The sequence below is a fragment of the Streptomyces sp. NPDC001927 genome (assembly GCF_053594455.1).
Genome location: NZ_JBSFEN010000006.1, coordinates 1 through 57,671 on the forward strand (window position 1 = coordinate 1; position 57,671 = coordinate 57,671).

The 57,671-nt window shown below is 67.7% G+C and carries 39 protein-coding genes, 1 tRNA gene and 5 pseudogenes (1 of these 45 running past the window's edge); 26 read left to right on the forward strand and 19 right to left on the reverse strand.

The window, feature by feature from the left end; translation table 11 throughout:
• Positions 1 to 68: 68 nt before the first annotated feature.
• A complete protein-coding gene (locus ACWCO8_RS17105) occupies positions 69 to 1,178 on the reverse strand; it encodes a zinc-ribbon domain-containing protein (RefSeq protein ID WP_451032863.1) in 1,110 nt (369 codons plus the stop codon).
• 190 nt (positions 1,179 to 1,368) lie between these two features.
• Here ACWCO8_RS17105 and ACWCO8_RS17110 point away from each other — a divergent pair, with 190 nt between their 5' ends.
• Both ACWCO8_RS17110 and ACWCO8_RS17115 read left to right on the forward strand, forming a co-directional pair.
• On the forward strand, positions 1,369 to 3,264 hold the full coding sequence (locus ACWCO8_RS17110; RefSeq protein ID WP_451032864.1) for a hypothetical protein: 1,896 nt from the start codon (positions 1,369 to 1,371) through the stop codon (positions 3,262 to 3,264).
• Positions 3,264 to 4,916 carry a UvrD-helicase domain-containing protein gene (locus ACWCO8_RS17115; protein ID WP_451032865.1) on the forward strand — a complete coding sequence of 551 codons (1,653 nt, stop codon included), beginning with the start codon at positions 3,264 to 3,266 and terminating at the stop codon, positions 4,914 to 4,916. The genes ACWCO8_RS17110 and ACWCO8_RS17115 overlap by 1 nt, the downstream gene beginning before the upstream one ends.
• 257 nt (positions 4,917 to 5,173) lie before the next feature.
• Here ACWCO8_RS17115 and ACWCO8_RS17120 read toward each other — a convergent pair whose 3' ends face one another.
• Positions 5,174 to 5,344, reverse strand: coding sequence for a hypothetical protein (locus ACWCO8_RS17120; protein ID WP_451032866.1), 171 nt, complete (start codon positions 5,342 to 5,344; stop codon positions 5,174 to 5,176).
• 126 nt (positions 5,345 to 5,470) lie between these two features.
• Between ACWCO8_RS17120 and ACWCO8_RS17125 the strand changes: the two genes are divergently transcribed.
• A complete protein-coding gene (locus ACWCO8_RS17125; RefSeq protein ID WP_451032867.1) occupies positions 5,471 to 10,735 on the forward strand; it encodes an NACHT domain-containing protein in 5,265 nt (1,754 codons plus the stop codon).
• Between the two features lie 570 nt (positions 10,736 to 11,305).
• Positions 11,306 to 11,962, forward strand: coding sequence for a DUF4328 domain-containing protein (locus ACWCO8_RS17130; protein WP_451032868.1), 657 nt, complete (start codon positions 11,306 to 11,308; stop codon positions 11,960 to 11,962).
• Between the two features lie 354 nt (positions 11,963 to 12,316).
• Here the strand turns inward: ACWCO8_RS17130 and ACWCO8_RS17135 are convergent, their stop codons facing one another.
• The gene (locus ACWCO8_RS17135) at positions 12,317 to 12,529 is read right to left on the reverse strand and encodes a hypothetical protein (protein WP_451032869.1); all 213 of its coding nucleotides are present in this window, start codon (positions 12,527 to 12,529) and stop codon (positions 12,317 to 12,319) included.
• A gap of 269 nt (positions 12,530 to 12,798) precedes the next feature.
• Between ACWCO8_RS17135 and ACWCO8_RS17140 the strand changes: the two genes are divergently transcribed.
• The 5 genes from ACWCO8_RS17140 to ACWCO8_RS17160 all read left to right on the forward strand — a co-directional run bounded on the left by ACWCO8_RS17140 (position 12,799) and on the right by ACWCO8_RS17160 (position 17,032).
• On the forward strand, positions 12,799 to 13,452 hold the full coding sequence (locus tag ACWCO8_RS17140; protein WP_451032870.1) for a M15 family metallopeptidase: 654 nt from the start codon (positions 12,799 to 12,801) through the stop codon (positions 13,450 to 13,452).
• A gap of 33 nt (positions 13,453 to 13,485) precedes the next feature.
• Entirely contained in the window at positions 13,486 to 14,427 is a 942-nt protein-coding gene (locus ACWCO8_RS17145; RefSeq protein WP_451032871.1) for a MerR family transcriptional regulator, read from the forward strand.
• A 77-nt stretch (positions 14,428 to 14,504) separates the two neighbouring features.
• Complete coding sequence (locus tag ACWCO8_RS17150; protein WP_451032872.1) at positions 14,505 to 15,089, forward strand: GNAT family N-acetyltransferase; 585 nt, start codon at positions 14,505 to 14,507, stop codon at positions 15,087 to 15,089.
• A gap of 338 nt (positions 15,090 to 15,427) precedes the next feature.
• Positions 15,428 to 15,823 (forward strand): hypothetical protein, encoded by a 396-nt coding sequence (locus tag ACWCO8_RS17155; protein WP_451032873.1) that lies wholly within the window; start codon positions 15,428 to 15,430, stop codon positions 15,821 to 15,823.
• Between the two features lie 627 nt (positions 15,824 to 16,450).
• Positions 16,451 to 17,032 carry a hypothetical protein gene (locus tag ACWCO8_RS17160; protein ID WP_451032874.1) on the forward strand — a complete coding sequence of 194 codons (582 nt, stop codon included), beginning with the start codon at positions 16,451 to 16,453 and terminating at the stop codon, positions 17,030 to 17,032.
• 26 nt (positions 17,033 to 17,058) lie between these two features.
• On the opposite strand, the gene ACWCO8_RS17165 is transcribed toward ACWCO8_RS17160, so the two are convergent.
• Positions 17,059 to 17,439 (reverse strand): DUF6221 family protein, encoded by a 381-nt coding sequence (locus tag ACWCO8_RS17165; protein WP_451032875.1) that lies wholly within the window; start codon positions 17,437 to 17,439, stop codon positions 17,059 to 17,061.
• Between the two features lie 62 nt (positions 17,440 to 17,501).
• Here ACWCO8_RS17165 and ACWCO8_RS17170 point away from each other — a divergent pair.
• Positions 17,502 to 17,669 (forward strand): annotated as a pseudogene (locus tag ACWCO8_RS17170) (transposase); the annotation flags it as partial.
• Positions 17,670 to 17,762: 93 nt separating this feature from the next.
• On the opposite strand, the gene ACWCO8_RS17175 reads toward ACWCO8_RS17170, so the two are convergent.
• From ACWCO8_RS17175 to ACWCO8_RS17185, 3 genes are all read right to left on the reverse strand, one after another.
• A complete protein-coding gene (locus ACWCO8_RS17175) occupies positions 17,763 to 18,833 on the reverse strand; it encodes a hypothetical protein (protein WP_451032876.1) in 1,071 nt (356 codons plus the stop codon).
• A 1,223-nt stretch (positions 18,834 to 20,056) separates the two neighbouring features.
• Complete coding sequence (locus ACWCO8_RS17180; RefSeq protein ID WP_451032877.1) at positions 20,057 to 20,656, reverse strand: hypothetical protein; 600 nt, start codon at positions 20,654 to 20,656, stop codon at positions 20,057 to 20,059.
• Entirely contained in the window at positions 20,656 to 22,314 is a 1,659-nt protein-coding gene (locus ACWCO8_RS17185) for an acyltransferase (protein WP_451033317.1), read from the reverse strand. Before ACWCO8_RS17185 ends, ACWCO8_RS17180 begins: the two co-directional genes overlap by 1 nt.
• 1,220 nt (positions 22,315 to 23,534) lie before the next feature.
• Between ACWCO8_RS17185 and ACWCO8_RS17190 the strand changes: the two genes are divergently transcribed.
• The gene (locus ACWCO8_RS17190; protein ID WP_451032878.1) at positions 23,535 to 23,942 is read left to right on the forward strand and encodes a PASTA domain-containing protein; all 408 of its coding nucleotides are present in this window, start codon (positions 23,535 to 23,537) and stop codon (positions 23,940 to 23,942) included.
• 20 nt (positions 23,943 to 23,962) lie between these two features.
• On the opposite strand, the gene ACWCO8_RS17195 is transcribed toward ACWCO8_RS17190, so the two are convergent.
• Positions 23,963 to 24,091: a hypothetical protein gene (locus ACWCO8_RS17195; protein ID WP_451032879.1), complete on the reverse strand. Its 129-nt coding sequence runs from the start codon at positions 24,089 to 24,091 to the stop codon at positions 23,963 to 23,965.
• 268 nt (positions 24,092 to 24,359) lie between these two features.
• Between ACWCO8_RS17195 and ACWCO8_RS17200 the strand changes: the two are divergent.
• Both ACWCO8_RS17200 and ACWCO8_RS17205 read left to right on the forward strand, forming a co-directional pair.
• A pseudogene (locus ACWCO8_RS17200) lies at positions 24,360 to 24,542 on the forward strand (IS5/IS1182 family transposase); the annotation flags it as partial.
• A gap of 876 nt (positions 24,543 to 25,418) precedes the next feature.
• On the forward strand, positions 25,419 to 25,892 hold the full coding sequence (locus ACWCO8_RS17205) for a hypothetical protein (protein ID WP_451032880.1): 474 nt from the start codon (positions 25,419 to 25,421) through the stop codon (positions 25,890 to 25,892).
• A 16-nt stretch (positions 25,893 to 25,908) separates the two neighbouring features.
• On the opposite strand, the gene ACWCO8_RS17210 is transcribed toward ACWCO8_RS17205, so the two are convergent.
• Positions 25,909 to 26,064 carry a hypothetical protein gene (locus tag ACWCO8_RS17210; RefSeq protein WP_451032881.1) on the reverse strand — a complete coding sequence of 52 codons (156 nt, stop codon included), beginning with the start codon at positions 26,062 to 26,064 and terminating at the stop codon, positions 25,909 to 25,911.
• Positions 26,065 to 27,416: 1,352 nt separating this feature from the next.
• Between ACWCO8_RS17210 and ACWCO8_RS17215 the strand changes: the two genes are divergently transcribed.
• A complete protein-coding gene (locus ACWCO8_RS17215) occupies positions 27,417 to 27,710 on the forward strand; it encodes a helix-turn-helix domain-containing protein (protein WP_451032882.1) in 294 nt (97 codons plus the stop codon).
• 64 nt (positions 27,711 to 27,774) lie between these two features.
• On the opposite strand, the gene ACWCO8_RS17220 is transcribed toward ACWCO8_RS17215, so the two are convergent.
• Positions 27,775 to 29,562 (reverse strand): virginiamycin B lyase family protein, encoded by a 1,788-nt coding sequence (locus tag ACWCO8_RS17220; RefSeq protein WP_451032883.1) that lies wholly within the window; start codon positions 29,560 to 29,562, stop codon positions 27,775 to 27,777.
• 526 nt (positions 29,563 to 30,088) lie between these two features.
• On the opposite strand from ACWCO8_RS17220, the pseudogene ACWCO8_RS17225 reads away from it, so the two are divergent.
• The 3 genes and pseudogenes from ACWCO8_RS17225 to ACWCO8_RS17235 all read left to right on the forward strand — a co-directional run.
• Positions 30,089 to 30,215, forward strand: a pseudogene (locus ACWCO8_RS17225) (RacP protein); the annotation flags it as partial.
• A 145-nt stretch (positions 30,216 to 30,360) separates the two neighbouring features.
• On the forward strand, positions 30,361 to 30,516 hold the full coding sequence (locus ACWCO8_RS17230) for a transposase (RefSeq protein WP_451033318.1): 156 nt from the start codon (positions 30,361 to 30,363) through the stop codon (positions 30,514 to 30,516).
• Positions 30,517 to 30,584: 68 nt separating this feature from the next.
• Positions 30,585 to 30,965 (forward strand): annotated as a pseudogene (locus ACWCO8_RS17235) (transposase); the annotation flags it as partial.
• 803 nt (positions 30,966 to 31,768) lie between these two features.
• Here ACWCO8_RS17235 and ACWCO8_RS17240 read toward each other — a convergent pair.
• Positions 31,769 to 31,842: transfer RNA gene (locus ACWCO8_RS17240), tRNA-Met, on the reverse strand.
• A gap of 516 nt (positions 31,843 to 32,358) precedes the next feature.
• Here ACWCO8_RS17240 and ACWCO8_RS17245 point away from each other — a divergent pair.
• Positions 32,359 to 32,778, forward strand: a complete 420-nt coding sequence (locus tag ACWCO8_RS17245) for a RidA family protein (protein WP_451032884.1) — start codon at positions 32,359 to 32,361, stop codon at positions 32,776 to 32,778.
• 373 nt (positions 32,779 to 33,151) lie between these two features.
• A complete protein-coding gene (locus ACWCO8_RS17250; protein ID WP_451032885.1) occupies positions 33,152 to 34,528 on the forward strand; it encodes a tetratricopeptide repeat protein in 1,377 nt (458 codons plus the stop codon).
• 319 nt (positions 34,529 to 34,847) lie between these two features.
• On the opposite strand, the gene ACWCO8_RS17255 is transcribed toward ACWCO8_RS17250, so the two are convergent.
• The gene (locus ACWCO8_RS17255; RefSeq protein WP_451032886.1) at positions 34,848 to 35,999 is read right to left on the reverse strand and encodes a HEAT repeat domain-containing protein; all 1,152 of its coding nucleotides are present in this window, start codon (positions 35,997 to 35,999) and stop codon (positions 34,848 to 34,850) included.
• Between the two features lie 1,214 nt (positions 36,000 to 37,213).
• On the opposite strand from ACWCO8_RS17255, the gene ACWCO8_RS17260 reads away from it, so the two are divergent.
• The gene (locus tag ACWCO8_RS17260; protein WP_451032887.1) at positions 37,214 to 38,125 is read left to right on the forward strand and encodes an acyl-CoA thioester hydrolase/BAAT C-terminal domain-containing protein; all 912 of its coding nucleotides are present in this window, start codon (positions 37,214 to 37,216) and stop codon (positions 38,123 to 38,125) included.
• A 318-nt stretch (positions 38,126 to 38,443) separates the two neighbouring features.
• On the forward strand, positions 38,444 to 38,890 hold the full coding sequence (locus ACWCO8_RS17265; protein WP_451032888.1) for a hypothetical protein: 447 nt from the start codon (positions 38,444 to 38,446) through the stop codon (positions 38,888 to 38,890).
• A 1,483-nt stretch (positions 38,891 to 40,373) separates the two neighbouring features.
• Here the strand turns inward: ACWCO8_RS17265 and ACWCO8_RS17270 are convergent.
• Complete coding sequence (locus tag ACWCO8_RS17270; protein ID WP_451032889.1) at positions 40,374 to 42,257, reverse strand: DNA/RNA helicase domain-containing protein; 1,884 nt, start codon at positions 42,255 to 42,257, stop codon at positions 40,374 to 40,376.
• A gap of 86 nt (positions 42,258 to 42,343) precedes the next feature.
• Here ACWCO8_RS17270 and ACWCO8_RS17275 point away from each other — a divergent pair, with 86 nt between their 5' ends.
• The 4 genes and pseudogenes from ACWCO8_RS17275 to ACWCO8_RS17290 all read left to right on the forward strand — a co-directional run bounded on the left by ACWCO8_RS17275 (position 42,344) and on the right by ACWCO8_RS17290 (position 45,420).
• Entirely contained in the window at positions 42,344 to 42,700 is a 357-nt protein-coding gene (locus ACWCO8_RS17275) for a nucleotide pyrophosphohydrolase (RefSeq protein ID WP_451033319.1), read from the forward strand.
• Entirely contained in the window at positions 42,697 to 43,701 is a 1,005-nt protein-coding gene (locus ACWCO8_RS17280) for a hypothetical protein (RefSeq protein ID WP_451032890.1), read from the forward strand. The genes ACWCO8_RS17275 and ACWCO8_RS17280 overlap by 4 nt, the downstream gene beginning before the upstream one ends.
• Positions 43,698 to 44,402 (forward strand): hypothetical protein, encoded by a 705-nt coding sequence (locus ACWCO8_RS17285; RefSeq protein ID WP_451032891.1) that lies wholly within the window; start codon positions 43,698 to 43,700, stop codon positions 44,400 to 44,402. Before ACWCO8_RS17280 ends, ACWCO8_RS17285 begins: the two co-directional genes overlap by 4 nt.
• An 87-nt stretch (positions 44,403 to 44,489) precedes the next feature.
• Positions 44,490 to 45,420, forward strand: a pseudogene (locus ACWCO8_RS17290) (IS5 family transposase).
• Between the two features lie 4 nt (positions 45,421 to 45,424).
• Here the strand turns inward: ACWCO8_RS17290 and ACWCO8_RS17295 are convergent.
• From ACWCO8_RS17295 to ACWCO8_RS17305, 3 genes are all read right to left on the reverse strand, one after another.
• On the reverse strand, positions 45,425 to 45,859 hold the full coding sequence (locus ACWCO8_RS17295; protein ID WP_451032892.1) for a hypothetical protein: 435 nt from the start codon (positions 45,857 to 45,859) through the stop codon (positions 45,425 to 45,427).
• Positions 45,860 to 45,935: 76 nt separating this feature from the next.
• Positions 45,936 to 46,439, reverse strand: coding sequence for a prolyl-tRNA synthetase associated domain-containing protein (locus ACWCO8_RS17300; RefSeq protein ID WP_451032893.1), 504 nt, complete (start codon positions 46,437 to 46,439; stop codon positions 45,936 to 45,938).
• Positions 46,440 to 46,803: 364 nt separating this feature from the next.
• Positions 46,804 to 47,541 (reverse strand): ATP-grasp domain-containing protein, encoded by a 738-nt coding sequence (locus ACWCO8_RS17305; RefSeq protein ID WP_451033320.1) that lies wholly within the window; start codon positions 47,539 to 47,541, stop codon positions 46,804 to 46,806.
• 974 nt (positions 47,542 to 48,515) lie between these two features.
• On the opposite strand from ACWCO8_RS17305, the gene ACWCO8_RS17310 reads away from it, so the two are divergent.
• Entirely contained in the window at positions 48,516 to 49,040 is a 525-nt protein-coding gene (locus ACWCO8_RS17310) for a hypothetical protein (protein ID WP_451032894.1), read from the forward strand.
• Between the two features lie 46 nt (positions 49,041 to 49,086).
• On the opposite strand, the gene ACWCO8_RS17315 is transcribed toward ACWCO8_RS17310, so the two are convergent.
• From ACWCO8_RS17315 to ACWCO8_RS17325, 3 genes are all read right to left on the reverse strand, one after another.
• Positions 49,087 to 49,263 carry a hypothetical protein gene (locus tag ACWCO8_RS17315; RefSeq protein ID WP_451032895.1) on the reverse strand — a complete coding sequence of 59 codons (177 nt, stop codon included), beginning with the start codon at positions 49,261 to 49,263 and terminating at the stop codon, positions 49,087 to 49,089.
• Between the two features lie 146 nt (positions 49,264 to 49,409).
• Positions 49,410 to 49,958 (reverse strand): hypothetical protein, encoded by a 549-nt coding sequence (locus ACWCO8_RS17320; RefSeq protein ID WP_451032896.1) that lies wholly within the window; start codon positions 49,956 to 49,958, stop codon positions 49,410 to 49,412.
• Positions 49,940 to 57,671 carry the 3' portion of a LamG-like jellyroll fold domain-containing protein gene (locus ACWCO8_RS17325; protein ID WP_451032897.1) on the reverse strand. The gene runs 2,402 nt beyond the window's last position, so the window shows 7,732 of its 10,134 coding nt (coding positions 2,403-10,134); the start codon falls outside the window, past its right edge; it ends in the stop codon at positions 49,940 to 49,942. The genes ACWCO8_RS17320 and ACWCO8_RS17325 overlap by 19 nt, the downstream gene beginning before the upstream one ends.

The window sequence follows — 57,671 nt, forward strand, 5'->3', positions numbered from 1 at the left end:
CCGATCCGGCAGCAGCGGCTCGATCCTCGCCCACTGGGCGTCAGTCAACGACACACATCAGCCAACGATCAGATGATCCGAAGGAAACGGCCTAGCGTCCGGCTGTTCACGACGGCTTTCCATTCGTAGTCGCAGTTCGGCTTCTGGCACCGCCACAGGCACACGTCGTTGCAGCCGGGCGGCATCCGATCAGGGGTCTTGCCGGGATTAGTGAGGTTGGCTACGAATTCCTCTTCAAGATGTGGTGCCACATCAATCACCGACACCTCGGGTCCGGCCACAGCTCTCTGCCACAGCTGTGCGCCCTTCGTAAGCGCGGCGGTGACCTCGGCCGGTGTGAGCTGTCGCCAGGAAAGGCCGCGGCCTCGCAGTACGACACCTACTGCTTGTGCCCAGTCTTCGGGGTTCACCCCCGGGCCGGCCTCATGGTGCGCGAGGCCGTGCACTGGGACGGGTGGCAGGTCGCGGCTGCGGATGCGTTCCATGTCGAGTCCGGCGGCGAGTGCTGCCATCGTCTTCGCGGTGTCGCGCTCCAGGCTTCCTGGCCGGCTGTGGGTCCACTCCGGGTCCAGGTCGATGAGCAGGCCCGGGGCCGGCAGGGGCATGTAGAGGTCGAATCGGTCCTCACGGCGCCCGGGCAGACGGATGCGGTGGTCCAGTTCCACGCCGAGCCCGCAGGAGGCCTCGACGAGCATGGCGACGTTGCATTCGAACGGGGAGCGGCCGTGGCCGGTGCAGTCCGGGCATCCGCGTCCATTGGTGCGGTTGGCGAGCGTCCCCGGCCAGAAATGTCCTTGAGCGCACTCCCACTCGCACAGGTCATGAGACTGCGGACGCAGGCTGTCCGGACCACGGCCGGGACGGCTGAGGTTGCGGCGGAACTGCCGTGCCAGCGCAGGATCCAGAACGGCCAGCGATTCTCCCGGGCCAGGGGCCCGGTTGCGGCGCTTCCAGCACTCCGGGCAACCCGAGGGCTTGACGGTACGGGCGCGAAACTGGAACCGGGCGGGCCACTGGTGACCGCATCCTTGCGCCGAGCAGCGCCACTGGCAATGGTCCGTGGAGGACAGTCGCATGTCTTCCAGCGCCGTACCGGGGCTGGACAGGTTGGACACGAACTCGGCTTTCAGCCGCGCCCGAACTGCAGCCACCTCGGTAGCGCCTCGCCGTTTGCCCATGACTGCTGATCCTGACAGACGCCGCTGACAACAGCCGTCCATCGGCCCGGGTTTGGCTGCCGGGTACTCCACGGCGAAGCGAGAGCCGAGCGTGGGGCCAGGGGGCACGTTCGTTGTCCCGGTGGTTCCGCGTAATGGGCAGACTGCAGGTACATGCCGTGTTAAACATGCCTGTGTGCGTGTAACACGGGTGCTGATTGAAGGCTTCAGAGGTTGGGGACGCCTTGATGTGCGTCCCGGCAGTCATGTGTTGGTGGCGGGGGTGCCCCGCGCCGGACGCACCGACCTGATAACCGCCCTTGTCCGGGTCCTGGATCCGGATGCCGTGCGTGGCGCCACGCTGTCCGACCTGCATCAGCGGCCGGGCATCCTCGAGGGCGCTGACTCTGCACCGGCCGGAGCGGGCGATGACAACGCCGAGGGAGCACGAGCCCCGGCCGCCGATTTCGCCGGCACGCCGGATGCGGCAGAACAGGACGCGTCCGGCGATAACAGCCCCAGGGCACAGACTCCTTCTGCGGTGCTGCAGCGGGTGGAGGCTGCCCAGGTCGAGGTGACGCTGACCGATTTCGATCCGGATGTGCAGCAGTTGCTCGATGGGGTCCTGGAGCCGCTTGAGGACTCTGGGTGCGCGAGTGAGGGTTCTGATGCGTCTGCGGACGCTCCTCTGTGCGCGCGGCTGGCCTATCGCCTGAGCTATGACGAGGAAGCCGAGACTCTGGAGTCGGTGGTGTACTTCCCGGCGCGCAGCAACCCGGCGCTCGGCCAGTACGCCCGGGTACCGGCGGCCACCCGGCGGATGCTGCCGGTGGTCACCCTCGATGCCGGCCAGCCCCTGCAGTTGCGCGCCGGAGCCGGCTTGCGGCGCATCCTCGACGAGCGCGACGCCAAGGCTGGCGCCGCGGCGTTCGATGCGCTGGCCCAGGCCGTCGCGGAGGCCGTGTCAGCACTGTCGGCTAGCCCAGCCGTGGCCGAAGCCGTCAACGCGGTACTCGCGGTCGGCGGGACCGGGGAACGGCTCGGGGATGCCCAGCTCACGGCGGAGCAGGTCGGCTTCCGTACCGAGGACGGGTCGGTGGCCGCACTACTTCGGACACTGCGCGCGGCGCTGCACCTCGACGCCGGCGGCATGCTGGGGTTGGCCCAACACGGCAGCACGGTCAGCGCGGTGTTGTCGATGGCCGAGGCGATGCTGCTGGCAACTGTGCCCGGAGCCGTGGTGCTGGCCGATGACTTCGGTGATCAACTGGATGCGCCGGCCACCGAGCATCTGGCGGCCCTGCTGCGCGCCCGCTCTGGGCAGGTGTGGCTGTCCACCCGACGGCCGGAGGCCGCCCGGGCCTTCGAGCCCACTGAGGTCATCCGGCTGGTGCGCCACGGCGGCATCCGCTCCCACCATCAGCTGACCAGGATCACGGACCGCAAAGCGCTGGTCGCTATGCGGCAGTGGCACACCCAACTGCTGGCCGCTCTGACAGCCCCCACAGTCGCCATCACGGAGGGCCCCCACGACGTGGCCGTGCTGAGCATGGTCGACCGCCGCAAGCCGCCCTCCTCCCTTCCTCTTTCCGCCCACGGGGTGCGCCTGGTCGCCTCCGGCACCGGCGGCGAAGGAGGCATCAGTCAGATTCCCCGGGTCGCCAACCTGGCACGCCAATTGGGCTTCCGTGTCTTGGCAGTGATCGACCGCGACAAGGACGGCGCCCAGACCACCGGCGAGCTCGCCAAGATCCAGGCCGCGTGCGACGCGGTGGTCCGGCTGCCTCCCGGCGCCATCGAGCGAGCCATCGCCGACGGCCTCCCGCTGAAGGCGCTCGTCGAAGCCAGCGCCACACTCACCGAGTACGGCATTCCCGATCCCATGGGCGGCCAGCTCATAGAGAGCGCGGTGACCAACCTGTGCAAGGTAATCCACAAGCAAGGCCTGCACGAACAGTTCCTGGAAGCCCTCTACGCCACGCCCAACGCACCACACCCGCCGGTGATCTCCGTGACGCTGGCCCTCCTGGAAATGGCCGCCAACCCCTCCTACAGCGGGCAGGGTCTGATCGATGTGCCCACGGTGTCCCGGCCGGCAGGCGCCTGATGAGCTATCAGGCCCGCGAAGACCAGCGCTCGGTGATTGAGAGCGATGCGCCAGTGCTGGTGGTCAGCGGTGGCGCCGGCACCGGCAAGACGACAACCGCAGTCGCCGCAGCCCGCGCCCACCTGGAAGCGGCAGACGACAAGCTGCTCCTGCTGCGACAGGAAGCGTTCCGGCGCGGAATGCGCGCGCCTCTGCCCGCTCAGACGCGCGTGCTGTTTCTCTCCTTTTCGCGCACTGCCGTCGCCCAGATCATTGACCGTGCCGCGAACGTCATCGGAAACATGCGGCCGCGGCTGGAGGTGTCGACCTTCCACGGCTTCGCCTGGAGGGTCATCACAGGCTTCGGTGCGCACCACGGATATCCGCCCCCACAGAGCGTGCTCAGCCAAGCGAACCAGACCGTTCCCGGGGCCCCTCCCGGGCTGACCTACAACCAGTTGATGCCGGGCGCCAGCAGGCTGCTGGCGCTGGACAAGGTCCGCAACCACTACGCTGGTCGCTACTCCCTCGTCATCTGTGACGAGTTCCAGGACACCGACGCCACCGAGTGGGCGTTCCTGCAGCAGATCGCCCCCGCAGCGCGTCGCATCCTGCTGGGCGACGTCAACCAGAGCATCTACGAGGGATCCTTGAAACCCGGGGTTAATCCCGCCGCCCGGATCGCAGACGCCATGAGTCTGCCCGGCGCCCGCCGCATCGACCTGCAGGCCGCCAGCTACCGTGACCCCTCCGGTGTGCTGCCCGCGGCCGCGGAAGCCGCCCGCCAGCGCCGCTTCACTGACCCGGCCCTCCACTCAGCCGCCCAGCAAGGACGCCTGGCCGTCACACGTATCACTGACGACCACGGCTACGCACAGGTCATCGAACTTGCCCGGGCTGCCCGTCAGAAGAAGCACACCGTCAGCATCTTCACCCACACCAACATCGCCACCACCGCCCTGTCCGACGCCCTGACCGCGGCCGGTCTGGTTCACGAACAGGTCGGCTTCCCCGAGGCCCACGCAGAGGCGCTCTCCGCTCAACTCGCGCTCATCCAGTTCGCACTTGGTCAGAAGAGCGACCAGGTGCGCCGGGCGCTGGCGGTGTTCATCACCGCCAGCCTGCGCAGCAAGCAGCTCTCCCCGCTCGCATCCCAGGTGCTGAAGGGGTCCAACCCAGAGCTGGAACGGGCTCTGGGGCAGCTCGCTGAAGACCTGCGGTCAGCCGGACACGGCCCTAACGGCGACATCGACCGCCTCGCCGAGCTCGTCACCGGCGCCTACGCACGCATCGGAACCTTCCGTGGCCAGGAGGCATGGCTCCAGGCCGCCCCCACCACCCGACGCGCGCTGCGCCTGCTCAAGGAAGACCAGAGCATCACGGCGGTGACCGAGGAACTCCACCGTGCCCGCGACGAGACCCTGGTGGGCGACACCCGGCCGCGCCCACGTCCGATGCAGGTGATGAACCTCCACCAGACCAAGGGACGCGAGGCGGACACCACCATCCTGCTGCTCGCCGACGACGAGTACTACGGCCCGGAAGGCGAACCCTTCCCCAACGGCTCACGCCTGCTCTACGTTGTCATGACCCGCGCCCGCCACCAAGCGCACCTCGTCGTCCCAGCCAACTCCCACCCTCTGTGGGCACCTCTCATCGCCGCCCTGGAGTAGCCCTCCTTTCGCCAACAAGCCCGCCCGCCTGCTGCCACCCCCAAACGCCTTGGCCAAAGCGCCGGCCAAGCCCAGCGACTTGTGCAGCCCAGAACCAGCACTGAGGCGGTTCGCTCGGCTATCACGGTGTGAGCATCGTGACGCCGTGAGCCTGGGGCCCACGAACGAGCCCAGGCCGGAGTTGCCGCGACCACTGCTGCTGACGCAGTTCACCGGCCCGGGTCACAGGCGCCGCCTCGACGAAGGACGCGACGTCCTTAGCCCAGTTCGGCCTTCTGCCCGTCGGTGGCGGCTGGCGATTCTCGCTTGTAGTCGAGGCCCTCGGCCTCCGCGGCCTCGGCCTTGCTGGCCAACGCCGTCAAATCGGCGTCGACGGTGTCCAAGGGGTTGCCCAGCAGGGTCTCCAAGCGCCGTGATCGGTAGAGCATGGCCTGGACGGTAGTCCGCAGGCCACGCCCGTGGGGTGCCTGCCGATCTGTCGGCCGCAGATTGGAAAGGTGACATGACCCGAGTCGCATGCCGCGAACTGCCGAGTAGTGGTGATGATGGCCCGTATGCCGAATGCATCGTCGACGAGTCCGGCTCCGCGCGCCAAGGCACCGGCCCGGCTGCACACGTTGGTGTCCTTGCAAACCGTGCCTCCGCCGGTACATACGAGCGAGCAGCTATTGCCGCTGGAACGACTTGCCTGGGAAAACTTCGAACGGCTCTGCCTCCAGGTGGCGTTGGAGCGGGGAGCGGTCGAGGCGTCTACCGACTATGCCGACGGTGACACCGTCACCGGCCGCATGAGTACCTTCGACGCTCAGGCTCAGGGTGGCCTGTACGGCACACGCGGGCAAGAGCAGCAGGGCATCGACCTGTACGTCCGCCTGCCCGACGGCCGGGATGGGGACACTCACGGGGAACGTGTATATCTGAGTCTGCAGTCGCGACGGATCCAGTCGCTGACGGCGGGGCGTCTCAAGGACGCGGTCACCGATTTTTTGGCCGGGAGCTGGGCTGGTGTCAGCCGCGTCTTCGTCTACGCCACCAGCCTATCCGCCGTGCCGCAGAAGGTGGCCGACGAGGTCAGGCGGCAGCGGGTCCGCCTGAAACGCGCGGGCATCACCCTCGAGATGTGGGATGCCGAACACCTCTCCCGCTGGCTGAAGCGGCATCCGCAGACCGTGCACGACTTCTTCGGCCGGGCCTGGGTTGAAGAACTGTTCGGAGCCGAGCAGAGTGCCGCGTTCCGCACTCGGCTCGACGCGCAGCAGGTGGCCGAATTACACGAACAACTCGGCAACTTCTACGCCACGTTCTTTGCCCGCACCGACTCCGGGGCGGCCACCCTGCACCACATCGAAGGCCGACTGGACTTGCGGAAGCGGTATGTCCTTCCCGACGTACTTCCGGCCCTCCCCTCCAGCCGCTGGACCACCGCCGAAGGGGGCATCGACTCCATCTCGGCTCAGCCAGGCATGTCCTCCACCGCCTGGTATCGCAAGGCCCAAGAAGGTGCCTACGGATACCGCTCCGCGGAGCGGGCCACGGCGCTCACACCGCCTGCCGGCCCCGACGATACCCACCCGCAGAACATGGTCGCGGGCGCCGGCGGGTCGGCATGGGCCGGCGAGGCCACCGGGATCCGCACGGCGCCGGATATCTGGCTTGCCGGTGCCAGCCGTCATCTGCTGGTCGGGGATCCGGGCTCGGGCAAGAGCAGCCTGCTGCGTTTTGCCTTGCTGGACCTGTTCGCCGACTCCCCCGCTCTGCCGCGCTGGGCCGAACGCTTCGGCAACCGGCTGCCGTTGTGGTTCCCCTTCCACTTCTTTACACGCCGCCTGACCCGCCATGACGGTGCCGAGGCTTCGCTAGCGGCGACAATGCGAGCCTGGCTGGAGCAGTACGACGTCGAGCGGCTGTGGCCGCTGGTGCGCCAGGCACTGGACGACGACCGGCTCCTGCTAATCATCGACGGTCTCGACGAATGGGCGACCGAGAGCGCCGCCCGCCAGGCCCTGACCGCACTGGAGACGTTCTTGGACCAGCGTGGGCTGCCCGCCGTGGCCTCCACCCGCCCCTACGGTCTGCAGCGGATACTGCCGCTCAGGGCATGGCAGTACGCCACCTTGGCCCCGCTGTCTGCTTCCCAACAGCGTGAGCTGGTCAGCCGCTGGTTCGCCGCCGCCCCGGACACGGCCCCGGTTGGTGGGGCATCCATCCAGGCGCAGGCCGACGCGTTCGTGAAGGAAATGGCCAGTGTGCGGGACCTGCGCCACCTCGCCCGGGTCCCGCTGTTCTTGGTGCTGCTCACCGGGATGAAGCTGGCTGGCATCCCCCTGCCAAGACGGCGCTTCGAGGTATACGCGGGAGCCATCGATCATCTGCTGCGCGAGCATCCCGCCCAGCGGGGCGCGGCGGCGGGCGTTACTGCCGGCGATCCCGCACTGCACGAGGGGGATGTCCGTCAGGTGCTGGCGCAGGTGGCTCTGACACAGCAGCTCCGAGGTGATGTGCAGACGGTGCCCGAACCCGAGGTCCTGCGAGACGTCATCGCCGCTTTGTGTGATCCCGGCCATCTGGCCCTGGACGCAGCAGCGGCCGGAAGACTGGCGCGCGGGTTCGTGGAGATCGCCGAGGGACAGCTGGGCGTGCTGGTCCGGCACGGCCCGCGCGACATCGGCTTCTTGCACCGAGTGCTGCTGGAGCAGCTGGCGGCCGAACACGCCGCGCAGCGGCTTTCCTTCGATGAGCTGCGCCATCTGTTCGCCCAGCACGCCGCGGACCCGCGCTGGCACGAGGTGCTATTGGCCATCCTGTGGCAACTGCAACGCACTGAGGAGGTCACTCAGCTGATGGGCGATCTCGCCCGGCAGGCGGCCGGGCCCGAGCCGGCCGCGCTGGCCGTGCGTGAGGTGTGGGCCCAGGCCGTGTTCGGCGGCTTCAAACTACCCGCGCCCCAGGCCCGTGAGCACGCCGCCACGATCACGGATGTGATCGATCGGCACCCGCTGGTGTCCCACCGGCAGCGTCTGCTGTCGGCCTGCCTGACAGGGCTGGACGACCCCGCAGTACGCCCCGTGGTCGTGCGCTGCCTGCCACGCTGGGTGCTGGCCACTCCACCGCTGCCGTCGGACGTTTTCTACCAACTGAGCCGGGTCGTGGGGGATGCGCAACTGCCTGAGCCGGTGTGGCCGCTGATGTTGGCGGCGCTGAGGGCGGAAAATGTCGACACCGCACTTGCGTCAGCACTGCCGCTGGCCACCCGCTACGGGAGCAACCGCGGCCACCCTCAGGTGGTGGAGGCGCTGCTGGCGGCGCTTCAGGAGGCGGCCACTGCCGACCACATGGCGGCGATTTTGCTGGCGCTGCTGCTGGGCTGGCCCGAGGACGACCGTGTCGCGGCGGCCGCCGAAGCGGCCCGCCAACAACAGGTGGTGGGGCTGCGGTTGGTCGTGCTGGCGGCCGTCCTGGGCGTCCTGCCCGGCCAGGATGGCGACTGCATCCAACACAGCGCCACCGGTGGCGACGTACCCGACGTGACGAGCAAGGAACGCACGTGGCTGGCTGCCCAACTCGACAGGGAAGACCTCGGAGACAACCTGTGGAAGCCATTGCTCGCCAAGACGCTGGTGGCCGCTTTCTGCGAGCATCCCGTCGAGGCCGAACAACTGCGGGACGTCTGCCGTGACATCGTGTCCGCCCAGCCACGCCGCTACGGCGAGCGGGGACTGGCCTGGAGTGTGCTGCTGCAGGGGTTTGCGCAGGACCCTGCGATCAAGGCTCACGTGTGCACCGCTCTGATCGAGGATCCGGGCCGGATTAGGTTTCTTGGCATCCAACCCCTCACCCATGCATATCGCGGCGACACTGATCTCACCGCAGCCATCGAAGAGCTTCTGGAGCGTGACCCGGCCGCTTTCCACGGCAACGAACTACATGCCCTGGCCGCCGTCGGCCAGGGCCCACGCCTGCGGTCCGCCCTGCTATCGGAGTTGACCACTAGCAGCTTCCCGCACTGGGCGGCCAGTGCCCTCGCCACGCACTGGGCCGACGACGAGGAAGTGCAGGAGGGGCTGCGCGCCTTGCTGCACGGCGAGCCGGGCCGCGCATCGCTGGTGGCCAACACGGCCGTGCAGGTCCTGGGAGCCCAGGCCGCGCAGGAGCGGCTGTCCACGCTTCTTGCCTCTGCCCCGCAGGCGACTGGCCGCTTCCGCCGTGAGATCGTCATCCAGGCACTGCTGGAAAGCTGCCAGGCGCGCTCCATGGTCTCGGGGCCGGCGGCCGAACGGATCGCCGAGGCGAGCCTGTCGGCCTTGGAGCAACCCGCCAATCAGCATGAGGCTATGGCCGAAGCCGCAGTGATTGCCGTGCTGCCGACAACCACCGCGGCCCGTGCCCGCGCTCACCGCCTGCTTCAGGAACCGCACAGTCCGCTGCCCGCGCTGCTGACCGGCTACGGCAACAGCCCCGACACCCTGCAGCCGGTACTCGACCGGCTGCGCGCCACACACCCGACGCTGCCCGCATCGGCTCGCCTGCATCTGTGCACCATGCTGCGCGACCATCCCGGCGATAGTGCTCTGGTACGCCAACTGACCATGCACTGGCCCGAGGAGCCGCACCCCGTGGTCCGTTCCGCCGCCTCTGCGGCGTTCCATACCCACCTGCTGCACGATCACATCCGCGGAACTCTGCCGGCACCGGAGTGGCAGACGGCCCAGCAGGTCATCCGCCAGCAAGCCTCCGCCGGCGGCTACGACAACTGGCCTGGCCGACGCCCCGCCTGGCTGGGCGCTCTGCTGACTGACCAGCTGCACCTCCTGGACGATCTGATCGACTACGGCGGCGGCCCGGTCCAACTGCCCCTGGGCGATGTCCTCACCGCCGACCACGACCTGCTGACGCTCAGCGAAATCGCCGACCGCTGGCCCGCCCTGCGGGCACACTTCGGTGACGCTCTTCTGACACGCCTGACCGGCGACATGCTCTCCAGCAGCCGCGACACGGCCTGGCCCTACCTCGCCCTAGTCGCCGACCGCCACCCACAACTGGCTCAGGACTTGGCCGACGCCATCGCCGCACAACGAGACCTGCTCGAGCACGACTCAGTGCTCGCCTGGTACGCCCACAGCCACCGTGGGGAACCCGAACTGCTAACCGTACTGCTCGACAACCTCGGCAGCCGCCAACACGACCACCACGATGTCGCCGTTCTGCTGCTGGCCGAGCCCACGCTGCTCGGACTCGACCCCGAAACGGTCCGCAGCGCGCTGCGCGGCACACTCCACCGCGCAGGCAGCTACCCACCGCCCGCCTCCAACGCGTTCCGCGCCCTGGTCACTGGCTTCCCCGACGACCCCGCCGTGCAGGACACCTGGACCGCCACCCGGCACAAGCGCAGCCTGCAAGGGCGAGTCGAGGTGGACGTCTCGGTCTACTACCCGCTGGTCTGCGCGGGTGTGCCGGCCGCCGAGCTGGTGCAGCAGGTGGCCCACGACAGCACGTGGATCACCACCCATCTCACCGACGCCGTCGACCCGCCGTTCGCTCAGGCCGTCATCCGCCGGCTCCAGCGCGACCCCGAGGCGCGTGCCCACGTGGAAGCCGCCCTCACCCATACCGACAGCGTCGACACCTGGACCGCGCAGCTCGCCGCCCTCGCCGCCGCCGCCACTCCCCTTCCCTTCCACGTACTGGACAACCTGAAGATGCGGCTTCAGCACCAGCAGGGCTTGCAACTGGCCGACGCAGTACACGACTTCACCACCGCAACCGACCTGCCCGTCCCCATCCTTCTGCTGCGCATCCTGGGTTCCGCCCCGGGCATCTGACACGGCAACCCCTGCCAGACCTAGACCAGCCAAAACACCGTCGGCCTGCTGGCTGCCGCCTCCGCCGTCCTGCGACCGAGCGCCAACGCCCCCGGGAAGACGTGCTGGCCTCAGTCCCGCCCAACCACACCAGCAGACTTGGCACAACCTCGCAAAGCTCGTCCGCCTCACGCGCATTCACATGCTGCCCCGCCCCATGCGCGCCTCCCTTCCAGTGCTCCCCCACCTGCTACCCGTCAGATACGCCCCCGGAATCAGCTAAAGGGATTCTCATTGCAACTGCAGCCGTCTCACCCAAGACGCAGCATCGCTGGTCACAGCCCAGAGAAGCCTCGGACCGGAGCCGGATATCTGTCGCATTCCACCTGTAGCACAGCAGGTCAGAAAGCTGCGTTCACTGCAACTCAGCTGAGACATCACACAGTTCCGGACGCTCGCGGTGAAGGTACGCGGCTGACGGGCGGCTGACCAGGGGTTTCCCCATGGACGGGACGGTTCCGTTCGCGTACGGTCCCGTTCGCGACGGCCGCGCGGCCGCGCCGGCTCCTCGGGGAGGGGAGCCGATCACCCGTGGGGGTTCGCTCGACCATGCTCAAGCTCCGCAATCCGAACGGCTTGTCGTACGCCGTCATAGCCCTGCTCGCGGGCAACATCGCCTTCGACCTGTTGCTCGGCGTGATCGATGGCCGCAGTCTGTCGGCCGACGCCATGGACTTCTCCGATCCGGCCAGGTTCGGACAGCTCGACCTGAACGTGGCGTACAGCATGGCGTTCACGCTGTACGTGGCGACGGGGATCGTCTTCATCATCTGGTTCCACCGGCTGCGGATGAACGCCGAGGTGTGGGCCGGCGATCTGCAGAGCCGTGGCAAGGGCTGGGCCATCGGCGGCTGGTTCATCCCGATCGGCAACCTGTGGATTCCCCGGGGGATCGCCGCCGACATCTGGCGGGCCAGCCGCCGGCAGCCGTACGCCGCCGACGGCGCCAGGGAGATGGTGCTGCTCAATAGCTGGTGGACCTGCTGGGTCGCGGCCATCGTGGTGGACCGGCTCGCCGCGCAGCTGTCCAAGCGGGCGGAGACCGTCGAGGCGTACACCACCGCGACCTGGTGGTCTCTCCTGGGCTACGGCCTGGACATCGTCGCCGCCGTCCTCGCCATCTTCTTCGTCCGACGCCTGACCGCAATGCAGCACCTCAAGGCCACCGGCATGATTCCGGCCGCGTAGTGGGAAATCAGGCCAGGTGGCGCAGTAAGAGGCAGTGCCGCGACCGCGCCGGGAGGCCTCGATAAGTCTGTTGGAACTGATCGACCGGGCCGACGGGTGGCCGCCGCATGGCTGCGGCGCCCCCGTCCTCTCCGTCCGTACCGAACCATGCCCTCTGCCGGCGGAAGCCCGTCGGCATCGAGGATGGGGGCACCCCAGTCACGGCCGGGGAGCCCCCGTACCCTCGAGCAGGACATCACCTGAAGGTGATGTCCGAGTGGAAACCGCCCTTCTTGGGAATCTCGTGGACGTACTCGGACCGGCGACCTGAACGGCATCTCCATCCACCGCCGCCGAGGCGCGCGAGGCGGTCGGCTAGCCGCCACGGTGCGGCAGGGGCGTGCCGGTGAGGGAGGGTTCGATCTTCCACATCCGCTCGGCCCGCGCGATGGCCACCCGCCGGCCTTGCTCGCGCTCCTGGGCTTCGAGTTCGGTGATCTCGTGGCGGAGTTCGGGGCGCTGGTAGTCGAGCCAGGCGAGGACGGCGCGCTTCTTCTCCAGGTGCTCGGGGATCGGCATGTCCTGCACGGCGCCCTGCCTCCTTCTGCCCGGCCGCGGTGAGGGTCGGCAGGGCGTCGGGGTGGTTCTTCTGCTTCATGCGGGCCTTCACCACGTCGTCGCTTTGCCGGATCCGCGAGTGCGGCGGCCCTGGAGAAGCTGGGCTGGAGCCGGCTTCGCTTCCTGCGCAAGGCGACGGGACGTGACCCGGTCACCGGGGAGGAAGCGGCGGGAGTCGACCGCCTGGGTGTCCGTTGGCTGACGTTGGGCTGAGCGTGGCCTTGCGACATGATCAGTGCATGACCGAGATCGTGCTGATGTCAGATCCGAGGATCGCGGCGATCCCTGTGGTCGACTGCGGTGAAGAGCTCCGCGATGTCCGGCTGCAGGAGTCTGTCGCTGTCGACCTACGTAAGGAAGACCCGTCGGGGGCTTTCGCGCACCTGCGGGATGGCGTGCTGGCCCGTCTTCTGGATGCCCAGAGGTTGCTCCCGGATGGCGTCCGTCTGCTGTTCATCGAGGGGTTCCGGCCGGCCGCCCTGCAGCGCTTCTACTTCGAGCATTACGCCGACGAACTGCGGGCCGGCAATCCGGGCTGGTCGGCGGACCAGGTACGCGGCGCCGCGAGCCGCTACGTGTCGCCGCCCGAGATAGCTCCTCACAGTGCGGGCGCGGCGGTGGACCTCACGCTCATGTCCGCGGATGGGCGGGAACTCGACATGGGGACGCGGGTGAACGCCAGTCCGGAGGAGAGCGACGGCGCCTGCTATACGGACGCCCGCGACGTCGCGTCTGGGGCACGCGGCAACCGGCGGATGCTCGGAGATGCTCTGACTGCCGCGGGTTTGGTCAACTATCCGACGGAGTGGTGGCACTGGTCGTACGGCGACCGGTACTGGGCTCATGCCACTGGCGCAGAACACGCGATCTACGGGCCGCGGGAGTGGGCTTGAGTCTCCCGTAAGGGGAGATGTGAAGGTGAGGTCATGGACGACGGCACCCTCTGCTCAATCGGTGAACTGGCTCAACGCACGGGGCTGACGGTCAAGGCCATCCGCTTCTGTTCCGATCGCGGGATCGTGGTGCCGGCCGACCGCACCCCCGCCGGCTATCGCCGCTATGGTCCTGACGCCGTCGCCCGACTGACCCTGGTGCGGACGCTGCGCGAACTCGGACTCGGCCTCGACGTGATTCGGCGGGTCGTGGAGCGAGAGCTGACACTCGGCGACGTCGCGGAGCAGCACGCGGCCGCGCTGGAAGTGCGGATCGCCACCCTGCGGCTGCAGCGGGCGGTGCTGGTGGCCGCGGCCAGGCGCAGACCCACCTGTGAGGAGATGGAACGCATGCACCAGTTGGCCCGGCTCTCCCAAGCCGAACGTCGACGACTGATCGATCGCTTTCTCGACACCGTCTTCGAGGGGCTGGACGGCGGTCCGGGCTGGCACGCCGCGGCCCGGAGCTCCATGACACCGGAACTGCCCGAGAACCCCACAGACGCACAGGTCGAGGCATGGGTGCAGCTGGCGGAACTGGCGCTGGACCCGGATTTCCGCGACCGTGTGCGGGGAGCGACCGAGAGGTACGCGGCAGATCTCTCCGAGAGCGGATCCACGCCACCGCGCCCGGATGTCGTCGCCGTCGTCCGTGACCTCGCCGCAGCCGCCGTCGAGTCGGGGATCACCCCGGAAGCGCCGCAGGCCGACCCTGTCGTCAGGGAGCTCACCGCCGGGTGTGCGCGCACCCTCGGCCGCGTCGGCGACACCGAACCCCACCTATGGCTGCTGCCGCGTTTGGAGGCCGCGAAGGATCCGCGTCGAGATCGGTACTTCCACCTGCTGGCGGTCATCAACGACTGGCCGGCCCCGGAGCCTCTGACGCCGGCACTCGACTGGTCCGTCACGGCGTTGCGGTCACGGGCAGCACGATGACACGACACCTTCACCAGACGGGAGTCCGGCGCGGACCGGCCCCGGACATCGCCGCAGCTGCCACGTACGCTCCGCCGATGGACGAGATCTCCGCCCCGCTGGAGGCAGCCGCCACGCCCTTGGCGCCCGCTCTCCTTCTGCGCCGGTGGAACCTTATGGACGCTGCCGGCCTGGTCGAGCTGTACCAGGACAGCGCCCTGCGTCGCTGGACAAGTGCGGCCCTCGACGACGAGGCGGGCGCCATGCGATGGGTGCGGGATCAGCAGAAGGGATGGCATGCCGGCAACCGCTTCTCATTCGCCGTTGTGGAGAGCGGAACTCCGGGTCGGTCTGAGGAGTTGGTGGGCCATGTGGTGCTCAAGCGTGGTGCTCCTGGTGCTCCGTCGGCCGAGGTCGGTTACTGGACGGCGGCACACGCCCGGGGCCGGGGAGTGGCGCCCAGGGCGCTGCGGGCGTTGACGGAGTGGGCCGTTACCGCCTTCGCGGGAGAGGGGCTGGAGCGACTTGAACTCCTGCACCAGGTGGACAACGGCGCGTCCTGCCGCGTCGCACAGAAGTGCCGGTACGAACTGACCACGCTCCTGCCCGCAGCACCGCCTGCGTTCCCTCTCGAAGGCCACCGCCACACATGGGCGCGCAGTTTCCTGGCCACAGACAGTTGACGTCGACTCCCACACCATTCAGGAGCCGAAGACTGGTCGGCACACCGACCGGTCCGCCGCGGCCGTGGTGTCCGCCGCTGCTGATCACTCTGGTGTGAGGCGGCTGTGAGGGATAGCGGGAATGCCCAGGTCGACAGGGGGCAGCTGATGCGAACGGTGGACCTGGGACCGCTTGGAACGCAGGAACGTCACGGTCGGCTCGATGCCTTCGACCTCGCCCTTCCCACCCTGGGCGAGAGCGTGCTCGCGGCGGGCACCAGGTCGTCCTCCAGCTCGTCCTGCCGGGGCAGCATCGTCGGGTTGACCGAGAGCATGGGACATCTGATGCAGGCGTGCGCATGGACCTCGTGCTCCGGGGCTTCGACCGCGGCTTCGACTGGCTGCGGACTGACCTCTCCCAGGGCGCGGGGGCCGGGGATACACCTTTCCGTGACGAGCACGGTGGCGTTGTCGGCCTCCGGTTCGGGCAGCGCCCCGGCGCGGAAGAGGGCGCCTTCGAGCAAGGCACGTGGCTTCCGAGTCCAGGGGAAATTCCCCCGTGGGGAGCGGACCATCTGGTGGAGTATGAGCGGATGAACAACTCAGTGTTCGCTGCGTCGGCGGCGGATCTGACGATCGAGCGCATCCGTGCCCTCGCTGCGCGGCTGGACCAGGTGGAGAGCCTGACTGATAGTCGGCGTGAGAATGACTTGGCTCTTCGCCACTCGTATCAGCACCAGCCCGTCACCGCATGACAGTGTGAACTACCAGGTCATTGGGGCTACACCGCTGACGACCAGAGGACGGATCTCCACTGACACTCCCCCACCGACCATCAGTAGGCGGGAAGACACGGGCGCACCACTAGTGCGGCGGCTCGATGCCGCGAGGTCATCCCTCACCCGAGACGCGGACGCAGGCTTGGAGGGCGGCCCGGTGGTACTGCCCCCAGAGCTTTGGGCACCGGGCCTGACCCGCGCACTCCATACCGGCACGGCTGCCGCCGACCCTACGGGACTGTCACAGGGGCCGAGGGGTCCGGGGCGGCACGTCCACCTGACGGCCTGTCGAAGCACGGACTAGAGCGTTCCTGGGAGTCGGCTCAAGACTGACCTGGCACTCCGGTCGCGACTGTCAGCACCAACCCGCCAGCAGTTCGCCGGGGCTACACCACTGACATCCAGGTGACCACTCCCCACCGACACCCCCACGCAGACCATCACATCGCATCCTGGAAGTTCAACAGCCTTTACTCGACGTACGGTTGGCGTGATCTTGCGTAGTCTTGGCCTTCGCGTAGTGGCCCCGCGGTACGCGGAAGGCCCCTGGGGGACGACAAGCGCAGGTGGCGCCGGGTGACCGCACATGCAACGGGAGACATCGTGACGACCCATACGCACATGCGACGCGTGCGCGTCAGTACTACTCCGCTCCGCCAACGAGGCGCTCTTGCGCTCCTCCTCGCCACCCTCTCCACGGTCAGCGCCTGCACGACCAGCGAGCCGACGTCGCAGAAGCCGACGTCGCCCCCCTCTTCATCGTCCCCGGCCCCGCCGACCGCAACGAAGGAGACACCGGAGGAGGCAGCGAAGAAGGAGGCCATCGCGGCCTACCAGGCGTACTGGACCGAACTACCCAAGGCGTTCGCGGTGCCGGCGGTCGAAGGCACGGACCTCAAGCGCTACGCCGCTGCCGAGGCTCTCAACGGCCGGCTCATGACCGGCAAGCCAGTTCTCAGCAACCTCACCGTGACCGGCACGGAGCTGGAGAAGAAGACCCCCAACGCCTCGGTCTCCGTCTGCCTCGACGTCTCCAACTGGAAGTTCACCGACAAGAAGACCGGAAAGCCGGCCCCGGTGGCCTCCGGCGCGGTGAGCAAATACGTCATCACCAGCCTGCTAGAGCGCTGGGACGGTTCGTGGAAGGTCCTCAAGTACGAGCTGCACGCGGATCAGCCGTGCTAAGGGCCGTCCCGTAAACGATCTCCGTCTCAGGAGCGTCGGGGGTAGTCAGGGTGATCGGCGTAAGGTGACGCAAGGTCGAGTAGGTCATCGCATGGCCAGGTCTCGCCGTCGTACTGGCAGTCATCGCGGTTGTCCCACGGTAGTTCGGGGTCGCCCGTGGCAGGACTGAGCACATGGCGGGCGAGCACGCGTCGCTTGGCCTCGACCTCCCGCAGGACGCGAGCCGGGTGGTGCGGCGCAACGTGTAGGGCGATCGTGGGATGGAAGCCGGAGAGTTCTCCTTGGCAGAAGTCGATCGTGTGCCCGTGAGCGGTCCACTCCCCGCAGCCGTCACCGTCGCAGCGTCGGGCCAGGTCTGCCTCCTCATCCAGCCGTGCGTGGAGGAACGTCACCAGGTCTTGGCTCATGGGGTCATCCTGGACGATGTGCCAGGCCCGGTCGCCTGATTTCCATGCTGTGGGCAGGACGGAAACAGGACCACAACAAGTGCCACAAGCAAGTCCGGGCCCGCGTCGAGCACGCCTTCGCACGCATGAAGACCTACAAGATCCTGCGCGACTGCCGCCTCCGCGGCGACGGCGTCCACCACGCCATGCTCAGCATCGCCCGCCTGCACAACCTCACCCTCGCCGGGTAGGCGAGTCCGCTCGCCCTGAGCCGAGCACGTCCCGACCAGCCGGAAGATTATTTATGGGACAGCCCTTAACGAAGCGTCTGCACGTGATTCCGGTCAGAGACGCCGTTCACTCTGCCTCTGTAGGCACCACACGTAGTACCACTTGTTGTCTTCCACAGGGCCCTTTGACTTGTCAGCAAGCATTGCCTGCGCCCAGCCCAGGGCACCTCCCCCAGCCCCACCCACAAGTCCAGTCACATACTCTTTGAAGACGGCCCCGTACACTGCGGCCAGGACCACCGTCACCCCTGCCACCACGGCCCCCGTTGTCGCAAAGGCGCGTTGTCGACTCAAAACGCGCATGGTGGATTCCAGCTCGCGAACCCCCTCCTCAATCTCAAAACCCACATCCCGCAGAGCACGGTCCATCTGCTCCGCGTCCACAGCCTCATCCAGGGCATTGAACTCGCGACGCAGAAAAGTACGAAACCCCCGAAATGAGTTGAACTCACCCTCCGTAATCTTGCTGAATTCCCCCAGAGAAACCCCTTCAATGAAGGGGATGTCCATGGCAACAATTGGGCGGACCATCCGGTTCATCTCTGGCCGTGTCTGTGAAACCTCGACCAGTCGGCCATCCCGCAAAAGGTAATCGACAGCCGACGACTGCTCGCGTGGAGGCTCTATCCACTCACCGTCAACGATCGAAAGAGCGGAAATTGTAGGCAGGTACGTGGTGAGGCCCATGCGAAGCAGCCCCTCCGCGTCAAGAATCCACCGTCCCAGGGACGCGAGATCTGGGCAGTGCATCCCATATGTAATTGATCTCAAGTTCTCATCGCTGTCAAAGTCGCTTATTGCCCGGAAGTTCTTAGTTCCGATCTCATGAAGACCGGAACCGGGTGCATGGGACATGAGCAGCGTGTCAGATATCAGCGTCACTCGCTTAGTGACAGCAGCGAGGTCTTCTGTTTCCTGGGAGGAGACGTGTACGGAATACCGCTCCCCTCCGCCAGGTGGCCGCCACGGCCCCCATAGACCGTCTCCCCGCGTAAAGAACATCCCGTACTTGCGGGCTACGCTCTCAGAATCAAGGCTAGTGATACCGCGTTTCCTGAAGAACTTCCTCATCTGCTTCGCGACTTCAGGGCTCTGAACCCTTACATCCCTCTGGCGTCTCCACATTCACGCAGGATCCATCACTACACACAGGCCGTCTAGAGCACGACGAGATGTTGATCAGAGTCGATCCGCACGTAGACCCCTCCCCTCAATTTTCGCTCGCGGTTCGCTCCATCACCGTCACCCCACGACGCCAGGGCGGCTGCGTCGACCAGGTGCACCGTCAGCATCAGGCAGTCACCGCCTTGGTCAGCAACATCTGTCGCGCACCCACCACCCACGGGCGCATGCCGCTGAACTGGGTGGGCTGTGCGACGCTGGCGGTCCGGCCGGCGCGCCGACGACGGTCCGCCAGGCGGCGCCTCACAGCACGCCGCTGCAGCTTCCGGCGGACCCATACGAGGAAAGCGATCCTGGTCACCTCACCATTGCCGCACGCCAGGGCCTATTGAGCCGAAGCTCAGTAGTTGTCACCGGCAGAGCCGGATGACGTGGCGAACGGGACCGAGAAACAGCATGGTTGTCACCAACGAGGCACGCGGCTTGTCACACATGCTCATTCAGCAGCCTTTTGTCACGAGTACCGCGACTGGCTCCGTTGACGAGAAGCGCTGCCCGTCGGCTACGGCGCCAGTGATCACTCCACAGTCAGTAAGAAGACCACTGTGCCCAGGCCGAGGAAGAGCCCGACCAGGACGGCCGCGATGGCGAGCGTGCCGGCGACACGGGCAATCAAGAGGCCCCAGAACTCCGCCGGCCGTCGGGAGTGTCGGTGCGCCAGTCTGACGGGATGTCGACGCTTCCCTCGGCGATGGCGGGCGCGGCTCTGTGCACGTCCCCTGGGTGGAAGTAGTGGTAGGTCGGCTCCGCCCCCACGTGCCCCGGCCTTCCCCGCCGACCCTGCGGACGCGGACTTCCGCACGATAGGCGACGCCCGGCAGCCAGTTCTTACGCACCGGCCACAGCTTCGCGACCTCGTCACTGCCAGGCCTTCCGGACCGTCAGGGGCACGCACGCGCCGACACCCCGCCGGAAGGATGAGGACCTGCTGCCGGTCGGCGAAGAGGCCGACCGCGGTCTTCTCATTGGCCACGGGGGGATTCCCGCGAGGAGTCAGGGACGCACGGCACCTTCATGGATTTGCTGAGATGCGGGTGCCGAGGCTGTCAGCAACTCCTCCGGAACCGCGCGTACGCCACTACGCCGGTGACAACATGCCTGCCTCTGTGGCAACTTTCGCGCTTCGGCTCACGAAGGCGAACCGGTACGCGGAGGACGGACTCGGGTCAGGCGCCGATGCCGACGGAGGCGACGTAGGCGTAGGCGGCGTAGTCGGAGTCGAGGTCGGTGATGACGTCGTCCCAGATCTCGTCCATCAGCTCGTCGTCCTGGTCGGCGTAGGCGTCGACCAGGTCGTTCCAGATGTACCGGACGGTGATCGTGCGCTGGGAAACGCCGGGGCGCCGGCGCTGTTCGGGCACTTGGGTCTGGTCGACCGGGTAGATCTCCATTCGACGGCCCCGGCCGTCGTTGTCCAGGTGCCGCTTGAGCCAGCCCGAGCGGATCAGGTTCGCTCGGCGGCGTTCCCAGTAGGCGCTGTCGACGCGCTCCAGGTTCGCCTTGGAGGGTTTGGTCTTGCCGCGCATCCACGACTTGATCGTCCGGGGGGTGACGCCCTGGTTCTTCAGGGCTTCGCGGCCGGCCGTGCTGTCGAGGTAGCGCAGGCGGGCGGCGAGTCCGCGGTGGGTGGTGACGGGCGAGGTGATTCCGGAGGAGTAGACGATGCGGTTCAGCTCCTGGATGAGCGCTTCTCCGCCTTTGATGCCTCGGGCGTTGTATTTGCCGAAGTCGCCCCAGCGGCCCCACAGTTCCGAAGAGCCCGGCATCAGCGCTTACCCCCGAGGATGTAGGTGTCTTTTTCCTTGACCTGGTTTAGTTCCCGGCCCTCCGGGAAAACAGTTCGCCAGTCCCCCGCGACGTGGAGTTCGTCGGTGCCGGAGATCTCGACGACCTGGAGGCCCGAGCGGTGTGCTTTGTGGGCTTTCATCCAGAGGTTCGCGAAAGCTTTGGCGCGGATGATGTGCATCCAGTCCGGGCGGCGGATTTCCCGGTTCGCGCTGGACTCGCCAATAGTCGACACGAACTTAGAATACATGGCCTTCACATAAGCCACCGTCAGTTCGTCACCCTCGGCCAGAGCGTTCTTGCGGGATTCGGCCAGGGCGCGGCGGAGTTTTTCCAGGAGAGCTTCCGAGGCGCCTGAGACCAGGGAGCGGTGGATCGTGGGGGTGTCGGCCAGGCCCTGGCGGGCGCTGTCGAGCAGGAGGCGGAGCGTGGACTCGGTCACCCATAGTTCGCCGGGCTCGATCCGGTGTCCCAACGGGTCGGGCAGGTCGGTGTGTTCCCACGGGGCTGGGGTGATGAGGTGGACGCCGGCCTTCTTCGGGTCATGGAGGCCGCTGGTGTCCTCGCGGAGCTGGCCGATCGGCAGCCAGCACTTCAGCGCCGACAGGTAGGCCGCGTTCATGTCGAGCGCGGTCACCTCGATCCGCTCGCCCCTCTTCGCCGCCGTGAAAAGCTCAGGGTTACGCCACTTGGGGCGGCCCTCCCAGATATCGTCCGCGCCCTTCTGCGATTTTTTGCGGAGGATTTCCGCGGTGGGCGGGAATTCCGAATGCTCGTACCGTCCGCCCACTCGGGACGATTTCAGCAGCGTCATCACGTCCGGAATCGCGGCCTTGATCAACGCGGCCTGCGCGGCATCGACGTCACCGGAGCTCTCGGCCAGGACCTCGTGCACCCGGTCGGTGATCTGCTCCACCAGCGTGAGGGAGGCGTAACCGGGGGCGGACTGGCGCGAGTTGACCGGAGCGGAGGACGGCGCGGTCGGGGGCGGCGGAGCGGCGGGCGGGGCGGCGACGGGAGTGGGCGGAGCGGTCGGGGGTGTCTCGGCCGGAGCCGGCGGGGCAGGCGCCGGGGCCGGCAGGGCGGGCGGGGTCGGCGTCGCGGGCACGGGGACGGGGGCGGCGTCCGCCGCAGCCGGGGCGTCGCCGGAGGCGGACGGCACGGCGACCTCAGCCTGGTGGACGTCGGCCGCGAGGGCCGGGCAGTCGGCGGGGTCGAGGTGCTGGGGGTAGCCGTCGACGTCGTCGTACGCCGGCTCGCCGCACAGCACACACCGCCCCACCGGGTCGCGTTCCACCAGGCCCAAAGCCGGGGCGGGAGCGGCGGGCTGACGGTCCGGCAGAGAGGCCTGGGCGGGCGGTACGGCGAGCGGGGGCAGGGTGCCCGGGACAAGGCTCGGGACCGCGCCGTGGAGGACACCCACGGCATGCGTCGGCCCGGCCAGGAGGTCGAGGGCGTGGAGCCGGTAGTGGGCGGCCAGGAGGTCGACGTCTTCCAGGGACCAGTGGGCGCGGCCGGACTGCTTGCGGGACACCTGGGCCTGCGACTGCCCCAGCCCCGCGGCCAGGTCACCCTGACGCTCACCGGTCCGCGTCATCAACGCGGCCACCGTCAGCCGCAGGATCTCCTCGGTACTCATCACGGCGACCATCCTAGTATCCAGCATGCTGAATCCGCATCAGGATTGCGGATATTGACCATTCGAGGTGTCGGGATGGTGGGATGGCGCGGTGTCGCCTTGCACCCCGAGGCGTGCCGTGCGGCGAGTGGCAGCACCCGTGACGGGCTTCGCGGCCCGGAGACGACAGACTCCAGGGAGGGGCATCGCCCGCGCCCAGCACTATCTGCTCGACACGGCGACTGGCTGGTTCATGGCCGGCCTCCATCGCCGGCCCGCGAACGGCGGCCGGCCAATCCGTCTCATCCGGTGGCACAGAAGCATCCCGGCCCGTTCTGCCCGATGACTGGTCCCGCTCAGGCAGGACGAAGCCGCCGGAGCACGAACTCCGACGGCCGGCAGAGGGCTCGAACAACCACGTTCGTGACGACGAAGTAGCCCGGACTCACCCACCCGTCCTCTTTACTCACGAGCCCCGGACCGTCCTCGCTGTAGTGGCGAAGCGACATCCGGCGCAACAACGGAGTCCCAGCCACCAACAGAACCGGAGCGGCGACGACCGCACCGACCGTCACGCCGAGCCGGACCGCATGGGTCCGGGCCACGCCCTCTATCCGCATCTCTCCAGCCTGCCGATCAGAAGAGCCTCGTCCACCGCTCTCACGGAATGTGCGCCCGAACTCGCTGAAGTGAACGAAGACAGCCTGGGATGCCGCATGGCCGGACGGAATCCCAGCCACGGTCATCACCCGCCACATCCGGTACCAAGGCACCCCGGCGCCCACCGCCCTGACCCCGCTAACCCCACCACTTCGCTCAGGCGGGTTCACGTGCCCTGACGTCCGACCTCACGCCCTGATCCCGCGCGGACCGCGGTCAGCCAGGGCGTCCACCGTCCGGCGGCACAGCAGACCACCCGGAGCGTCAACGACGATGCGGCGGGCGGGCCTGGCCGACGGCCGCGTGCGCGTTCCAGACGTCGCGCTTCGCACACCACGGGCCGGGAGCCGGGTTCGGGCCCGGCGGGCTTCTGCGGGTTCCGATCAACACAAGGCCACCAGGGATTCTCGAGAGCGCCGGCCCGGCAGTTCCACATCACTTTCGATTACGCGAAACCACAGTGCGTTGGTTGGTTCTGGTGCAAGGTGCGGATGTACTTCGCACCCCCCTTTGAAGGCAACGCCCGGGTGACGCCGCGCGAGCGGCACGCAGCACAACTATCTCCAAGGAGAACCACCTTCATGAAGGTGACCCGCCACGCCGTCGCCCTCGCGACGACGCTCACCATCGTCACGCTGAGCGCCTGCGGTCCCGAGCCGACGCCGCCATCCACAACTCCGAGGACGACCGATCCAACGGCGGCGCCGACCACAGCCGTCACCACGCCTGCCGTGCCGACGACGACCGAGACGACAGAGCCCCCAGCCGCCGAACCGGTCGAGGTCCCCGACGTCGTCGGCATGAACCACCGGGAAGCGCAGAACCTGCTACGCAGCCAGGGCTTCCTCGTCAACGAGGAGGACGCCCAAGGCGACCGCTTCATCATCAACAACAGCAACTGGAAGGTCTGCAGCCAGGACCCGGAGCCCGGCACCACGGACGCCCTCCGCGTCGCCATCTACTCCGTCAAGCTGGACGAGTCCTGCTGATCCAAAGCACCCGGACACCCTCACACACCGCCGCGCGGCACCCTCACCGGCAGCCCGCCACAAGGACAGCGGAAACGCACGATCCCCAGGCGCGCCATCGCGATCACTTCGACGACCACCGGCACCGCGACCACGCTCACGAACTTCAACGCCGGCCACCTCCCCCAGTGTCGTCATGGGCATCATCGCCGCCCGCGGCCCCCTGGACTGCCCGCGACCCGGCGAACCAGGCGCCTGACGAGACCACCGGCCCCGTCCGATCCCTCAGGCGGCGGCCAGACCCGCTCAATTCGGCTCCCGCGCGAGACCGGCACGGTTCCGGGGCGCAGCGTGCGGCACCCCCCTCCATCGGTGCGGAAAACCGACGGGGGCTTCGCCCAGGACGAACTCGACGAGGGCCCCGCGACATCGTTCCTCGCCGAAGGCCGCCCGCCCGGCTTTGACGCCGAGGCAGACAAGCAGCGCAACACCGTCGAACGACGCGTCAACCGGCTCAAGCAGTGGCGCCGCCGGGCCATGCGAACCGACAGGCTCGCCATCGCCTATCAGTCCGCGCCGCAGCCTCCCGCCATCCCCATCTGGACACGGCGACAGCTCGCCGGCTCAACGATCCACCATCCAGTGCGCGTCGGGAGGCCACGAGCCCTTGCTGACGACGTGGTCGACGATCCTGAACGCTTCCTCAAGCGGAACGGTGTCCTCGTCCAGGTATGCGTCGTACTGCCCGTTGGAGAGAAGGAAGCCGGCGCTCGATCCCTCAGTTCCGGGGTAGACAGCATGCTCGCCGGGATCGCCTTCACCCTCCATCAACACCACCATCGCCCGCTTGGTGTTGGTCACGAAAGCCAGCCCGCGGCCCGACGAACCGGTCAACCACGTGTCAAGCTCGCCTGCGGCGATCTCGCCCGGAGCGTCTCCAGCACCACCTCGGACGACAGCACAGTGCTGCTGTCATCGATCACCCAGGCCTCGGTCATGAGCTCGACGATCTCATAGCCGATCTCGGAGACAGACCCTAGTCCTCGGGGTCGCGCAGGCCGACGCAGTCAAGAGGCCCAGAAAGCCTCCGAGTAGACGAAGGTGCCCGTCGTCCACGGCTCGTAAGAGGACAATAGGGCCGGTCCGGGTGTCGGGCGACCTGAAACGCGGCTTCGGGGATACGCCGCGACGGCGAACGGAATCCCACCGCGCCGGCACCCTCGAAGCCGCGCGTGCCGTCATAGCGCGGCGAACCCTCCAGGAACACCAACGGCACACCCCGACCGTCGGCCACCTCGAGCACGTGGGCAATGAGCCGCGTACCGATGCCCTGGCTGCGTAGGTGAGATCGGAGAGCGCTTGTCGGCGGTTTCGCAGAGCGGTCCGGGTCTCTGGCCATCGGGAATGTTGCCGAGAACTGGCAGCAGGCAGTTGCGTCGGAACCTGGGTGACGTCAAGCAAATGTTGACCGTAGGCTCTCGGCGAAAGGCAGGTGCGGTGGACATCACGGTGCAGTGGATCAAGACGTCGTGGACGAAGCAGTCTCGGGGCGGGGAGGCCGCTGCCCGCAGGAACGCGGCACCAGTCGGCTTTTCGTTGCCTCAGGTGCCCTCCGGGTTTGCCCACTTCGTCCAGATGCCCGAGCGTGATGGTTTCGCGCCGCGTTCGAGCCAGAAGGACCTTCGCCAGATCGGTGTCAGCCTGCGGGACGAAGGTGGTCGGCTCCGAGTGCTCGCTCGTGTGGAGCCGCTCTTCGGGTTGCCGCCTCGGCCGCGCAGGCCGCCGGCAGTTCGACTGCTTCCCGGGCAGTGGGTTCGCTGGCAGTTGAACTACCGGTTCACCAGCGCCCTGGGAATCCGCGGTTGGTCGTACTGGCTCGATACGTTCAACATCGCATACGGCCTCGTCGACCTGGATGTCTTCCTGTCGGAGCCGACCGTGATCGTCGATGAGTGCGGGCCCGTTCGATAGAGCAGGCGGAATGCGCTCAGACGGCTGCTCGTTCCGCTTGGGCGCGGGCGGTGAAAGCTTCGAAGTCCAGGAGCACCTCGTCCTTCGGCCCCGCCCGGCGCCGGCCCGGCCACGGCTGGCGTACGTAGCCGTGCAGCGCGGGCAGGAACATGCTCTCCACCGCCCGGTTCAAGCCCTCGACGGTGCCCTTGGTGCGGGGTGTAGGCGGGCAGGTCCTCGACGGTGACGTCGAGGGCGTTGGACGCGGCGGTCACCGTCCTCGACAGGAAGTCCTTGCCCCGGTCGACGCGTGCCTTCTCCGGGAGCCCGCCCTGCGGCCCGAACGGCTCCTCGCGCACCACGGCCGCCCGGAGTGCGGCCAGGACCGACCCCCGCGCCGGATGCCTAGGGGTGACCACGACACCCATGATCGTGTTCGACGCGCCGTCCAGGAACCAGGTGACCCACGGCCGGCGCGCAGCGCCCTCGACGTCGACCCGGACCGGGGCCTGGACGTGATCGGCCTCCCAGACCTGGTTCCGCCATCCCTGCGGCCGGGCCAGGAACACATCATGCTTGCGGGCCTCACGCTCACCGCCGGCAAGTCCCGCCCGCTCCCCCGTAGTCAGATCACGCCGGATCACGCGGTGCAGTGCCGGAACCGACGGAGGCGGCGCACCCTCGCCCCGGGGCCACGCGGGCGGTCGACTCACGGTGCACAGCAGCGACGTTGCCCTTCCACAGCCCGAGCAGAGCCCGCACCTCCGCAGTGACCGTGAACCTTCCCGGATACGGGGCCCGCTCCCCCGGCGCCGCAGCCTCGTCCTGCTCGGCCGCGGCCAGCCACCGGCACACCGCCCGCTCCCGCACACCCAAGCATCCGCCGCCAAGCGGACATGCCGGGTAGTGAGCTTCCCCTCCTCACGCAAGGCCGGCAGACGGCGTACCGCGGGCCCCGCAACGCCCGAACCGACACAGCCGGCAAAACCGCGTCCGTATCCCCGCCCGACCCCGGCGGGTGAGCCCCCTCATCCCCCCGATCACACACCGACCACACACCGGCCACCCACCGGCCAGCGGATCAGAACTCACGAAACCGAGACAGCGTCACACCTGCCGCGATAAAGACCCACGACAGCGAACCCCCACCAATCCTCTCACCACCACGACAGTCCCCCCACCCCCAAAAGACCCCCGAACACCATCAACACACCCCCACCCGACTGTCTCTCGCACCACTGTCCCCAAACCGAGAAATCGCCCCCCAAAGGGAGACTTGGATGGGCCGGGCAGGCCGGGAGACGGCCATTCAGGGGGTCAGGCGGGGGTGGGGGTGGGGGTGGGTCGGCTGTCTGGGCAGCAGCAACAGCCGCGTCGCGTGCGGCCTCCCACTCGGCCTCCGCCGCGGTGCGCACCACGGTGGCGTCCATCGTCGTCCGGCGCACCGGAGAATGGGCCGCATCGTGAGCTGTCGACTCCACCGGTCCCGCGGACGACCTCGCCGCCGCCGACGCGCAGGCGGCGCGGACGCTGCGCAGGGCGGAGGTGACCCGCACGGACCTCGTCCGCCATGGCCCCACCGGCTTCGGCGGCCTGATGGATGAGACGGAAGCCACTGCCTACGCTCGCCCCCTGCTCGCTCCGTCCACGGCACCGCTCCCCGAAACCCTCCGCACCTGGCTCTCGCTCCACGGCAACTGGGACCGCACCGCCGTCGCCCTCGGCATCCACCGCGACACCGTCCGCCGGCGCATTGCCCGCTGCGCCACGCTCCTGGGCATGGAGCTGAACGATCCGGACCTACTGGTGGAGCTGTGGTTCGCCCTGCGGACACCGTGACTCACCGACGGCCGAGGCAGGGGTGGGGTGCTCCCGGCTCCGGGAGCACCCCGCCGGGATCACGTCACGGGCAGCCGGGGCCCGTGCCGGGGTTGGTGCAGACGTCGGTGCCGGGACCGCCGTTGTTGGTGTTCGTGCCCGCGCCTCCGTCGAGGTTGTCGTTGCCGGCCTCCCCGAAGAGGGAGTCGTCTCCCGAGCCGCCGGTCAGGGTGTCGTCGCCCTGGGAGCCGTGGAGGGTGTCGCCGCCCGTGCCGCCCTCGATGCGGTCGCCGCCGGGCCCGCCGGTGATCACGTCCGCCCCATGGCCGCCGCACACGAGGTCGTTGCCGGCGCCGCTGTTGATGGTGTCGTTGCCGCTGCGGGCGAGGATGACATCGCGTCCGGAGGTGCCGTTGATCTGGTCGTCGCCAGGGGTGCCGGTGAGGGTGGGCTGTTCGCCGAAGCACGTGGTCGCGTCGACGTTGGTGGTCTCCGTCGCGGTGTCGTTGGCCGGGGCCGGGTCGGAGACCGCGCCGGCGACGCCCGCCGTGTCGACGGCGATATCCTCCGTCGTGGCCGTCACGGTGATGGTCCGCGCAGCGCTCGCTCCGGCGGTCAGGGTGCCGACGTCACAGGTGACGACGTCCGGGGTGGTGCCCACCACGGTGCACCCGGGGGACGCCGAGACGAACTGCACTCCGGCCGGGAGGGTGTCCTGGAGCACGACCCCCTCGGCTGTCTGGGGGCCGTTGTTCGTCGCGGTGAGCGTGTACGTCACGTCCTGCCCCACCACGACGGGATCGGATCCCGTGTCGGACTTCGTGATCGCGAGGTCGGCGTCGGTCAGGTGGAGGTGCCCGATGAAGCCGGAGAGCTCGGCGAACCAGATGTCGTCGTCAGGGCCCTTGGTGATGCCCCAGGGGGCGCGGTCGGCTGACGGCAGGGGGAATTCGGCGATGACGCCGGACGTGCTGATCCGCCCGATCCTCCCGCCGTTGACCCCGGTGACCCAGAGGCTGTCGTCCGGCCCTGCGACGATGTCCTGCGGAAAGAAGTCGGGACCGTTCACCGGCAGCTGGAACAGGGTGATCACGCCGGACGGCGTGATGCGGCCGATCCGGTTGAAGCCGTACACGGTGAACCAGACGTTCCCGTCCGGGCCGGCGGTGATACCGGTCGGGCCGCCGCCCCCGGGGACCGGGAACTCGGTGACGACTCCGGACGGGGTGATCCGGCCGATGAGGTTGGCCCCGGGCTCGGTGAACCAGAGGTTCCCGTCCGGCCCGGTGGTGATGTAGGACGGTTGGCCGGAACCAGCGGGCAGGGGGTACTCGGTGAGTTCACCGGAGGTGGTGATTCGGCCGATCCGGTTGCCGTTCTGCTCGGTGAACCACATGGCCCCGTCCGGGCCGGCGGTGATGCCGGTGGGTTCGACGAACTGGTCGGGGAGGGGGTACTCGGTGACCGTGCCGTTCATGTCAATCTTCCCGACCCGGGAGTCGAAGTGCTGCATGGTGAACCAGAGGTTCCCGTCCGGGCCGGTGGCGATGTCGTGCGCACTGCTGAACTCGCTCAGGGGGTACTCGGCGATGAGGGTGCCCGCCGGGCTCATGCGGCCGATCTTGTCGACGCCCCCCTGGGTGAACCACAGATTGCCGTCCGGGCCGGTGGTGATGCCGATCGGGTTGCCGGGGGCGGGCACGGGGTGTTCGTCGATGACGACGGCGGCCCGGGCCTGGGGCGCCCCAGCGGCCAGGGTGAGGGCGACGGCCATCAGGATGCCGGCCAGCAGCGCGCCAAGTCCGCGCCGACGGCGGGGTTTCGGCTGCTTGGGTGCCGCCGGCTCTGGCGGCTTGAGGGTGGTGGGAGGCATGGGCGAGCACCTTTCGGTCGCATCGGAACGCGCCCGTCGTATCAGAGCCCGATCGTTTCTGCGGATGCGGCGGTACCTGCAACACGCCGCATCCTCACCCACATATCACCCGATCGGAGTCATTCCCCCGTCGCGGAGCCAGAACGGGCGGACGGCCCCGCCGCGGCTCAGGGCCAGAGCTTGTTCACGGCAGTGCGGGTGGTCGTCTTGAAGGCGGTCACCAGGGCTTCCTCCCGTCACCCATCCGACCCCACCGGACGTAGGTGACGGTCCGTCCGCCGCGGCCCACGGACGACAAGTGGATGTCCGTGTTTGCCGATCTCCCGGTTCGCGGTGTCGAGGCTGCAGACGTACGCGCCCTCCTCCACCAAGCCCCCTCGACCAGCCGTGCCGGTCGCCGGGTTTCCCCATGACACACGGTCCTCGTCAAGGAAAAACCCTGCAGCGTGAACGCACCAGCGCGAAAGTGGGCCGCGGAGCGCGGCCGCACGTCCGGTGGAAGCCACCGAAGCCGACGCGACGGCAGCGACGGTTCATCACCGGCACCGTCGCACCGCACGCCGCCCCGCACCCCGGGCGACAAGTGGTTCAAGCACAACGTCGCCCAGCTCAACTCCATCGAATCCACCCTCGACCTCATGGCAACTGCCTGACCACAAAGTGGGGTGGGTGGACCCGGCCCGGACCGGGTCCACCACCCCCACTTCCGAATTACCCCGGGTGAGCTTGATCCGCCAACGCCGCCACCCCTCGGACACCACTGACGCCGAGTGGGCACTGATCGAACCCCTTCCGCCCATGCCGGCCTGCGGAACCGAGGCCGGCGCGGCTCCGGAGAAGCACCCCGGACGGGAGATCGTCGGAGCGATCCGCCACGTCGTCGACACCGGATGCAAGTGGAGAGCCCTCCCGACCAACTACCCGCCCTGGCGCACGGGGTCTGGGGGTTCATGACCCGCTGGACTCCAGCCGGCGTCATCGGGCAGATCCCCGACCACCTACGCAGACGCATCCGCCGTCACATGGGCAAACCCCCGCGGGCGGTCGCGACCGTGATCGATTCCCAGAACGTCAAGGCCACCGAGACCGTGGGCAGGAACGCGCGCGGCTACTACGCCGCGAAAAGATCAAAGGCAGGAAACGTCATCCTGTGGTCGACACCCGTGGCCTTCCACTGCCGGTCATGGTCACCCCCCGCCGACATGACCGACCGCGACGCGGCCAAGGAAATCCTCTTCCTCCTCAGCCTCACGCACCCCGAGATCACCATCGTCTGGGCCGACTCCGCCTACGCCGGCCAGCTCGTCGACCGGGCCGAGAAGTACCTCCGCCTCACCATCAAAACGGTCAGCCGCCCCAAGGACGCCACCGGATCCGCCGTCCTGCCCCGCCGCTGGGCCGTCGAGCGCAGCCTGTCGTGGATCACGCAAGCCCGCCGCCATGCAAGAGACTACGAACGACCCGTCTCGTGGACCAACACGCCGGCGAGATCGCGCACTGGAGCGGGAACCGGGAGATCTCCCACTCCCCCCGTCCCGCCCCGAAGCCCGGTGCAACCGGCACGCCAGAACCTGCCGGGGGCTGCCCGTTCTGGTCGCCTGCCGGGGGTGGGCGGTCGTCGCCGGGCAGGAAGGCCGGAAAGGTCCACCGGACGGTGTAGAGGCGATAGCCGGCTTGAAGGCCACGCGCGGTCGTCGGCTCCGTGGTGTCCCGGCAGTGGGTGTGGGACCGACTCGCCTCCCCGCAACGCTGGGGCCGGACCGCCATGCCGACCAACGCGGCCCCCTCCCGCCATCGCAGCCGACCGGGACCGTCTCACGACCAGCCCCGCCGAACCCGCCAAACCATGGCGGCCTTCGTCGACGGCGCGCGCACTGGCCGCTTCCGCGTCAAGCGCGTCCAGCGAACGCGGGCATACACGAACTCACCAGGTCCATGGGCACCAGGCCCCGCAGGACGCGCCACCCGGGAACACGGCCCAACGCCGCCCCCGCCACCCCCCCCCAGGCTCGTGGCTGGCGAAGGTCCCCGCTGTCAGCCGGCCGGAAACGCGGGCGGCTCACGATGGCGTGCCACGCACTCATGAACGCGGCCTCGGAAACGGGAACCGCCCGGCCAAGTCGCGCCACGCGAACATCGGCGTCCGCTCCCGACTTCATCAGACAGTTGGGACCGCCGCACCTTGTGCGACGGTCCCAACACTTCGTGGCCGAGGCGGGATTCGAACCCGCGACCTCTGGGTTATGAGCCCAGCGAGCTACCGACCTGCTCCACCCGGCGACCTTCACTGTAGGAGGCCCGGACCTCACGCAGCGAGTGAATATCCGGTGGATGAACTCCCTCAGGTCAGCCGGTGGCCCGGGAGTGCGCCGACGACAGGCGCGCGAGCAGGATTTCCTGCCGCTCCCCATCCATCTTTCACAGGACGAGATCGGCAACCTCGTTCCCGTCGTGCCAAGGCACCTTCGTCACCCTGGCAAACGGAGCGATGAAGCCAGACTCCCCCGGCGCTAATTCTGACGGTCGCACACACTGAGCATCCGGCTCGCTCCGCGGTGCAGGCAAGTCCTCGCTCGACGGATCCGCGTCCTGGGAATCCGACCGGCTATCACGGCGTGATAGGTCCTGCAGAACCCGCTGCTCGGTCTCCAGAGTCTCCGCCCGCTCAACGTGGGCAGGCTCGGGGCTATCACGCCGTGACAGGTCAGGACTCCCTGCGAAAAGCAAGGCGGGAACCCATCGGGCGTTGGCAGGATGCTTGAGCTCAGCAGCCGAAGAGAAAGGACCCCGACGACTATGGCTCGTGCCATCACGTTGATCCGCTCCGCCTCCCTGTCCGACACCGCCCAGTACGCCTACGCGGCCACCGCACCCGCCGAATCACGCCTGATCTTCCTCGCAGGGGCATGTCCCCTCAACGACGACGGCTCCACCGCGGCCATCGGGGACTACGCCGGCCAAGCGGCAAAAGCCATCGAGAACATGCAGACCGCCCTCGCCGCCTCCGGCGCGACACTCCACGACGTCATCAACACAAGAGTCCTCGTCGCATCAACCCGACGAGAAGACCTCGTGACCGCCTGGAACGTCGTCCGGGACACGTTCGCCGACCACGACGTCCCCAGCACCCTGATCGGCGTCACCGTACTCGGCTACAAACACCAACTCGTCGAGATCGAAGCCATCGCCGCCGTCCTCGACACCCCAACCCACTGACACCCACATGGCGGCACGCCAGCAGCCTTCACCAACAACACCCCGATACAGCCCCGGCAAAACCACAGCCGACACGCGACGGGTCCGCGGGCTCCGCTCGCCGCTCCGCAGACCCGATGTAGCGGCAGTGCGCGTCGGGCAGCGGCCGGCATCCACTCCGCCGGGTCTCGGTCGGCCTTGACCCGGTTACCGCGCGCGGTGACCGCGACCAGCGAGGCCGCGGCGTCCTGGTCGTGCGCGTACGCCTCCCCCCGGGTGGCCGGCGTCAACGCGCCGGCCCCGACCGGCGGGGAACGTCATTCCAACCGTGCCGCATTCGAAACCGCCGGCGCCGTCGCCATGGGGTCAGAGGCGAGCGCCAGGGTGCGTGGCCGTGGACGCTACCGATCTTGACTCCCGGGCCCGAACGCGGTCGGGCCGCATCCCGCCGGAGCTGGTCTCGCGGCTGCTCGAACGCGGCCACGTCGACGTGGTGGAGTCGCAGGCCGGACGTGGGGAATGGTTCTGCGCGCTGGCGTGGGCGCGGCTGCTGGGCGAGCAGGGCCGGCAGGCCGACGCGCTGGAGGTGCTCGCTCCGTACCTGGCGACTGGCTGGTGGACGGCCGTCGAAGCCGCCGCCAGGCTGCTGGAGGGCTGGGGCCGCGTCGACGAGGCGATCGAGATCACCCGAGTCCGCATGAAGGCCGGACACCCGATGGCGCTGGAGTCCTACACGCGCCTACTCGCCCGGCACGGCCGCGCCGAGGAGGCGTTCACTCTGCTGTGCCCGCACATCAGCGAGCCCACGCTCGCCGTGACGCTGGCCGACGTCGCGGCCGCCGCCGGCCGCGACGAGGAAGCCGCCGGGCTGCTCACCGAACGGACCGAGCACCGGTGTTCCGACTTCCCATGGTGCTGCCGAGGCCTCGACCGCGACATGGCGATCGGGTTGCTCGCCAGGATCCGCGAACGCCAGGGCCGCACCGACGAGGCGATCGCCCTGCTGCGCACCGGCAGCACCACGCTGCTCAACAACCGTGAGCAGCTGGCCGCGCTGCTGGCACGGCACGGCCGGCTGGACGAACTTCGGACAGCCGCGGCGACTGACGGCTCTCGGTACGCCGTACAACAGCTCTCGAGATTCCTGGAAGCGCGCCACGACGTGGAAGGGGCGATCGCGGCCTACCGGCAGGCCGGCGGACCCGGGGCCCACGACCCCCACTCGGCTTTCGAGCTCGCGCAGCTCCTGGCCCGGCACGGCCGGGGCAACGAAGCGATCGACGTGATGCGCGTCCAGGCCGATGCCCGCAACGGAGACGACTGGATCCTCCATACTCTGTCCGACCTGTGCCTCGACCAGAACCGCCCCGAGGAAGGCCTGGCGCACCTCGACGCCCTCGCCGCCGCCCGAGGCGGCGAGGAGGACTGGGATCTGTACTGGATGCGGCTGCCGCTCATCGCCGCCCGCGACGGCGTCGACGAAGCGATCACACAGGCCCGCTCCCACCCACAGGGCGCCACCTCGTACGCGGCACCGCACATCGCCGAGCTCCTCGCCGCCGCCGGACGCACCGAGGAAGCCGTCACTGTCCTCGAACAACACGCCTCCACTAACAGCCACGACCTGGCCCGCTACCTCATCGACCTCGGCCGAGTCCAGGACGCCCTCACCGTCCTCCAACCCCGCACCCCCCGCCCGCCCAAGCTGCCGGGCCCCTGGCACGACGATCCCCCGTTCCAAGACCCTGCCCAGGCTCGGCCCGCCCTGTGACGACCCCCTCACCTGAAGAACGACGCACCGGCTACCCGGGGACTGCCCTGAGGCACAGAAGGCGCACACGCGATCTCTGGGGCGATGAATGTTCACGAGTTTTGGGTTCTGGCACAGATCTTGGGGAGCAATCGCAGAGAGTGACGGACGTTCGAATCTGCTCACGGGATGGCTATTCGAGGGCTAGGAAGTCAGGTGACGGATGATCAAGCTCGGGATGATCCGCCTCGTACCGCCCCACCGTCTCACGCCCAGCCGCTGAACGCTCAGGTCGACCGTCGGGGTTCAGAGCGAACGTCAGCCGAGACGAGCGTCGAGCTCAGGTCGACGCGGTGCGCGCGCGAATGCGGTGCGCGGTCCGCAGTCCCTGCTTGGCGGCGGTTGCCACGAGCCCGCCGAGGGTGGTTCTGGCGAGGTCGTACGCGGAGAGGCGTTCCAGCGCTGACAGGGCCCGGTCGTCGGCGGTGGAGCCGAGAGCGCGGCAGGCCAGTGCCCGGAGGTCCGGGTCGGGATCGGTGGTGAGGGCGATCAGGTCGTCCACCACCGGCGGGCCGAAGGCAGCGATCGCTGAGGCAAGATGACTGGCCTTCGGGTGCCGGCGTTCCATCATGGCCTGCCAGAGCACAGCGAGTGCCCGGTCGCCGCCGATTTGGCTGAGCGCCAGGGCAGCCCTGCTGCGTACCCAGTTGGTCTCGTCGTTCAGCCGGGCTGTCAGGGCGGGCACGGCGGCGTGTTCCTCAAAGAGTCCGAGCGCCTCGCAGGCACCCTCGCGGACCATCGGATCGGGATGTTCCAGCAGGGCGGTGATCAGCGGAACGGCCCGACGGAAGCCGAGTTCGGCACAGGCGAGCGCCGACCACCGCACCCCGCGGTGCCCGGTGTCGGCGAGCGCGCGCAGTAGCCCCGGTTCGACGCTCGCGTCGCCGAACAGGGCGATCCGGTTGAGTGCCTTGGTCCAGACGGTGACATCCTGCGTCCGGTGGTCGGAGGCGACCTCGGACAGGGCCGCCCGGGCCTGGGGATGGCCGAGCTCGGCCCACTCCAGCAGGGCGTCGATCGCCCGCAGCCGGATCGTGCGGTTCCTGCTCAACTCGGCGGCGTGGACGGTGACGAGGGATGTCGGCCCGTCCGGCGGGTGGCCGAGTGCGTCTCCGAGCGGGCCGGCGAGCGGTGGTTCGAGCTCGCCCAACCACAGGGCCAGTGGGCCGATTCGGGTGCCGACGTCCGCGTCGTAGCGGCCGTCGCCCCGCAGGTTCGCGGCCAGCTTGGCGACCGTACGGAACAGCAGCCATGCGGGGTCCGATGGGGAATCAGCGAGGGCGTCGAGTCGGCCGGACATCGCGGCAGTGACGGCGGTCGGCGGGCGACCGGTGGCCTCCAGGACCGCCTCCGCCCAGGCAAGTGGCTCGCCCTGGCGCTCGTAGAGCTGGCGACCCCACAGGCGGAGGACGGAGTCACGGTGGTCGGTCATCCCAGGATCGTTCCAGCCGGGAACACCGACAGCCAACGGGATTTCCTCGCGGTCGGTCGGGTGCCAGATCATCTCGGCATTACGCCAGCAGTCTTTGGTACGAGCACCATCAGCGGTCAGCGTCCCCCTGAGGAATCGTGACCGCCAAGGTGGGGAATTGCTTGATCTTGACAGTGCGGTCCCACAGGGACGGCGGAGTGCTACTGGAGCAGGATCATCTTCCGAAGGAGGTCGAACCCGGCTCGTCCGTAGAGCTGTCTCTTGATCTTTTTGATTCGGTTGACGGCTCCTTCGACGCTGCCGGAGCTCCACTCCAGGGTGAGGCCGGCGGTCACGGCGTTGACGTCACGGAGGGTATCCAGACCGCTTCACGTGATCTGACTCGTCATCGAACGGGTGAGACTGGCCCCTGCATACTGGCCGGATGGACGCCTGTCGGCCGTGCCTGAGCTGTGGCCACCGCGCGTTCGATCACCCACCGGCAGGCAGTGTGGAACGCAAACGCCTGATCGTCCGCAATACCTCGGTCCGGTTCTTCGCGACTTTCAACCAGGTGGGAAGCCGCTCAACCAGACTCGTCCGGGCCCAGGGCGCAAGCTCTCCGCGCTCGCGAAGCTTGGCCCCCACGTAGGCCTCCAGCAGATCGAGATGACGCACGTTATAGGCCCACAGGACGTGTCCACAGCAGCTCGTCTGCAACCACACCGGTCGCTGGAAGTAAGGATCGACAGGGTTGCCCACGACAGCAGAGTCGACCTTCCGATCCTTGAAGAAGCCGCACCCCGTGCACCGCAGCCGCCGATGGAGATCCAGGCTCCCGGAGCCGGCAGCCTTCTCATCTGCTGGGATCTCGCGGTGGGGCGTGACAGTGGCGCACCCATCACACCGAGGACAGTGCACCAGAACCTCATCGAGGAAGTCATATCCGTACTTGCGTTCGCGTCGATCTCGAAACCGGTCGCCGGACGCCTCTACATTCCCGCTCACTTGGTCAGCCTGCCAGAACCGGACTCGCCGCCCGGCAGGTACCCATATCGCTCGTCGTGGGTACCGACGGACTGCTGCCCCGCAGCAGGGGCCCCTGGACTGAGCGGGTCACTGGAGCAGGATCATCTTGCGGAGTAGTTCGAATCCGGCCCGACCGTAGAGCTGCCGCTTGATCTTCTTGACGCGGTTCTCGATGTCAGGCCTCCGGTTGTGTCTGAGAAGCTGCCATGACGTTCTTTGACCGCGACGCGTCGAGCCGGGGGAAACACGTGGACGTTGCTGAGCACGAGCTGAACCATCCCTGGGAAGGCGTTCTTGTCACGCCCGCCCACGGCCGTGACGTCGGCGTTCTGGTCCTGGCCGGTTCCAGCGGACGCATCGAACACGAGAGAGCACGCATCCTCGCTCAGCAGGGCATCATTGCTCTGTCCATCCGTTGGTTCGGCGGACCAGGGCAGTCCCGGGGAATTTGTGAGATCCCCTTGGAGACCTTCACCGCTGCGGTCGATCTCCTCACCGCGAGCGGGGCCCGGCGCATCTGTATCCTCGGCGTCTCCAAGGGAGCTGAAGCAGCTCTGCTCACGTCCGTGCACGACCCGCGCGTGGACGTTGTCGTGGCGATGTCACCCACCTCGCGAGTCTGGTGCAATGTGGGCCCGGGCCTCGACGGGGAACAGCGCCCGTATCGCTCTTCGTGGACTTGGCGGGGGCAGCCACTGCCTTTTGTTCCGATGGATGATTCCTGGACCCCCGTCGACCCGGGCAGCGGTCCGGTCGCCATCCGCGGATGGTACGAACTCAGCGAGCAGAGCTTCGCTCACCTGCTCCCTCCGGCAGAGATCCCCGTCGACAGAGCCCGGGCCGATCTGGTGCTCGTCGCTGGCGGCGACGACGCGATGTGGCCCTCTCTCCGCTTCGCCGAACAACTGGCAGAACGCCGACGCTCAGCCGGGACCACTGTGCATCTGATCGCCCGCCATGATGCCGGACACCGACCACGCTTTCCCGGCGAGAGCCCGGCGCCAGCCTCCCCGCACTTCCTGTACGGAGGCACGCCCGGAGCTGACGCGCTCCTGGGGAAGGCCGCGTGGTCGCACATCCTCGACAGGCTCAGCAGCACGGCTCCCCCCAGCTACTGATGTTCGGCAGGAGGCTTCTCCGTCAAAGCCCCCCCGCACTCCACGGCCTGGTGCCCCAGCCAGAGATTCGGTTCGGGTGCCCGCTGAACCTCCACACGCCGTTGAACGTCGGACCGAGAGAGGCGACGAGCGGCCCTGGCCGATTTCAGGGCTCTGGCAGCAATTGTGTGCATGGTCTTCCAGTCCCCCGATCCCGTGGTCGGCCAGAGCCGTCTGGCTGGACGGGATGACAGAGGAGCGTGATCTGTGGCGGGGAATGGGACGGCGGGGTGGTCTCCTGGGCACCTACTATCGGCTCCGTGATGCCGCGAAGGTCAGATGCCGCGTAAGCCCCCGCGCCTGGTGCGCGCCAGCCTCACTGACCGCCAAGGGCACGACTCGGTCAGCACGCTGCTGACCACTACCTGCCCTGGGCCACCCACCTGCAGCGCCCTCCACACATACCTCTACGTCGATGGTCTCGACCTGATCGCGCGCAGTCACAACGGCGCAATCGGTGATCATCCGAATCGGCTGCTCCGGCCCGGAGGCCCCCTCTATCCGACCGACCAAGCCCGGATGGTGAATGTCGCGGCCCAAGAGCAGGGCGCCAACACCGCCCCGGCGGTTTCTATCCGGATCCGGCTCCGAGGACAGACAGTGGTCTGGGGCGATCTGACATACCCAGGCGCTGACGACCGGGTGATCGAGGAAGTTCGATTTGACCTGACCCAGTACCTAGCCGCGATCGAACAGGGCTACTCGCGCTGGGACCGTCGCGCGTGACGCGTACCAACGGAAGCACCAGCGGCTTTCACCGATCCGCGCCGACGCTCCTACATGTCCTTCCCGGGACTCGGTGAGGGTGCGCTTCCTGGGAGCTTGAGAGGGCGATCGTGGCTGACGAACGACTTGACGCCGAGTGGCTCCGCAGCTGGTGTCAGCAGACGGATCCGGCACTCGCGAACCTGATGCGCTCGTTCCAAGCACGGCACGCCCTCGAGCCGGGCACTATGACGAGTCGGGCGGTCCAGTCGATGGGGTAGGCCAGGTCGTCGAGCTGTTGGAGGTAGGCCGCCCCGGGCAGGGCGAACGCCTCCGGCATCTCCGAGAGGGCCAGGAGCGCCTGGTAGGAGTCACCCCACTCGCTGGAGACCTGCAGGAAGCGCCGCGTGAACGGATTGGCCGCCAGCGCGGGCCCGGCGTTGAAGTCGGCGCCTCCCTCGGCGAGGAGGAGTTCCCCAGGGCCGCGACGTTGCGGCCGCGGCCGCGGACCGGGGTCTCGGTGCCGTCCGGGAGGAACGGCTCCGTGAGCCCGCGGCGCGCGGAGTGGCCGTAGATCCACAGGATCTCCGCCTCCGAGGCCGGCCGCATCGACACCCCGGTCGGCCACTGAGCCTGGATCCGCCGGGCCTGCTCCAGACACCGCCGCACCACCGCATCGGTGACAACCGCGGGCATCAGCCCGAGCTGCAGGGCGACTTCCGCCCGCGCCGCCCGGAACGCCGACAGCACCACGTCCTTCTGCGACAGCGGGGGAAGCGGGATTGCGAGCCAGTCGGTACGGCCGGTCAGCTCCATGGACTCCAGCTGGTCCAGGACCGTATGTCCGAGGCGCTCGTAGCGGGGGGCGCGTTCCAGGTCGATGCCGTCGACCATGACGCGCACCACCGCGGTCGGGTCGATCTGCGGGCACAGACTCATGAACATCGGCTCGCCCGTCAACGCCTTCAACAGGCCCTCCAGAACCTTCAGACGACGCTGCCGAAAGAGGCGGTCGCTCTGGTGAGGGACGCAGGGTCCGGTGCGATGGGGAGACCTCTCCGTGATCTCCTACGCATACCGCACAGCCGTCGGTCGGGACGACCGCACAGAGGTTCAGGGCGCACTCGATGCTCTCAAGGAAGGGCCCGGTCATGCTCCGCTAGCGCTCCGGTCCCCGGCAGGCCTGCAGTAGTCGCGCTCTTCGGCTCGAGAGACCGGAGCGTTGTGAGCGCGTGTGCGGCCTGTTCTCTCGATCGTGGGCAGGTCGCCACCGTTCTTGAAGAGACCACTCCGCCGCGCCGCTGGGTGGTCTCTTCGGCGTACCCGACCTGAGTCTCGATCTGAGATGCGATGAGTCGCGACCCTGGCACTGAGGACACCCCTCTGACCTGCACTGAGACGCGATGAGTCGCTCGAGTCACGACAATTCAAAAACTAGATGGAACATGCTCCACCAGCGCCCGGAATCAAGCCATCGGTCGCACGTCGTCTCACGGGGCCCCAGTCACCCGTCATATGAAGGGATCAGCGATTGGAGGTAGCTTTGGGTGACTGCGTCCACGGAGTAGAAGCGGGTCCCTCGGGCTCCTCTGGTGGCAAGCACACGGTACGTGTTCAGCGCGTACTGCAGGTAACGCTGTGGTTGGAGGCCGCGTAGTTGGGAGTCGTGGCTCTCCTCGGGGTGCGCGATCCATTGATCTCCCCGACGGACGAGGTCTCCACCCATGATGACGGCGTTGTAGGCGTACTCCATCCCCTGGGCTGTATAGATACAGCCGACCTGCTCGTGACCCCCTGTATCGGTGGCCCAGAAGGGGCGGGCTGGTACATCAGGGTGGTCGGAAAGCTGGTCGTCGGCGCGTGAGTTCCAAGGGCGAGCCCAAGTCTGCGGGCCATCAGGGCCTTCCCAGGTGATCGTCACCTCGGGCAGCAGTGGTGGGGTCGACGGAGAGTCCCAGGGCCAGCAGAAGCCTGCGGTGATCCGTGCGGTCACACCGCTGCGGCTGTGTCCGGCGACCCAGTGGCTGAGCTGCTCGGGGTCTGCGGCGAGCGCCAGGTCGTAGTCGCTTCCCTCCCAAGTTGGGGCGGTGCCGGCCGGATGGAAGAGACGGTCGATCCACTGCTGATACGCGCGTGAGCCGTTGCAGCGGAACTGGCTGACCAGGTCGATGTGGGCGAAGGCAAATTCGCAGCGCTGGGCATGCTGCTTGAGCTGTTGGAGCGTGAGGCCTTCCGTCGGCCGCACGATCTGCCGTTCGTCGAGGAACAGAACCGTCACGGCAGCTTGATCGAGGAGCTTTCCCAAGGTGACTGGGAAGGCTCCGCGCTGGTGATCGGGGTAGGTGCGGGCGCGGTGGGCCTCATCCAAGAGCACTACGCTGTCGCCGGTGATGCCGGCCGGAACGTTGTTGAGGAACGTGGCGATGAGCCCCCGGAAGCCATCTCCAACGGTCCTACGCAGCTGCCGGGTAAGTGTCCCTGACGGGGACAGCAAGCGGGGGTTGCTCTTGGGTTGTCTGCACAGGTCCCCGAAAAGCCGGGAGGCAATGACTGTCTTCCCGGTGCCGGGACCGCCGGTCACAGCGACGATGCTCTTGGTTCCGCGGGCACGGGCAGCTTCCACAGCATGCAGGACTTCCTGCCGGGCGAGGTCTTGATCGCCGATGAGGGTGAAGGCGTCGCGTCCCTCGATGACTTCACCGGCCCGCTCAAGCAGCGCTGGTGAGGGACGGTGCTGGATGGTGAGAAAGCGTTCGACATCCTCGCGGCCGCTGGGCTTCAGCTCGGCACAGCCCACACGCTCAGCCAGGGCTTCAGGAGTTGGGTGTGGGGTGAGATCGTCCCGCCCGAGTACAGGGTGCTTGGCTGCTGGTCCACGTGACGCCTGTGCGCGTAGATCGGCGACGAGGCCCGCGGGGGCGTCGTGGAGGATGACGGTGCCGCGGACGGTCAGTGGGTAGTCCTCTCGGGCGACCCACTGCTGCAGATAGTGCACGTAGCCACCGACCTGGCGGGCAGGGTGCTGGACGACGCGCTCGCCGGTGCGCACCATGCCGGGCCGAAGACCGCTGAGCTGGACATGCGTCCACTGCTTCAGCTCGATCGCGACGACGCAGGGATTCCCGTCTGTTCCTGTGCCAAGCAGCAGAGCATCGACACGCTCTCCCGTGGCGGGCAGGGAGTACTCCAGCAGCACGTACAGGTCGTCAAGCCCGGCGGCTTGCAGAACCTTGACGAGTGCCGGCCAGCTGCGCCGCCAGCTCTGCACTTCTTGGGTACTGGGTGCTTCACCGACCGCTTTCGTGAAGCGGCGTTCCGCCGCGGCGATGAACGTCTCGTCTCCTATGTGCCGGGCCAGCTCGGCCACGGTGCCCCCGTAGAGATGCATGCGCGATCTATATCAACCGCGTCTGACAGACGGTGCTTGGGAAGTTGCCGAGGACGGTATCAGTGGCTTCTGATACAGCTGTGGACATGACCCTGTCGTCCCTGCAACACGCCTTGGCCCAGTTCGCCGTCGAACGCGAGTGGGAGCAGTTCCACACCCCGAAGAACCTCGCGATGGCGCTGGCCGGCGAGAGCGGGGAGCTGCTGGAGATCTTCCAGTGGCTGACGCCGGAACAGTCCGCCCAGGTGATGCAGGACGACGAGCATGCTGTGCGGGTACGAGAGGAGATGGCCGATGTCCTGGCCTACCTACTGAGGCTGGCGGATGTCTTGGACGTCGACCTGGAGCAGGCGTTGGTTGAGAAGATCGAGAAGAACCGCCGCAAGTACCCGGTGCATCTGGCGCGGGGGAAGGCCGACAAGTACACACAGTTGGGGGGATGATCCACGTCATGCGGATCGTGATGCAGCCGGCCCGCCGGTCGGAGAAGGACGTCGAGCAGCACTACCAGGACACCATCGTCAGTCCCGTGGTCTTCGACGACCACGCGGACATCCTCGACGCGTCGACCATCGATCAGCTCAAGCAGCTTTTCCCCGACGGTCAGGCCCAGATGTGGGGCGTCGTACCGGGGAAGAAGAACGTCAACGTCTCCCGGATCAAGAAGATGCGCCCCGGAGACTGGGTTTTCTTCAGCGGCGACAAGCGCGTCTACTTCGGTGGCACGATCGCCCTGATGTGGCGCCACAAGGACCTGGCCACACGACTGTGGGGCACCGATCCGGCCGGCAGCACCTGGGAGTACATGTACGCCCTTTCCGGCACCCGCGGCTTCGACATCCCCATCACCGAGATCCGCGCCCTGCTCGGCTGGAACCCCAACCGCAACATCATGGGCATCTCCGTCCTCAGCGAGGAGGAGAGCGACACCCTCCAGACCTTGTTGACCCTCGACACTGCCGTGGCGGCACTCGAACCGGTCGACGCGGCCGAGGAGGAAGCCGCCGTTGCAGCCTTCGATGGGACACTGGAGCGCACGGCCCAGCGCGCCCAGCGTGGGGAGCAGGCGGCGCTGAAGAGGCGCCTCCTCCAGGAGGGGCAGGGCCAGTGTGCCCTGTGCGGCCGGGCGCTGCCGGGAGCCTTCCTGATCGCCGCGCACATCAAGAAGCGCGCGATGTGCAGTGACGGCGAGAAGCGCGACCTGGCCAACGTCGCCATGCTCGCCTGCACCCTCGGGTGCGATGCCGTGTACGAGCACGGCTACGTCGGCGTCGCCATCGACGGTGGCCTCCAGGTCAGTCCTCTTGCCAAGGAGATTCCTGAGGTGGAGGCCTACGTCCAGGACAAGCTTGTCGGCCGGACAGTGACCTGGTGGACACCCAGCCGTGAGCCGTACTACGCCTGGCACCGCATCCACACCTTCAAGGACGTTCCCCCGGCATGACCACTGCTCCCTTCAACGCAACGGGCGGTGCCGGCGAAAGCCTCCCCAGCCTGGGGTGCCAGAGGTACAGCCTTGAGGAACAGCGAATCGAAGACCTCTACCTCGCATGGCAGGTCCGGGAAGAACCGGTGCGGTACGCACTGCTGTACGGAAGCGGTTCCGCGCTGGTCGAGGCAGTGGCGCAGGTGCTGGCTACGGCCGGCCTGGCCACTGTCGATCTCGATGAGCAGCTCGGCGGTACGAAGTCGGCCGACTTGCTCGTCAGCGTGGAGGGCGGGCCGGCGCGTCTGGTGGAGGTCAAGGGTGTCTCGGGTCCCGCGCAGGAGAACCTCGTGGGGCATCTGCAGCGACATCTGGAGACCTGGCCGAAGTTGCGGCCCGATGTACCGGTGGCCGAAGGCGTGCTGATCGTGAACTTCCAGCACAAGCTGCACCCGTCCGACAGCGCGCCGGCTGCCTACACGCGGCCGGAGTTCGTTGCTTCGCTCGAGTCGTCGCCGGTGACCGTGATCGGCACAGTGCAACTGTTCGACTGGAGGCGCGCCGCTGACTGGGCAGCCATCCGTGCAGCCGTGCTCGGCACAGCTGCTGCCTCAGGCGGCCCGGCTCTGGCTACAGGCCGGACGGGCGGCGGAGGGCAACAGGAGCGGTCAACCGGCAGGCGGTGGTGGTGGCAGGGACGTTCAGGGAGCGACAGGTAGGCCGTGCCTGTGATCGTACCGGCGAGGCTCGGCGGACTTGTCCGGCCGATCATGTGACTGCTCCGCGCCCGAGTCGTTCCTGTGGGTATGGGGCGGCGTGATCTGAGTGATGCCGAGTGGGAACGGCTGCGGCCGTTCCTGCCGGTCAGTAACGGGCGTTGCGGCAGGTGGCGGGATCACCGGCAGGTGATCGACGGGATTCTGCACCGGGTACGGACCGGGGTGCAGTGGCGTGATCTGCCCGATCGGTTCGGGCCGTGGAAGACCGTCTACGAACGCCACCGCCTGTGGTCGGCCGACGGCACCTGGGAACGTCTCCTCCAGCAGGTCCAGGCCTCGGCCGACGCCGCAGGCGAGATCGACTGGGACATCTCGGTCGACTCCACCAGCGTCCGCGCGCATCAGCACGCGGCCGGCGCCCGCACCGATCCGCCACCGCCCCCGGGATCAAAGGGGCCGCCAGCATGGAACACCAGGACGAGATGCCGTGGCAGAGCCTGGTCGCCCGCTTGGTGGAGGTGGTGCTGGAGGTGAGGGCCTGGGCCGCTCGCGGGGCGGGTTCACCAGCAAGCTCCACCTGAGCGCGGACGGCCGCTGCCGCCCGCTGTCCCTGATCGTTACCCCAGGTCAGCGGGCGGACTGCACCCAGTTCAAGCCGGTCCTGGAGAAGATCCGAATGCCCAGACCGGGCCTGGGACGACCACGGAACAAGCCCGACAGCCTCGCGGCCGACAGGGCCTACAGCAACGGCCCCATCCGCGAGTACCTGCGACGGCAGGGAATCCGCCACACCATCCCGGAGAAGACCGACAGCCAGGCAGCCCGCCTGCGCAAAGGCGCCCGCGGTGGACGGCCGCCCTGCTTCGACGAGGACCGCTACAAGAAGCGCAACACCGTCGAGCGGGCGATCAACCACCTGAAGCAGTCCCGGGCGGTCGCCACTCGCTACGACAAGCGCGGTTACGTCTTCCTCGGCACCGCCACCGCGGCGGCCGTCGCGATCTGGCTTCGGACATGAACTGCTACGCGACCCAGCAGTAGACGCCCTGGTTCTGGCGCCGGGCGCTGCTGACGAGAGCAGCGAGATCACCCACGATCGCGTCGGCAATCTCCGCGCCGATGACCTCGCCGTCCTCCGCACGCAGCCGAGTCCACGAGGCGGCGACGTCTCGCAACCTGGCTTGCCCGGCGTCCGCGAGCGCTGCGGACAGGCGAGGCGAGAGCGCGAAGACGACGCACCCGTCGTTGTCCTGGCCAGCGACGATGCGAGGCTCACCGGCTTCTACCAGTTCCTCGAAGCTACCGCCGGCCAGAAGGCATTCCCACTCCAGGACGGCTTCTTCGGGATCGAAGTTACCGAAGGAGAGAGACTCGAATGCCCGTCCCGGCCCGGACTGGAGGGCCAGACCCGCTGACGTGTCGTCCGGTGCCACGAAGAACTTCACGATGATGCTCACCCGGGCATCATGCCCGACTGCCTACAGCCATGATCGGCCGGACAAGTCCTAGGCGCGAATGAGGACAGAACGTGTCCTATGGCGCTCCGTCGGCCTGTCTCTGGCATCGCCGGACACCGGCTCCGGCGGTCCACTGCGTGACGTGCGGCTGCTCCGTCCAGCCAGAGTCGCCGAGGATGCGGACCTCAGGCTCATGGCCGCAGGCCCGGAGGAAGGCGAGTACGCCTTCCAGTGACAGTGCCGTCGTCGCGTCGTTGCGCAGCGGGTGGAAGAGGAGCAGGTTGTGCTCGGCCAGCCGGGCGTCGACGACGACTCGGACGGTTCCCGGGGCGGCGTTCAGCAGGGCGAAGGGGGATACCGCTCCAGGTGTCACACCGAGGACGTCCGCGAGCGCCTCGGGGCGGGCGAAGGACAGTCGGCCCACACCCCATTCGGTGGCCAGAGCCCTGAGATCGACGGGGGTGTCCTCGTCCGCCACGAGCAGGACGAACCGCTTGCGGCGGTCGCGGAGGAAGAGGCTCTTCGTACCCCTGCCAGCCAGCCCGGTCACCACATTCCGTGCCTGTTCGACGGTGAACACGGGAGCATGGCGCCAGCTGCTCCGGGCAATACCCAGTTCGTCCAACCGCGCCGCAAGCGCAGCCTCAGCCTGGTCCAGGTCTCGCATCGTCATCCGGTCATCTTCCTTCATGGCCTCTGTGCGCCTGGGGAACTGGGCGGCGTGGAGGTGGAGTACGAGGACTGGTCCGCTCATATCGGCCGTGGACCGGGTCGCCGCGTGCCGGGCCGTCGCGCAGCTTTGGCCGAGGAGGTTGCCGGGCCGCATCGGCAGTGCCGCCTCGAGCGCCGATCGGTAGAGGCGTTCGGCCGAACGGGGGGCGTCCGTTCTCAAGGGTGCGGGCTGGGCGGGCCGGCTGCTGGGAAGTCCGGTTCGCATGGGCGGATCAGTGCCGTTCGAACGCCATGTCCCGGGCGCGCAGGTGCTCGCGTGGCCCCGCCGCCCGCAGAACCACGTCCAGCACCCGTGCCGGGTCGGCCGCGTAGGCGTGGGAGAACCACGCCATGTTGGCCTCCACCACAGCCCAGCGGTGGCCGGGGCGGTACGGGTCGAGGAGCTGTCCGACGTCCACGACGACGGCACTGGGCAGCGTGTGCCCAGCTGCGGCGAGAAGCCGGTCGGTGAACTCGGTGATCTGCGTGGCGGCGGCCCGGTCCTGACGGTCCGTGCCGAGCGGGCGGGGGTCAAGCCGCCCGAACACCGCGTACCGACTAGCCGCGGCGATCCGGCCGTCCAGGAGGAACAGCCGGTACTCGGCCGCGAAGGTCACCACGTCGGACAGCAGCACCGGTGTCGCCGGGTCCAGGGCGGAGGGCAGGTGGGAGCCGCCGGTGTAGACGTCGGCCGGGAAGGACTTGTCGCGGGGCGGTTTGACGAATGTCGGCTTGTCGATCGCCCATGCGTCCGCGACGGTCCCCGTCCGGACCCGGCGGCCGGTGAACTCCTCCGGCAGCTCGGCGAGCCAGCCGTCCGTCGGCTCCAGCAACGCGAACCCGAGCCGGCCAGCCAGCCGCGCGCCCGCGACCGGCCCGCCGTACCAGTACGCAGGGCCTGCCAGGCCGGGCCCTTCCGCCGCTCTGACCGGCATCCCTCGCCCCGCTGCCTCTACGGCCAGCAATTCCATCGTCGACGTCCGCCGCCCCGGCATGACCAGCACCCGGCACCCCTCCCGCACTCCGCAAAACCGCCACACTAGCCCCGCCCCGACTGCCGTCGCAGTCGAGAAACCCCTGGCGGGCGAGGCCGCCAGCGGGCGAGGCGGCCGGCGGGCGAGGCGGCCGGCGGGCGAGGCGGCCGCTCTCGCATGCAGGGCCGACCCCGACCACGCGTGGATCGGCAAGGTGCCGTACGTCCGCACGCCTGTCGGCCTCCGTCATCCGCTTGCTGAAGAACCCCATCCCGGTCCGGGACGGCAACATCGTCCTGGAGCAACCAAGACGGCAGGCAAGCTCACCCGGTGCCCGTTCAAGCCCTACGAATCGGGGCCCCCGACGCCGGGTACTGCGGGGGCTGGCGCCGCGTCCTCGTACCCGCCCATCAGTCGGGTGCCGTCACCCGGCCGGGCCCGGTGCGGCTTCTCGATCCCGAGACTGCCCCATGGGGAGCAGACCCGGCGGATCTTGAGGTCTGGCGTGCGTTCGCCGGCGGTCATGACCTGGCCGCGGCGGCGTGGCCGCCGTCCACAGCCCAGCCCACCCGACCCCTCCCATAGGAACAGCGAAACCCACGACAGCTAGCAACCAGACCTGCCAACCGCCCCACAACAGCCGCTCGGTCACCCCATGACAGCAACCCATACCCCCGTCCCACACCCACTACTACAACATCCGCATCACGAGCCCGCTGACGCCCACCCACCACCACCCCAACACCCACTCACACCACGTGGTCGGACGACCACCAGTCCCGGGCCCGCGGGTTCCGGAACGACCGCCCGCCGGTGCCTACTTCCATGACACGCCGGGGAACTGGGCCCGCCGCGCCGATGGTCACCGCCTGCCGTGCGGGCGGCGCCTTGGCTCTCACACCCTGCGCGGATGAATGCGGTCTATTGTGGCCGTGATGTGCTGAATACTCGGTGCAAAGGGGGAGATTGCTGTGACAGAGGAAATGGACTGGACCGAATGGGCGGAGCGGCTCTCGGATGACGGGCAGCGCATATCACGGACTCGGATGGGCATGCGTATCGCTACAACGGACTGGGGACGAAAGGAGCTCTGGCTGAGGCTGGAACGGCTGACCTACCACCAGGTGGACGGTGTACGCCGGGTCGAAGCGCCCCGCATCTTCCAACGCCAAGCCGGGTACGCTACGGGGTTCGAGATCATCACGCCGGGCAAGCCTCGCAGATTCAAATCGTTCGGCCCGGCAGGCCGGATCAAGCTGGACGACGGTGTGGGGTTCTTCGGCTACACCGAACTGGACGACGGCGCATACGTCGTGCGCCTGGAAGAAGACGCGACCACTAACTGGACCATCGGCCGCGAGTACATCAGGGCTCCACTGCCGCCCTACCAATTCACATTCACCATCAAGGGCAGCGCACCAGAAACGGCCAAGCCCCGCCCCGAGCCCTCAGGCTACGACCCCGACGACGATCCCTACCGCCCCTCCCTGTGGTGACCGACCAACCTGCTCTGCGGCTGGAGCTGTGGTGCGCCCGGATGGGCTACGCGGCCAGCGCCAGCAGGTCCGCCGCGGCGCGCCGGTCGCGCTGCTGCGGCACGCCAACCGGCGCCAGAGGCTCGGCGCCGCGGTAGACCCGCCCGAGGTAGTCCTCGACCGGCCGGCGCCACGGGCGCCCGGTCAGGACGCCCATGACGACCGCGCCAACGGGCGGGCACACCACGTCCCCGATCCGCTGGAACGCGCTCGTGCGCGAGTCCCTTGCGGGCCGTCGACTCCGAGGCCCGCCAGGGGTAGGTCGGCAGGAACCCGACCAGCTGTCCGGCCTCGCCCTCGGTCAGCCGGTATTCAGGACACCCAGAACGCTCACTTCACCAGCGAAACGACTGAAGACTCAGCAACAATCACATTCGGCGGCAGTTCACCCGTGTCGCAAGTTCCGTTGATCAACTCAACGAGGAACTCGAGCAGACCCGCTTCAACCTCCCACCATGCGCCATTTGCACCACCGATAACAACGGTCCAGGAAGCGGGGTTAGGATCACGAGTCAGCCAGCAGAAGATATCACCGTCCAAGGATTGACCCCACGGAAGCAACCCTCCTCTATTCGGATAAGGGGCGTATCCTCCGGATGCCTGATCATCAGCGAGGTAGGAAATCGTCTCGATTTCATACCGAATACCTTCAATGTAGGCATCTTCATACCCGACATCCGGGATCCAAACACGCAGGAAGCCCCCAACTTCAAACGCAGAAAATCTCCCTGAAAGTTCTTTGAAGTCTCGCGGTAGATCGGTCCCCAGTTCCGTCGCAATGTAGTCCCAGTTCACCACCTTGGGCTCACTCAGGATCAGACTCGAAAGGCCGGGAAGAGCTTCGATGAGGTCGCGAGGTGTCAGCATGTCGTCTGCCAATCCTGGATGTTTTTAATCCTGGCGTCGAACAGTTTACCGCGAGCAGTAAAGGCGGTCATCCGAATTCCCGTCGGAACCAAATCGTTCCCCTCGTACGTGAGGGTCCCCGTATATTGAACCCAGTTCCCTGCAGCAAGCTCATTCCTTATCCTCTTCTCACATCTCCTCATTCCACTCTTGTTCATTCTGTCGCGACCAGGGAAAAGGTTCTCGCTGCGCGCCGCACCATAGAACTCATCACCGACAATATGCGTCTTGTTGTACATGGCAAGTCCGGGACGGATTGCATTGTCCGCCGGCTTTGGCATGCCAACCACGGACACCGAAGATATGTCGACCCGCGGCGGTGGCTTGAGATCCTGCTTTCCGCACATCAACGCCGAGGCACCCTGAGAGCGCCGCAGGGAGTCGAGGGGAAAATAGTGGTAACGCTCCTCCCTAGGCTTCTTACATGGATCCTGACTGTCTTGGTCGGGGCCATTGGGATTACCGGGATCTGCGCCCACAGCAGGGAGATCTGTAGGTGCTTCATGGGGAGTGAACTGATCATCTCCGCCGAGCACCCCAAGGATGCTCGCTGCATCGATGATCACGTCCCAGCCGTCCGTCCGCTTCCAGACGTCAACCTTGGGGTCCCAGACGGGCTTTGGGATCCAGTGAGGAGCGGGCTTCGGATTGGGGCCGTCATTGACGTTCGGATCGATCCGCGGGCGCGGCGGGATGATCGGGCTGCCAGGGCGAGGACCGGGGCCAGGGCCGGGAGCGGTCGGTGTGGCGCAAAACATGCAAGACGTCGTGCGGCCGCCCGAGGTGGAGGGGTTACGAGGTTGGGTCTCCGGGGGAGTAGTGCCGCCGTCAGGCTGCGCTTCCGGCAAGCGACGCGAGAATGCCGTGACGGTTGCCGGATTTCCGACGATCGCGTCTGCCATCGCCATCGGCCAGAAGCGACGCGCACCGTATCCCCACAGTCGGTTGAATCTCCGGGACCAAGCACTGGACGAGGACGCGTATGACACGGAAGTCGATGTCTGATAGCCGGGACGAAACCGCACGAGGATCGCATCATGTCCGGTGGGGTCCGTGTAGTTGAGCGGGCTCCCGCTGGCATAGCCGTATCGGTTGGCGTTGGCGGAAGGGGTCGGGTCAAGCAGCCATGTGTCGCGCGAGGTGAAGCTGCCCGTGCCGGGCTGGTACCAGCGGGCGGCCATATTGACTTCGCCGGTAGTGTTGTCGGTCCAGCCGGACTGGTAGCCGACCGCCGGGTTGGCGCCGCTCGACGCCGTGGTCTGGCCGAAGGGATCGTAGGCACGGGATCCGACGACCGAGGTTCCGTTGGGGTTGAGGCCGGCGACCAGGTCGGTGTGCTGGTCGGTGAGGGCGAGCTGAGCCGACGCTGGGGCGCCGACGGGGGCGTTCGCGAGAAGGGCTCCCCCCGGAGTACGGCTGTAAGCCGTAGTGCCATCCGTGACCAGGTCGTTGGAGCCGCCGTCATAAGTGAAGGCCGATCCGCTTCCGGACAGGACGCGGTCGAGCGAGTCGTACGTAAAGGTGCTCGTGCCGTTGCTGACGGTGCGTTCGAAGGCGTCGGACGTGACCGAGCGCGTACTACCGCCCTTCGTGATGGATTCCGTGGTCCCCCGAGGCGTGTAGGAGTAGGCCTCCGCGCCCCACGTCTCAAGGCGGTTCCGGGCGTCATAGACGCCAGTCGTGTCGCCTCGCTGAACGAGGTTGCCGGACTTGTCCCACTCGTAGGGCACCGTGGTGGAGCCACTGGACCACGAGTCCATGCGCCCTGCCAGGTCGTACGCGTAGGTGTTGGCCGCAGAGCCCGCCGTGCCTGTAGTGGTCTTCTTCACCTGGCGGTCGGCGAGGTCGTAGTCGTAGGTGATGCCTGCGACGGACGAGCCAGTGCCGGTGTTGCTGACCGTCTCTGAGGTCAGACGGCCGAGGCTGTCGTGGCCGTATGAGCGCTGTGCTCCGACGGCGCGCTGCCCGTCCGTGCCGAATCGTGCGTACTGCTCCAGCTTGGGGCGCCCGGCTGCGTCGAAGTCGTACCAGAGCTGGGTGGCGGTGAGGGGATCAGTGGCCCAGTCCAGCCGCCCCGCCGCGTCGTAGCCGAAGCTCGTCTGACCGACCCCGTCCGTGCGGGACGTCATGTTCCCATCCGCGTCGTAGGCGTACTGGGAATCACCGGACGGGCCCTGGGCGCGCAGGAGCATGCCGCGGTCGTTGTAGGAGTAGGTGTTCGCGGTGGACACTCCGTCGGTGCCGACTGCGGTGAGACGTCCGTCGAGGTCGTAGGACAGGTTCCGGGGCTGGGTGGCCGCGGTCGTGCCGGAGCCGGTCTCGTGTACGAGTCGGCCTAGTCCGTCATAAGTTCGCTGCCGCTTGACATTGCCTGGGAGCAACTCCGCTACGGTCTGGCCCCCGGCGTCGTAGGTGGTCGTCCAGGTACGGTCGGTCTCGTTCGGGTGCTGTGTGGTGGGCGGCTCGATCGTCGATTCGGGCAGCCCCCACGTGTTGAACGTGTAGTAGGTCTCGTTTCCTCGGCCGTCAGTGAAGCGGGTGCGGTTGCCGTTGGCGTCGTAACCGAAGGTTGTCGTGATCGCGTCGGAGTCCGACAGCTTCTCGATCTGCCTGACCAGCTGTCCCAGCGCGTCGTAGGTGAAGGCGATATGCCCACCGGTCGGGCTGGTGACGGATATCTGGTTGCCGTCCTGGTCGAACGTGGACTTGGTCGAACGCAGCACGCTCGGTCCGGTGCCGTAGTCCTTGGTCTCCGTGACGCGGCCCAGAGCGTCGTAGATGGTCTGAGTCTTACGGAGGGTTGGGTCGATCGCATCAGTGCGTCGTCCGAGGCTGTCGTAGGCGAACTTCGTGACGCCGCCGCCAGGTTGGGTGACGGCCAAAGGCTCACCCGCAGCGTTGTACGTGGCCGCGGATACGCGACCCGCGGGCGTGGTCGATGCGGTCTGGTTGCCGGCGTCGTCCCAGGTGTAGCTGGTGGTCAGGTTCTGTGGTGAGGGGTAGCGCTCCACCGTGGTCGCGGTGAGCCGTCGACCGAGTTCGTCGTAGGTGGCCTCAGTGCGGGCGCCGGTGGGAGTGGTGGCCGACAGCTGCAGGCCCGTGGGGGTCCAGGTGTAGCGGGAGACTCCCGCGCCGGCCAGATCGGTTTCCGTGGTTGTGAACGGGCTGGGTGCGGTAAGGGTGACCGTGCCTCCGGCCACTGGGTCCGTCTTCTGGACGAGGTTGCCGAGCTGGTCGTAGCCGAAGCGTGTGGTGCGGCCCAGGGGGTCGGTCTCGGTGGCGGTGCGGCCAAGCGCGTCGTAGGTCGTCTGCGACTCCGCTGTGATGGGTTCGCCTGCTCCCGGCGACGTGTAGGCGGGAAAAGTCACCTTCGTGCTGCGGCCGAGCTTGTCGAGGGTCATGCGCGTGACGGCTCCGCGCGCGTCACGCGCCTCTGTGGCTTCGCCGTACGTGTTGTAGCCGGTTAGCAGGGTGGGCCGGACTGTGGTTGCGGCGCCGCCGTTCTCCTCGTTCTCGACCGGCGGTGCCTTCGACTCGACGAGGCGGCCGAGAGCGTCGTACCGGTACGTGGTCGTGTGTGCCGCGGCATTGGCGCCGTCGACCGTGCCGCGCCCACCCACGGTGGAAAGGGGCAGACCCCGGTCGTCGAAAATGCTGGTGGTGGAGCGCAGAGGGCCGGTCTCGTCGGAGACGGTGTTCCGGACCGGGCTGCCAGCCGTGTCGTAGTCCGTGGTGGACGTGACCGTGCGGCCCGTGGCGTCGATCGTCCTGGTCTCGCTGGTGACGCGATCGTCATTGTCGTAGCCGATCACGACCTTTCGGGCAAGGCCCTCCGGGTCAAAGAGGCTCTGGGTGACGCGCCCCGTAGCGTCGACGGTGTGGGCGACGATCGCCTTGCCCCCGCCGGTCGTCTGCCGGGTGACGTGGCCGGCTCCGTCGTAGGTGTTGGATTCCAGGACGATGTCACGGCGTGTGCCGTCCGCCTGCGTAACTTGCTTGGCGGTGGTGGTGGCAGCGAGTCCGTCGTCGAAGTAGGTAAACGTCGTGGTGGCGCCCATCGCGTCCGTGGTTGAGGCGAGACGGCCTGCCGGGTCGTAGGCGTTGGACACCAGGACCAGGTCACGCGGCTCACCCGACGGGTCTCCGGCCCAGCCCTTCAGAACCGTCTCGGCATGCTGGCCACGGGCTGTGTAGTTGTGTATGAGGGAGTTACCGAGTGCGTCCGTCTCCTGCGCGAGTCGGCCGAGGGTGTCGTAGCCGAATGTGGTGCTGTTGTTCTCGGCGTCGGTGATGCGGTCCTGCCGACCGGATTCGTCGTAGTGATAGGTGGTGTCTCGTGCCGAGTCGCCACCCGTGGTGTCCTCAGTCGTCTCGCTGAGAACCCTGCCGTCAGGATCGAAGGTACGGCTGATCTTGGCAGTGTGGGTGACGCCGGTGATCTCGTTCCTCACACCGGCACCGGTCTCGGTGACGACGTTGGACATCTCGTCGTAGCGATAGGTGCTGGCGATGCCATTCGGATAGGTGTCGGAGACCTGGGTCTCGGAAACCTTCCGGCCGATGCCGTCATAGGTGAACTGGGTAACCAGGCCGGAAGGCGATGTGACCTTGGCAAGGCCGCCGGTGGCGAAATAGGTGTAGGCGGTGATCGCGCCTGCCGGTGTGACAGTAGTGGCGACCAGGCCCGCAGGAGTGGTTCCGCCGCCGACGGCAGGCTCAGTTCCAGCAGTGTACGTCGTGGACGACGTCCGGCCGTCCGCGAGAGTCACCGTGTCAGGTAGGCCAAGTGTCGTGTAGGTCGTGGTCGTCTTGTAGCGGTCGTCGGTCGGTCCGGTAGAGCGGGCGTCGCGAGCCGTGGTGCGCTTGCCGTTGCGCGGGTCAAGCGGATCCGCGGGATTGTCGTAGAACTCCTGGTAGGAGGTCCAGCAGGAGTTGGCGTCTCGGCACGTGGTGCTGGAGACGGGGTTGCCCTTGACGTCGTGGCCGGTGATCGTGGAGTGGCCGTTAGGGTCGGTAATCGTGTGCAGGTAGCCGCCGGTGTCGTACGCGTACCTGGTGACGCCACCGCCTGCGTCCGTGGAGGCGACACGACGCTGGCCGCGTACCGCGTCGAAGGTGCTGCTGGTCTTCGCACCCTTCGGGTCGGTGACCGTCACCGTCGAGGTGAGCGAGGAGACCGACGCCCGGGTGCGGGCGTCGTACTGTCCGGCCACCTGGTCGGCGCTGAGGGCGTGCCGGTATACCGCGACCTCGTCGAGCGTGCCGGTGAAGTAACTGACGCTGCCGGGGGAGGCGGGCCAGTTCTTGGCGAAGCCTGCGCCGATGTAGGTGCGGTTGTTGCTCTCGTGGTTGACGGGTGCGCCCGTCTTCGTCGCGACCATCGTGCCGTCCAGGTACAGGGTCTGCACCCCTGCCTTGGCGGTGACGGCAGCGTGGTGCCACTGGTTGTCCGTAACCGTGCCCGGCGAAGCGTTCGACTGGGTCACTCCGGAGAAGAACTCGCCGCGGAGCTTACCGTCGGTTCCGACGTACAGTATCGGGGCCCAGTCTCCGCCGGCGTCCGTGGCTCCCGCCATCGGGAGCGTCTGATTGGCCAGCATGACGCCTGGCTTGTCGGTCCGGAACCAGAGGCTGGCGGAGACGTCCGCCGTGCCGATGCCGACGGGCGGGACCTCCGCGTATCCGTTTCCGTTGAACTGGACCGCGGAGCCGTCACCGATGCCGAAGACGCCGGTGGTGCCGAGGGTTGCCTTGGTGTACGTGCCGGTGCCGTTGTTCGCGGCGACCTTGCTGATCACCTGGGTACCGCTGGCCTCGTCCAGCCGCCAGAAGCCAGCGGGGGCGTCCCCGGTGATCAACCCTCGGTAGTGTTCACCGTTGCCGGCGACGAGCCGCGCGCGTTCCCGGTAGTGCTCCATCACGGCCTGAGCACTCAGTTCCTTCGTGTAGAACGCGGCTTCGTCCATCGAGCCGTTGAAGTACCGCACGCCGTATGTGCTGCCGCCGTCCCAGCCGGGGCTGGAGTGGCCGGCACCGAGATACACGTGGGCGAGGCTCTCGGGCTTGACCGCTCCTGCAAGAGATCCGATCTTCACACCATCGAGGTACAGGCTCTGTCCCGCCGTGCCGCCCGTGATCACCACGTGGTGCCACTGACTGTCCGTCACCGTGTTGCTGCTGATGGTCGGAGTCGCGGTGGAGCCGCGCCACAGATGGCCGCGGAGCTTTCCGTTGACATCAACGAGGAGGCTCGGGTTGTGCATCGCCGGCAAGGTGCCGAGTTCGGTGTTCTGGAGCCCGAGGAGAACGCCGCCGGGCTTGTCGGTACGGAACCACGTTTCGACGGAAAGTGCGGTGGCTCCCTCAAGGGCGTCTGCGGGTACCTCGACGGTTCCTTCAATGCCGTCGAGGCCGATGGCACCGTCGTCACCAGCGGCGAAGGCACCGATCTGTCCGAGCGTTACACCGTCCCGGTATGACCCGTCGGCACCGCTGGATATGTCGTCGGCGGCGGCCGCACCGCTGCTGTCGCCCATCCGCCAGTAGTTGACAGGGGCGGCAGCCCGGACGGCCGAGGCGTAGCTCTCAGAGCCCGCGGAGTACGCGGGTGCGGAGATCTTCCAGGTTCCCGCACTGTCCGACACCGCAGTCACGCGCTCGGTGCTGCTGTCATAGACGACCTGCGCGCTCGTCCGACCTGAGGGGAGTGTGACCTTGGTGATCCTGGAGGCGCCGTTTCGGGCCGCAAAGTGCTCCTTGACAGTCGCGGCGTCGAGCGCGTGGTGGTAGACCGCTACCTCGTCAAACGTTCCCGCGAAGTGGCGCGTTCCTTCCCCGCCGCCGAAAGACCGGCTGGAGTATCCAGCCCCCAGGTAGGTGTACGTCCTTCCCGCATGGTCGACCGGTCCCGCATGGGTACCAGTTGCTACGCCGTCGACGTAGAGGGTCTGACTTGTGCCGGTGCTGGCAAGGACCACGTGGTGCCACTGGTTGTCGTCAAGGGGACCGACCGACGACATCGACACCGGCGTTGTGCCGACGGTACCGAAAGAGCCGATCAGGTAGCCATTGGTGTCGAGTTCGAGAACGGGAAAGTTGTCACTCGTTGGCACATCACCCAGGGGCGTGTCCTGGAACCCCAGGAGTACACCCTCGTACCTGCCGGTCTTGAACCACATCTCCACTGACAGAACAGTGGAAGACGAGAGCGTGGAGTCAGGCAGCTCCACGTGCCCGCCACTGAATGTGCCCGCCTTGTTGCTGGTGCCGGCAATCGCCCCCTCGGCGCCCAGCGTGACATCGCGGTACCGGCCGGCGTTCATGCCCGTCGTCGACACCGCGTCGCTGGCCGCCGTCTCGCCATCCGCTTCGTTGAGGCGCCAGTAGGCACTGGGGTTGGCGTCCAGGACCATGCTGCGGTACTGGCTGCCGCTCTCGTACGTGTACTGGGTGCACGCGGTCGTGGACGTCGGCGGGCAAACCTTCACGAGCCGGTCGCCGTCGTAGGTGTAAGACCACTTCAGCTTCGTACCGGCTCCGTCCACCACGTTGGTTTCGGCCGCGACGACATGACCGCCCGACCAGGTGAAGGCGAGGTAGCGCCCCGAGACGACGTCCGTGGCCTTGGTCAGCTGACCGTCCGTATAGGTGAGCTGCTGGGTGCGCCCGTGGCCGTCGGTGATCTTG

Bases quoted from the DNA above. Each gene is read 5' to 3' on its own strand.
- ACWCO8_RS17105 (WP_451032863.1), bottom strand. From the start codon at position 1,178: ATGGGCAAACGGCGAGGCGCTACCGAGGTGGCTGCAGTTCGGGCGCGG.
- ACWCO8_RS17115 (WP_451032865.1), top strand. From the start codon at position 3,264: ATGAGCTATCAGGCCCGCGAAGACCAGCGCTCGGTGATTGAGAGCGAT.
- ACWCO8_RS17120 (WP_451032866.1), bottom strand. From the start codon at position 5,344: ATGCTCTACCGATCACGGCGCTTGGAGACCCTGCTGGGCAACCCCTTG.
- ACWCO8_RS17125 (WP_451032867.1), top strand. From the start codon at position 5,471: ATGCCGAATGCATCGTCGACGAGTCCGGCTCCGCGCGCCAAGGCACCG.
- ACWCO8_RS17140 (WP_451032870.1), top strand. From the start codon at position 12,799: ATGACCGAGATCGTGCTGATGTCAGATCCGAGGATCGCGGCGATCCCT.
- ACWCO8_RS17145 (WP_451032871.1), top strand. From the start codon at position 13,486: ATGGACGACGGCACCCTCTGCTCAATCGGTGAACTGGCTCAACGCACG.
- ACWCO8_RS17150 (WP_451032872.1), top strand. From the start codon at position 14,505: ATGGACGAGATCTCCGCCCCGCTGGAGGCAGCCGCCACGCCCTTGGCG.
- ACWCO8_RS17155 (WP_451032873.1), top strand. From the start codon at position 15,428: ATGGACCTCGTGCTCCGGGGCTTCGACCGCGGCTTCGACTGGCTGCGG.
- ACWCO8_RS17165 (WP_451032875.1), bottom strand. From the start codon at position 17,439: ATGAGCCAAGACCTGGTGACGTTCCTCCACGCACGGCTGGATGAGGAG.
- ACWCO8_RS17175 (WP_451032876.1), bottom strand. From the start codon at position 18,833: ATGTGGAGACGCCAGAGGGATGTAAGGGTTCAGAGCCCTGAAGTCGCG.
- ACWCO8_RS17180 (WP_451032877.1), bottom strand. From the start codon at position 20,656: ATGCCGGGCTCTTCGGAACTGTGGGGCCGCTGGGGCGACTTCGGCAAA.
- ACWCO8_RS17185 (WP_451033317.1), bottom strand. From the start codon at position 22,314: ATGAGTACCGAGGAGATCCTGCGGCTGACGGTGGCCGCGTTGATGACG.
- ACWCO8_RS17190 (WP_451032878.1), top strand. From the start codon at position 23,535: ATGAAGGTGACCCGCCACGCCGTCGCCCTCGCGACGACGCTCACCATC.
- ACWCO8_RS17220 (WP_451032883.1), bottom strand. From the start codon at position 29,562: ATGCCTCCCACCACCCTCAAGCCGCCAGAGCCGGCGGCACCCAAGCAG.
- ACWCO8_RS17230 (WP_451033318.1), top strand. From the start codon at position 30,361: ATGCCGGCCTGCGGAACCGAGGCCGGCGCGGCTCCGGAGAAGCACCCC.
- ACWCO8_RS17245 (WP_451032884.1), top strand. From the start codon at position 32,359: ATGGCTCGTGCCATCACGTTGATCCGCTCCGCCTCCCTGTCCGACACC.
- ACWCO8_RS17255 (WP_451032886.1), bottom strand. From the start codon at position 35,999: ATGACCGACCACCGTGACTCCGTCCTCCGCCTGTGGGGTCGCCAGCTC.
- ACWCO8_RS17260 (WP_451032887.1), top strand. From the start codon at position 37,214: ATGACGTTCTTTGACCGCGACGCGTCGAGCCGGGGGAAACACGTGGAC.
- ACWCO8_RS17265 (WP_451032888.1), top strand. From the start codon at position 38,444: ATGCCGCGTAAGCCCCCGCGCCTGGTGCGCGCCAGCCTCACTGACCGC.
- ACWCO8_RS17270 (WP_451032889.1), bottom strand. From the start codon at position 42,257: ATGCATCTCTACGGGGGCACCGTGGCCGAGCTGGCCCGGCACATAGGA.
- ACWCO8_RS17275 (WP_451033319.1), top strand. From the start codon at position 42,344: ATGACCCTGTCGTCCCTGCAACACGCCTTGGCCCAGTTCGCCGTCGAA.
- ACWCO8_RS17280 (WP_451032890.1), top strand. From the start codon at position 42,697: ATGATCCACGTCATGCGGATCGTGATGCAGCCGGCCCGCCGGTCGGAG.
- ACWCO8_RS17285 (WP_451032891.1), top strand. From the start codon at position 43,698: ATGACCACTGCTCCCTTCAACGCAACGGGCGGTGCCGGCGAAAGCCTC.
- ACWCO8_RS17305 (WP_451033320.1), bottom strand. From the start codon at position 47,541: ATGGAATTGCTGGCCGTAGAGGCAGCGGGGCGAGGGATGCCGGTCAGA.